The following is a 57671-nucleotide window of genomic DNA, read 5'->3' on the forward strand; positions in this document are numbered from 1 at the left end:
CCGAAAATGGTTCAATAAATTGAAAACTAAATTTTCTCATAAAAAAAAGTAGAAACAAGAGTTCTTATTGTAAATTTATATCAGTAATTTATAATAATTATGACTCTTAATTAAAGTAGGTGCCCATATGCTTGTTTCTTTTAGTATGGTTATAAGATTTTTTCTGACAATTTTATTATCACTGATATTAACACCTGTATTCAAAATCATTTCAGTACAAACAGGTATGGTCGACAAACCAAATGAAAGAAGAATAAATAAAGTTCCAATGCCTTCAGCGGGCGGACTGCCTATCTTTATTTCATTTGTTATATCGACTTTATTCTTATTCCGTAAAATTATCCCTCAATCGTATATTGTACCGATCTTGATTGCTTCTTTAGTAATCATAGTCACAGGAGTGCTCGATGATAAATATGAGCTGACACCTAAACAAAAAAGTATAGGGATCTTGATTGCTTCTCTTATTATTTATTTTGTAGCAGATATACGTATTGATTCCTTCACGCTTCCTTTTATTGGATATATCCAACTAGGCTGGCTTAGTTTTCCCGTAACGGTTTTTTGGATCTTCGGTATCACGAATGCGGTCAATCTGATTGACGGTTTGGATGGGCTGGCGGCAGGGATTTCATTGATCGGTTTAATTACGATAGGAATCATTGGATATTTTTTCCTCCATGCTTCTACAGTGTATATTCCAGTTGTTATTTTCTGTCTTGTAGCAAGTATTATCGGTTTTTTTCCTTACAATTTTTATCCGGCAAAGATTTATTTAGGCGATACAGGAGCTCTATTCCTAGGGTTTATGATGGCCGTCCTTTCACTACAAGGGCTGAAGAACGTGACTTTTGTTTCATCGATTTCTTTGCTGATCGTCATGGGAGTGCCGGTAACAGACACGTTTTTTGCTATCATTAGGAGAAAAGCAAACCGTGTTTCTTTTTCTACAGCAGATAAAAAACATCTTCATCACCGACTAATCAGTTTAGGCTTTACTCATAAAGGTGCTGTCCTGACGATTTATGCGATGGCTTTGATGTTTTCTTTCACAGCTATGGTCATGAATTATACTGGAAGAATCGGAACGATCATATTGATTATTGCCATGTTGTTTGCTGCAATTTTATTATTTGAATTGATTGGTCTGATCAATGAGAAACATCAGTTTATTTTAAAAACATTGCGATTTTTAGGGAATAAAGAGTACCGTACGCAAGTAAAACAGAAATATTTGAAGAAATGGAACCGTCATATAGATGAATAACAAATTAAACCAGCCGATCCTTATTAGTATTGTGACGGCAAACAGTGATAAAATTTTTCGGACACTAGATAATTTTATTTCAACTGTAAAAGATGAAACAGCAGTAAAAATCCGAATTTTTGACAACAATTCACTTCCCGAGTACAAAAAAAGACTAACAGAGTATAGGAAATATCCCTACATCGATATCTATTTTCATGATGAAAATTCCGGATTTGGTTATGGACATAATCACAATCTGATAGCTAGCGATTCTCGCTATGGCATTATTTGTAACCCAGATATTTTAGTGGATGAAGAGACAGTTACAGCATTGGTCTTGTTATTGAAAGAACATCCGGAATGTGCGATGTTAGCACCTAAGATTCTTAATGAAGATGGAACAACTCAGCACCTCATCCGTGAACAGCTGGCTGTTTTTGATTACGTTTTGCGCTTTGTGCCTTTCAAATGGGTCAAAAAAAAGTTTGACAAACGACTGGCTGTGTTTGAATGCCGAGGATTGCCTACTGATGCTAATAGTTATGTACGGATGATCTCAGGTAGTTTTATGGTAGCTGATATTGATAAATTTAAAGAGATAAAGGGGTTTGATGAGCGTTTCTTCATGTACTTTGAAGACAACGACTTGTGTTTGAGTTTTGAAAAAGCAGGTTACAAGTTATTGTACACACCCTTTTATGCAGTTATCCATTTTTACGGGAAGGGTGCGCATCGAAATGCAAAACTGTTTCGCGTGTTTTTGACTTCTATGATGAAATTTTTCAATAAGTGGGGGTGGCGTTTTTTCTGATGAAACCAGAAATATTAGTAGTCGTTGTGCTTTATCAGCAACTATTCAGTCAATCTCCAGCTTATGGACCATTAAGCAAAGCACTTAGCGAAAAGCAAATTCAGCTTATTATTTACGATAATAGTCCTCAAAGGCAGCAAAATGAGCTGTTTGAAAAAGAAAATATCGTTTATCATCATGATCCGCAAAATCCTGGTTTAGCGGTGGCTTATAATTTTGCGTTGTCTCAAGCAGATGAAGGAACACGTTGTCTCGTCACTCTGGATCAGGATACGAGGCTAGTCGACGATTATTTTGAACTATTGCGTAAAGTAACCTTTACAGATGAATGTGTTGCTGCAGTTCCGATGATTTTTTCTGGGAGCCGACAAGTTTCTCCCCTATATTCAGATCGTTATATCAATCGTACAGCTCAAGCAGTAGAAGTTGAAGGCCCAACAGCTGAACGAATCATGGCAATCAATTCAGGTGTTGCCTGGTCTGTCAAATTTCTAAAAAAGATTGGCGGGTTTAATCCTGCTTTTTCTTTAGATTTTTTGGATCATTGGCTGTTTTGGAAAGTGGATCAGTTGGAAAAAACTGTGGAGATCCTTCCTGTACGAATGGAACATGATCTTTCGGTTTTAGACTATGAAAAAGTTTCAAGTAATCGATACCGTTCTATTTTACAAGCAGAAAATCGATTTTATCATGAATATGATCAAAGGCATTTATCCAGTCACCGACGACAATTATTGTTAAGAACAGCTAAACAGTTCTTGACCGTCAAAAACCGGCATATCTGGCGGATGACTTTGCGCTCATATGTTAAGAATTGGAAGGTGTGAATTCGTGCGTTCGGTTTGTATAGCTACCTTTAATGGAGGCAGATATTTAAGAGAGCAGTTAGATAGTATTTTATCTCAGCTTTCAGCAGAAGATGAAGTAGTCATTTCTGATGATGGGTCAGTAGATGATACATGGGATATATTAACTGAATACGCAGAAAAAGATAAGCGAATCCAGCTTTTTTCGGGGCCTCGTCAAGGATTGATCGCTAATTTTGGTTATGCGATCCAGCAGACGAAAGGAGATCTAATCTTTTTGGCAGACCAAGATGATGTTTGGTTGGAGACAAAAGTGAAAAAGATCACTGACTATTTTGAGCAGAATCCGGATCAGCTAGTAGTAGTTTCTGATTTGATCATTGTGGACAGCGAGCTGCAAGAGATCCATGATTCGTATTTTTCGTTTCGAAATTCCAAAGAAGGATGGCTTAATAATGTGATAAGAAGTCACTATATTGGTGCTGGTATGGCTTTCCGGTCTTCTTTAAAACCCGATATTTTGCCGATCCCGTCAGAAGTGCCGATGCATGATATGTGGATTGGTTTGCTGGGAGGAAAGAAGACTGGGTTCCTAAGAGAACCGTTAACTCTGTACCGAAGACATGATTTAAACGCGAGTGAGATTGAAACACATTCTAAATTACGGCAAAAAATTTCTTGGCGTGTTCATCTGATTACGGCGTTGATCAAACGAAAATGGTTTAAACGTTGATAAAAGATGTTTAAATCCTTAATATTTCCATGACAAATATAACAATTGATGAGATAATAACAAAGTGAAATTTGAAATCAAAAAGGAGAGCATATATCCATGAAGGGAATCATTCTTGCTGGGGGCAGCGGAACACGTCTGTACCCTTTAACAAAGGCAACATCGAAACAATTGATGCCGATTTATGACAAACCAATGATTTATTATCCAATGTCTACTCTGATGTTGGCGGGAATCAAAGAAATTCTGATTATTTCAACGCCACAAGATACACCACGTTTCAAGGAATTATTTGGAAACGGTAATGATTTAGGACTGCAGATCGAATATGCAGTACAAGAAAGTCCAGATGGATTGGCACAAGCGTTTATCATTGGAGAAGAATTTCTTGGAGATGATAGTGTCTGCTTGGTATTAGGGGACAATATTTACTATGGTGGCGGTCTGTCTAAAATGTTGCAACGAGCAGCTTCAAAAGATACAGGCGCGACAGTATTTGGCTATCATGTCAATGATCCAGAACGCTTTGGTGTAGTAGAATTTGATGAGAATATGCAAGCTTTGTCGATTGAAGAAAAGCCTGCTCAGCCAAAATCAAATTACGCTGTAACTGGCCTTTATTTTTATGACAATGAGGTAATTTCTATCGCTAAAGGTATCAAACCTTCAGAACGTGGAGAACTAGAGATTACGGATGTCAATAAAGCATATTTGGATAAAGGAAAACTATCCGTAGAACTTATGGGACGCGGATTTGCTTGGCTTGATACAGGAACACATGAATCATTGCTTGAAGCATCTACCTTTATCGAAACAATTGAAAAACGTCAGAACTTAAAAGTGGCTTGTTTGGAAGAAATTGCTTACCGTATGGGCTACATCGATAAGGAACAATTGCTGGCCCTTGCACAGCCATTGAAAAAAAATCAATACGGTCAATATTTATTGAATTTGGCCGCTGAATAAGGAGTCCTTACAGATGAAAGTAACAGATACAAAATTAACAGATGTCAAAATCGTAGAAATGGACGTCTTTGGCGATCATCGCGGTTTCTTCACAGAAAGTTATTCAAAAGCAAAATTTGCAGAACATGGATTGAAATATGACTTTGTTCAAGACAACCATTCACTATCAGCTGAAGCTGGTGTCCTTCGGGGGCTTCATTTCCAAAAAGGAGAAGCTGCACAGACAAAATTGATTCGGGTAGTCACTGGAGCAGTTTTAGATGTAGTAGTGGATATCCGCAAAGGTAGCCCGACTTATGGTCAATGGGACGGATTTATCTTATCTGAACATAATCATCGACAGTTGCTTGTACCTAAAGGATATGCCCATGGATTCGTTACTTTGACACCAAATGTGAACTTCCTTTATAAGTGTGATAATTACTATAATGCAGAAGCAGATGGGGGCATCGCATTTGATGATCCAGATCTAGCGATTGATTGGCCAATTGATCCATCAAGAGCGATTATGTCGGAAAAAGATCACCGTCATCCGACATTAAAAGAATTTGAAGCAGAAAATCCATTTGTTTACGGAGAAATCTAAGAATTAAGGAGAAATTTTCTTATGAAAAACATCATTGTTACCGGAGGTGCCGGATTCATCGGCTCTAATTTCGTTCATTACGTGGTAAACAATCATCCAGAAGTGCATGTCACTGTTTTGGATAAACTGACTTATGCAGGAAACAAAGAGAACTTGGCTGGACTTCCTAGCGATCGCGTAGAATTGGTCGTAGGAGATGTTGCAGATGCAGAATTAGTGGACCGTCTAGTAAAAGAAGCGGACGCAGTTGTTCATTACGCGGCAGAATCCCATAACGATAATTCATTAAAAGATCCTTTCCCATTTGTACAAACGAATATCATTGGTACGTATACACTTTTAGAAGCTTGCCGCAAGTATGATGTACGCTATCATCACGTATCTACTGACGAGGTTTACGGCGATCTTCCATTACGTGAAGACCTGCCAGGACATGGGGAAGGCGAAGGAGAAAAATTCACTGCGGAAACACCATATAATCCTTCAAGTCCATATTCTTCTACAAAAGCTGGTTCAGATCTGTTAGTAAAAGCATGGGTGCGTTCTTTTGGCTTACGTGCAACCATTTCAAACTGTTCAAACAACTATGGTCCTTATCAGCATATTGAAAAATTTATTCCTCGCCAAGTAACGAATATCTTAAGCGGTATTCGTCCAAAATTATATGGCGAAGGAAAGAATGTTCGTGACTGGATCCATACGAATGATCATTCTTCAGCAGTGTGGCTGATTTTGACGAAAGGCAGAATTGGCGAAACCTATCTGATCGGTGCAGACGGTGAAGAAGATAATAAGACCGTGATGGAATTGATCTTAGAAATGATGGGTCAACCAAAAGATGCGTACGACCATGTAAACGACCGTGCAGGACACGACTTGCGTTATGCAATCGATTCGACAAAATTACGGGAAGAGTTAGGATGGAAGCCTGAGTTTACGAACTTCCGTGATGGGTTGGCTGACACGATCAAATGGTACGAAGAACATGAAGACTGGTGGAAAAAAGAAAAAGAGGCCGTTGAAGCAGCATATGCCAAAAATGGACAATAATACAGAGAAAATGTCACTGTATTAATGGAAAAACACATGTGAGGCAGGCGCTCGCCTGTCTCTTTTTTAAAATAAAAATCAAGGAGCGGATAATCATATGTTTTTATTAACTGGAGGAAATGGGCAACTAGGTACAGAATTGCGCCATTTATTAGATGAAAAAAATCTGCCATATGTTTCAACAGATGCAAAAGACTTGGATATCACAGATGCCGAGAAAACAATGGCTTACATCACAGAATTAAAACCTGATGTTATTTTCCATTGTGCAGCTTACACAGCAGTAGATAAAGCAGAAGAAGAAGCAAAAGAATTAGATGAGAAGATCAATGTTGATGGTACAAGAAATGTAGCACTTGCAGCAAAAGCTGTGAATGCTCAATTCGTCTATATCAGTACAGACTATGTTTTCGATGGAAAAAACAAAAATGTAGAATACGAAGTAGACGACCAAACGAATCCACTAAATGAATATGGTCGTACGAAATTATTAGGCGAAAAAGCAGTAGAAGAGATTTTAGAAGACTATTATATCATACGAACTTCTTGGGTTTTCGGGATCTATGGACACAATTTCGTCTTCACGATGCAACGCCTAGCGGAAACCCGCGACAAACTGACTGTAGTAAATGACCAGTTTGGGCGACCAACTTGGACACGTACTTTGGCAGAATTTATGGTATATGTCATCGAAGAAAAAGCACCATTTGGTATTTATCATTTGTCGAACGAAAATAGCTGTTCTTGGTATGAATTCGCAAAAGAAATATTGAAAGATACAGATGTAGAAGTTGCGCCTGTTACGTCAGAAGAATTTCCGCAAAAAGCAACACGTCCGCAGTATTCAGTCATGAGCCTGAAAAAGACAGAAGCGTTAGGTTTTGTCATACCAACTTGGCAAGAAGCACTTGCGCAAATGCTGGAAGCTGCCAAAAAAATGAATAAGTAATTTCCTTTTTATCAAATAGAATTTGGAGCATGATATGGAAAAACAAACAAGAAGTGCACGACGAAAAGAAAAGCCAAAAGCGAATCAGGCAGATTCGAATTTGGTGCTTGACCTGTTTCTAAAACTCCGCTATCTTATTGGCGTTTTAGTCATCGTGGTCATCGTTACTTTTAATTTAAACGGAAGTTCACTTGGTGTTTGGGATAAATATGTGTCGCAAAGAGACGATGGGAAAAAAACTGATGTGATTTTTGGACAGAATCGGGAAGTGCGGTCAGACGAATGGCTGGTTCAGACACCTTTTTACCTCTCACAAGCTGAAGAGGACTTTCCGTTGGTGAACGAGGATTATTCATTAAACGGACAAAACATGATCATTGCGTATAATTCTCCTGTAAAGGATATTACGGTTATCGGAAAACCATTCAACTGGGGATTCTTTTTCCTCGGAAGAGATCGAGGACTTTCCTTTTATTGGGCGATGAAATTAGTCGTCATGGTCTTGCTTGGATTCGAAGTACTGATGATATTAACGAAGAGAAAAAAAGCTCTATCGCTAATCGGTGCATTTGCGCTGACATTTTCTCCAGCAGTCCAGTGGTGGTTCATGCAACATGTGGGCGATTTGATTTTCTTTACTTTGGGACTGATGACTGCTTTTTATCATTATTTCTACAATCATGATAAAAAATGGCTACGAACGTTGATGATGCTTTTGGTGGTTATTTTCGGTATTGGGTTTATTTTAGTGATTTACCCAGCCCATCAAGTGATGCTGGCGTACTTGCTGATTTTTTATTTTGTTGGCCTGCTTATTTACTATAGCGAGAAAGTTTCATGGGATCTGTTGGATGTAGTGTTGATTGGAGGGGCAGTTTTATTTATTGGCGGAGTCATGGTTCATTTCTGGCTAACGTCAAAAGACGCATTGTTAGCTTCTTTGAATACCTTATATCCAGGAAAACGGGTAAGTACTGGAGGAAAGTGGACGATTGGCGAATTTTTTTCTTTCCTTACAAATTGGAAAATTCCTTTTGAAGATATCAACTATTCGAATAACTCTGAAGTGGCCCTGTTCTATCACTTTTTTCCAACTGTATTCCTAGCAAGTCCATTTGTGTTATTTGGCAAAAAAGATAGCGAACAAAAGTTACTGGGACGTATTTTGATGATTTTTTGTCTGTTTTCTATCTTTTGGATTACCGTTGGGTTGCCAAAATGGCTAGCAGAAATCACTCTGCTGTCTTATGTTCCTCCATTAAGAGCCATCCTTACTTTTAGTTTTGCGGCTTGTTTATTATCGATCTGGTTTATCGCTTATATTTGGAGAGAAGATGTTATTCCTATTTGGTATAAATTCATTTTGTTGGCAGTAAATGCATGGTCTTATTTCTATGCGATTACGCATTCGAAAATGGATAATTATTTTTCGGATTTTGAAACCATCGCAGTTGCTGTGTTGGGAACAGTGATTTTAGCTTTTGCATTATTTGGCTGGAGACGCTTGTTTTACCTCGCTTTTGCCGCCTTAGTTATCGTATCTGGCTTTTTCGTCAATCCAGTCGTAGAAGGTACAGGAGCGATTTTTGAAAAAACACTGGCAAAAGAAATCCAAAAAATCGATCAACAAGATCCTGGTAAAGTTTGGTTGTCTGAAGATGAATTATATAACTTCACCCCAACATTGGGAGTGAAATCCTTCAATACAGTACGCTTTTATCCGGATATAGCTGCATGGAAGAAAATCGATCCGAAAGAAGAATACGAGAAGTATTATAATCGGTATGCTCATACAAGAGCTTTTATCGCTAAGGAGGATACAAAGTTCATTTTAGATCGTCCAGATATGTTTTCGGTCACGTTGAATTTTGAAGACGCAGAAAAATTAGGGATCGACTATGTGATCAGTAAACGACCATTAACTGATTACAACCAATTATATGAAGCGCAGTTCACGCAGCTATATGGACCGGATAAAGACGGTTATATGATTTTTAAAGTAGAATATCCGGATTATCCAGATGTACCACAAACACAAACTCAGGAAAATCAGCTAGTCGTACAGTAATAGGCTAGCTGAGAATAATCCTGAAATATTAGTAGAAAGGAGAGTGGAGATAATTCAAGCAATCGTACAAAAATTTGTCAACAAAATGAGTGTCGGTTTCTTGCTTTTGTTGCTGACGCTAGTCTTTTTTGTTTGGACAGCAGGGTTAGGTTTTCCAGCAACTTTGTTTATATATAACAATAGTTCATTACTTATCGCTTTTAGTGTGGCTATTTTGCTCATTTTAAATGTTTATAAAGCAAAAGGCGTCGATTTTCTTTATCTAGGTGTTGCGCTTGCACTTTTCATTTTCTTTTCTTACTTTCGGGAATTAAGAAATGAGTCTTTATTTGGAGATTTACTGTTTCCTTTGATTATTTTATTTTGTTTAGTAATTAAATGGATTGAGTGGACAAAATGGGATCGCGGTATTTATCTGCTTGTCTTTACGGTCTTCCTCGGAATCACATTATATCGTGTATTTACAGAGATCCAAGTACCAGAAGGACAAAGTATCTGGGCTCCGGGTAATACACTTTCTGATATTTGGATCAATACGAATACAATCGGAAGTTCTTTGATGACTCTTGCTTTACTGATTAGCGGATTTGCCAGTTCTTTTGAACGATGGTATGTTCGAATCATCGGTGGGATAGCAGTCGTTGCAGCCTTTTTAGGTATTTGGGTCTGCCAATCTAGAGGTGCATTAGTCGCGTTGATTGTTTTTGCGATATTGGATCTTTTACCTAAATCATTGATGCGTGTCATTCGTGCGCCGTTTATTGCCTATACGGCTACGATTCTTTTGGCTTTACCGATTTCTTATCTAGCCGCTGTTTCCGAAAAAGTCAATTTGTTTACCGGTAGAGAAGATATTTGGCATAAATTCTATCAGACGCTAGGAGAAAAATCTGAGCAAGTTTTACTTGGGATGAAAACATTCATCTTCCAACGAGGAAACCAATTTTTAGGAAACCACAATAGTTATAATTCTATTTTGAATATCTATGGGTTAATAGGGTTTGGAGTTGCTGCTTTGCTGCTTATCCTTTTTATTGGTCGCTTAACGTTGAAAGCAGATTTATCCAACGGGCAGATGACTTTTATCTGGGCCTTTTTTGCGGTGATGATGCAGTCATTTATGGAGGATACATTGACTTCATACCCGTGGGTTCCGATTATTTATATCCTGTTGGCTATGGCCGTTCATCGCTATGACGAAACGAAAGTTATGGAAGAATACTATGACATAGAAGAGCCATATGACGACATGAATGCTGGAGATCCAAGTTATGAGGAACAACCAGATAGCGCTCATTCTTCCAGGATCCAACGCTATCATTGATAGGCGCAAAATACGAGAGAGGCTGTGACAACCGTCGCAGCCTTTTTTGGTTTATTGCAATTGTCTAGCATCTTCTGTAAAATAGAAACGTTAGAGAAAATCTTGTATCATAGAAAATTAAGAAATAAATAAGAACGCAGCTCGGTACCAAAAATATGGTAAAATGGCACTTGACTGTAATTCACTGAAATCGCTTGGAGGAACACAAATGTTTAAAGATTTGTATTTATTTATGAAGGACATTTATCAGAACAGAAAATTACTGCTACAGTTTTCGATCAATGACTTCAAATCAAGATATGCAGGATCGTTTTTAGGGATCTTATGGGCGTTTATCAATCCGCTATTTACTGTATTGATTTATTGGCTGGTATTTGGTGTTGGACTGAAAGCACAAATGATCGATGCAAAATACCCATTTATCGTATATTTAGTTACCGGGATGATTCCTTGGTTCTTCTTCTCAGATGCATTTGCATCAACTACGGTTGTTTTTCGGGAATATACTTATTTAGTAAAGAAAGTCGTATTCAATATTCGTATCTTGCCCACGACGAAAATCCTATCCAATCTGTACACCCATTTATTCTTCATTCTGATTGGCATAGCTGTCGCGCTTATAAATGGTATATATCCTTCAGCAATGTCTTTACAGCTGATTTATTATTTATTTTGCATGTGTGCTTTCTTGACAGGATTGACTTGGCTGACGGCATCGATCCAACCATTTCTACCTGATATCATGCAATTAATTACGATCGTGCTGCAGTTGATCATGTGGACACTACCGATATTATGGAGCCCTAATCAGTTTGATTCAGGTCTTGTAAGCATATTGAAATTAAATCCGCTGTACTATGTTGTTCAAGGTTATCGTGAGTCATTTTTAAGTGAAGCTTGGTTCTGGGAGCATGGAACATATACTTTGTATTTCTGGGTTTTCACGTTAGTAATGTTCGTAATCGGCTCTGCAGTGTTCCGTAGATTGAAACCACATTTTTCAGATGTGCTGTAAGGAGAATAGCTATGACAGAATATGCAATTAGACTAAAAGATATCACAAAATCTTATAATATGTACGCAAAACCTTCGGATCGATTTCGTGAAGCCCTCAATCCTTTTAAGAAATCCTATCATGATGTATTTTATGCGTTGAAAAACGTGAATGTAGAAATAAAAAAAGGTGAGATGATCGGTTTCGTGGGAGAAAACGGATCGGGAAAATCTACAATGTTGAAAATCATTACGGGAGTACTGACACCAACATCCGGCACGATGGAAATCGAAGGAAAAATCTCAGCTTTGCTAGAACTAGGATCAGGATTCAATCCTGAGTATTCTGGCTATGAAAATATCTATTTAAATGGAATGGTTCTAGGATTTTCAAGAGAAGAAGTCGATGAAATGGTCGATGATATCATTGAATTTGCTGATATTGGCGACCATATTTATCAACCTGTAAAAACCTATTCAAGTGGGATGTTCGTTCGTCTAGCTTTTGCTGTAGCGATCAATGTGAATCCTGATATTTTGATTGTGGATGAAGCATTGGCAGTAGGAGATCTTGAATTCCAACTGAAATGTATGGAAAAATTTACAGAAATTAAGAACTCGGGAAAAACGATTTTATTCGTTTCTCATGATATTAGTTCGATTCGCCGTTTTTGTGATCGTTCCTATTGGTTGAAAAATGGAGAAGTTGTCGAATATGGTGATACGATGGAAGTAACGACGAATTACGAAAACTTTTTGAAGAAAAAATCAGTTAAAACAGTAGATCGAAATAAAAACCAAGTAGAACGCTTCGCAGCTCCAGATATCGTAGACGTGACGAAAGCCGAATTGTTGGATAAAGACAAAAATCCAGTGGATATGCTGGAACAAGGAGAAAAACTATACGTTAAAGTAACCTATGAAGTAAAAGACGATACAATCAAAAATCCAGTTTTAGGAATTGCTCTGCGTACAGTCGACAATTTTTATGTGTGCGGACTCAATACTCTACTAGATGGTATCAAGATCCCTTGGAAAAAAGGTGAGAATATCTTTTATCTGGAGTATGAAAAGTTAGGTTTGTTAGCTGGTGAATATTATTTTGACGTTGCGGTCTTTGAAGAAAATGCAACGGTTCCTTTGGTATACAAGACAAAATACATGAACTTGTTTGTCAGCGGTTCTTATATCGGAGAAGGCATCGTGGTCTTAGACCATAAATGGGAAGAAGGGACTCATAGCAATGAAATATGATTTTGAAATGGACCTAGATGAACAAAGCAGTGTGGGAAAAATTGCCGCACAGATCAAACCAGGAAGTAAAGTTTTAGAGTTTGGTCCTGGAAACGGCCGATTAACGAAACATTTGATCGGAGCAAAACAATGTGAAGTGAGCATTGTCGAACTAGATAAGGAATTGTTCGATTTTGTCAGCGAGTTTGCCCAAGATGGATTTTATGGAGATATCGAAAGCTTTGAATGGGCAAACTATTATGCTGGACAAACATTTGATTACGTTTTGTTTGCCGATGTTTTAGAACATTTGGTAGATCCTGGAAAAACGTTGAAGAAAGTTAGAGAATTTTTGAATGAAGAAGGAGAAATTCTAATTACATTCCCTAACTTGGCGCATAATTCTGTCATGATTGATTTGTTCAATAATCAATTGCCATGGGCTTCTTATGGTTTGCTAGATGAAACCCATAATTCTTTTTATACTCATGATGGCTTCCAAAAAGTTTTTGAAAAAGCAGGATTATACATCAATATTGAAGATTATTTGTACTTAGCTGTAGGTGATACAGAATTAAAATCAACTTATGAAGAATTGCCGGAAGCTGTACGTTATGATTTCAAAATGCGACCATTTGGCGAAGTCTACCAATACTTCTTCTCATTGATGAAACATCCAGTAGCACAAAGTTCCATTGCGCAGCCACAAAATTCTAATTATGTGAAAGTATTAGAAGTAATCCAGCAAACGAAACAAGATGAAATAATTCAACAAATACCATTCAATAATTTCACAGGGGAAAATGAGACACTAAGTTTCCATGTATCAGAATTAGCAGAACGAATGGTGTTTCGCTTCGCGCAGCAACCTAGCTTTATCGAATTCAGCGCAGAAGCTGCTGGAGAAAAACTCACATTTATCGATTCAAATGCTGTAGTCAAAACAGTAAATGATTGTTATTTGTTTGATGGTAAAGATTTACCAGAGTTCTTTTTAACGGATATTGCAGGGAAAGAAGTGACTATCCATTGTCACTATCGTTTTATCGGAGAATTGACACCAACAATGAAAGAATTGCTGGAAACGATCCGTCCAATGGCTGAAGTTACAAAGCAGCTTTCTGAGAAAAATGATGAATTAGAAAGAGAAAATCATTATCTTATTGAGAATAATACAAGATTAGATCAGACGTTGAAAACAACCATAAATCGCTATTGCACGTTGTTGGAAAGTGATGAATGGACAATCAAACATAGATTAGGGCGACGTAAGAAAGAAACATCGAAAAAAATCCAAGAAAAAGAGCTTTCTCTATGTATTGACGAAAAAATCTGGGATGCAGAAACAAAGATATTGAAAATCATCGGGTGGGGAATCGCTAATTCGGATCGCCAACCATTGTCCTATAAGTTATCAGCCGACCAATCACCATTTTTTGAAGCAATTCCTGTTTTACGAGAAGAAGTCAATCAAGCAAAACAGCTAGCTGAAGGAGCAAAAGCAGGATTTGAACTGCGGATCCTTTGCGAGAAGGAACGTTCATTCTTAGTGGAAGCAGTGGCTCAAAATGGTCAATCATGGATCATTGAAATGTAAATAATGATTAACTTATAAAGATAAGGAGTAAACGAATCGTGCAAAAAAAAGAAATTGCCGTATTTATCGATCAAATCACTCGTGAACGGGCCACTGGCGATTTGCTTATTGTGGGCTGGGCAATTGATGAAGTGACCAAAGAAATCCCTACGATAAAGGTAGAAAAAGAAAATGTGATTGCTGAAGCAACACATGTCGTAAGATTGGATATCAATCATTTATATAATCTTGATGTTAAGACCCAAAGCGGTTTTAAGGTACGTTTATCAGGGAAAATGAGAGGAAAAGCAATCTTAGACTTCCAAACAGCAAGACATCAAAATGGCATAGCTGTGAAATTAAACGGTAAATATCCTTATGATGACGGCATTGAATCTTCATGGGAAAGAAAAAAAAGATTACTGAAAAAAGGGATAAATTATGCAAGGACTCATGGCGTAAAAAAAGCAATCCGCCGGGTCAAACTGGAATTGAAACCAGGATCGATCGACTATGCAGAGTGGATCAGTCGTCATGAGAAACCTGATCTGAAAGAGCAAAGGAAGGAAGTACAAGGATTTGCCTACCGCCCATTGATTTCCATACTTATGCCTGTCTATAACGTTGAAATCAAATGGCTCGAAAAATGCATTGATTCGGTACTTGATCAAACGTATGATCACTGGGAACTATGTATCAGTGATGATGCTTCTACTGATCCAGCTATCCGAAAGTGTCTGGAATCCTATCAAGCAAAAGATGATAGAATCAAAGTCGTTTTCCGACAAGAAAATGGACACATCAGTCTGGCAACTAATTCTGCATTGGAAATGGCAGAAGGAGAGTTTATAGCGCTCTTAGATAATGATGACGAATTACCTCCATTTGCCTTATATGAAGTGGCAAAAGTGCTAAACGTACATCCAGAACTGGATTTGATCTACAGTGACGAAGATAAAATCGATGCAGATGGGAATCGCTTTGACCCGCACTTCAAAGCAGACTGGTCTCCCGATACATTGATGGGAAATAATTATATCTCTCACTTAGGCGTATATCGGACAAGCATTGTTAAGGAACTTGGCGGTTTCCGTAAAGGATATGAAGGCTCTCAAGATTATGATTTGGTTCTTCGTGTGACAGAACAAATTCCTGCAGAACACATTTACCACATTGACCGTGTCTTGTATCACTGGCGGACGATCCCGGGATCAACTGCAAGCAATGGAGAAGCTAAAAGCTACATCTATGATTCTGGAGTGAAAGCATTGACAGATGCTCTATCTAGAAGAAATATCAAGGGAAGCGTACATCCTGGCAGAATTTCTGGTTTTTATGAAATCACTTATGATGTTTTGCAAGAAGACTTGGTCAGTGTAATCATTCCAACTAAGAATGGCTATGAAGATCTAAAAACTTGTGTGGATTCGATCATCGAAAAAACGTCTTATCCAAATTATGAAATCATTATTGCAGATAATGGAAGTACAGATCCTAAAATGCAAGAATTATTTGCAGAATACAAGCATCAGCTGAAAGACCGATTTATCGTCGAATTAATTGACATTCCATTCAATTATTCACGTATCAACAATCTGGCAGCAGAAAAAGCTAACGGCAAATACTTTTTATTCTTGAATAACGATACAGAAGTGATTGAACCTGACTGGATGACAGCGATGGTTTCTTATGCACAGTTTGATCGAATCGGCTGTGTAGGAGCAAAATTATTTTATCCGGATGATACAACGCAGCATGCAGGTGTATTATTAGGGATCGGTGGCGTTGCAGGACATGCATTGAATAACTATGATCGAACACATTGTGGTTACTTTGGCCGATTGGTCATTGACGTCAATTACTTAGCAGTCACTGCAGCTTGTATGATGGTCAAGGCAGCTGACTTCAATGCTGTCAATGGATTTGATGAAACATTAGAAGTAGCATTCAACGATGTTGACTTGTGCTTGAAAGTTTATGAAATGGGTCGTTACAATGTCTATGCACATCAAGCAGAATTGTACCATTTCGAATCTAAATCAAGAGGTTATGAAGATACACCAGAAAAACAAAGACGTTTTGCTGGGGAAATCAAAAAAATGCAAGATAAGTGGCCTTCTTATATTGCTCATGACCCATTTTATAACGATAATCTAACTAAAGAAGGAATCGGCGATTTTTCGTTGAGACCTGATTGATTAAAAGAACTGTATTTTCATTTTTATTAATGAAAATACAGTTCTTTTAATTTAATTATATGAATATTGTAACTTGTGAATAAGGAATTAGCAGGAGAATACTAGTTCAGCATAAAGGAAGTGATGGGACTTCTGAGACAACTTTCTGTTATGCAGAAATACACATATAAACAGACAATAGACGCTTTTCCCCGTTTCTTTTAATTTCCTTTACAATTTGGTTATTCACTAGGTTTTTAAACTTTGCTATGGTAAGATGATAGAGGCATTATTTTATGGTTAGGAGTGTATATATGAATAAAAATGGGGAGTGGAATGCGGCACGCAGAATATTCATTATTCTTATGGATGTACTTGTATTAAATGTGTCGATCTATCTTAGTTTTTTGCTGAAATTCCAAGGAGAAGTACCAGTGAGAAACTTAGAGACCTTTCAGCATTCAGCAATTTTTATTTCCATCATCTTTATTGCGTTGAATATTTTGTTAGGAGCTTATGTATTCTATAACCGAATGATCAGTGATATTGTCTTCATTACTGTTATTGGACAAGTACTAATAGCATTGGGGATCATGGTAGTTACTTTTGCTGGCCGATGGTTTGCATTTCCGCGTGGCGTCATTTTGATCTCGTTTATCCTAGGTACGATATTACTTAGTGTTTACCGGATAGTCGTTTACAAACTGTACTTAAGAGTCAGTCGTGATAAGAAAGTCCTTATCGTAGGTTTGGAGAAAGATGTCGCACCAGCTATCCAAAATTTTCAATCTAAGAAAAACAATAAACATAAGGTTGAAGCAGTGGCAATCGATAATTATTACGAAAATACAAAAAAATTGATCGATGATATGGATATCGTCTATTTGGCTTCTAAAATCCCAGAAGATGAAAAAATCAGCATTTATCAATTAGTGACTAAAAAAGAGAAGAAGTTATTTTTAAATACGACTTTTGAGAATCTGACAATGATAAATCCGAATATTATGAATTTTGAAGATGAAAGCATCATTGAAGCTTCTGGGTTCAGAATCCAACCAGAATACGAACTATTCAAGCGTCTCTTTGATATCATCGTTTCGCTTATTTTACTGATCCTCGCCTCACCTTTTATGCTAATCACAGCGATTTTGGTAAAAACAACTTCACCTGGACCAATCATCTATAAACAAGTACGTATTACGAAAAATCAAAAGGAATTTTCAATCTATAAATTCCGTTCCATGAGCGCGACAGCTGAAGCAAAATCAGGACCAGTCTTGGCTAAAAGTAACGATGCACGTGTGACACCAGTAGGTAAATTTATCCGTGCTGTACGTTTTGACGAATTACCTCAAATCTTTAATGTATTGAAAGGCGATATGTCGATTGTCGGTCCAAGGCCAGAAAGACCATTTTTCGTTGATCAGTTCAATGAAGAAAATCCTTATTATTATTTAAGACACAATGTACGTGCGGGAATTACCGGATATGCACAAGTATACGGAAAATATGTATCAGATTATAACAGTAAACTACGTTTTGATTTGTTGTATATCAAAAAATATTCATTACTATTAGATTTGAAGATTTTACTTCAAACAATCAAAATCTTATTTGATAAGATGTCATCTCAAGGACTAGATGAAGATGAAAATATTAGTTCATTAGCAGGAATCGACTTTTCACAAGAGAAAATTTATCGCTAGATTGGAAAAATTTTGAGCAAAGAAGTAGGAGAGAACATTGGAAAATAAAAATGTAAGTATGCTGCTTTCTTTATATGATAAAGAAAAGCCAGAGTATTTAAAGGAAGCATTAACTAGTATTTTTGAGCAAACAGTAATGCCAAAAGAAATTGTATTAGTTTATGACGGCCCTATAAATGAAAAACTTCAAGTAGTTGTCACTTATTTCCAACAAAAAGATCCTCACTTGTTTACAGTTGTAAAATTAGAAAAAAATCAAGGATTGGGGATTGCTTTAGCAATTGGATTAGAACATACGAAAAATCGCTTAGTAGCCAGAATGGATACAGATGATATAATGGAACCCCAACGATTAGAAAAACAATTAGAGATCTTCCAAAAAGATCCAGAAATAGCGATTGTTGGGAGTAATATTGAGGAATTTACTGGCACGCTTAGCAATGTTATCGGAAAAAGAATTGTACCTGAATATAACAATGCAATTCGTGTATTTTCTAAAAGAAGAAATCCCTTTAATCATATGACCGTTATGTTTGATAAAAAAGCTATTTTGGAAGTGGGAAATTACCAACCATTAAGCGGGTTTGAAGATTATTATCTTTGGGCAAGATTATTAAAGGCAGGTTATAAAGGATATAATATTCAAGAAACATTAGTCTATGCGCGAACTGGCAAAGATATGTATGCAAGAAGAGGCGGAATGAAATATCTTGGTTCTGGTCTTAAGGGTCGTTATCGTATCTGGAAAGACGGTTTAGGGTCAGTAAAAGATTTTATAATTGTTTCTTGCGGACATATTTTTATTAGCTTACTACCAAATCAATTAAGAGGAAAATTTTATCAAACGCAATTAAGAAAATAGGAGGTTTTTCTTTGTATAGCACTGATCCAAAAATGAAAAAAATACAACAGATTACGTTGAAAATGTCTCAAGAGATTGTTGATTTTTGTCTAAAAAATCAACTTCTTTGTTATTTCTGCGGTGGTGGTGCCATCGGTACTGTGAGAGAACAAGGGTTTATTCCATGGGATGATGATTTAGATTTCTTTATGCCTAGAGAGGATTATGAAAAATTTTATCAACTATGGGTTAATTCAGAAAAAAGTAAAAAATATCCCATACAGAAGGCTTCTAAAAATTATAATGATCATAATTCTTTTACAACTATCCGCGATGCAGATACTACATTTATTAAAACTTATCAAAGAGATTTAGATATAGTCCATGGAATTACTATTGATATTTTCCCGTTAGATGTTGCCCCTGTTTCGAAATTTAGCCGTAAAATTCAAAAACTATGGGCTTTAGTATATGCTTTATTTTGTTCTCAAGTCGTCCCTGAAAAACATGGTGGAATAATGGCTACAGGTAGTAAGATACTCTTATCTATTTTCCGCTCACCTCGTATGAGATATAAGATATGGTCTTTTGCTGAAAAACAAATGACAAAATATAATAATGAACCAACGGGCTATGTGACTGAACTTTGTGTCGGACCTCGATATATGGGGAATGTTTATCCTGCAAAAGACTTTGAATCTGCTGTGTGGGTGCCATTCGAAGATACAGAGATGCCAGTACCAGTTGGTTATGATAATTATTTAAGTCAAGTTTTTGGTGACTATATGCAGCTTCCGCCTGAAAAAGATCAGGTTTCTCATCATGAAGCAGTTTATATTGATCCAGAACATCCATACACAATGTACAAAGGAAAATATTATTTAACTAAAGGAGCAGAAAAAAAATGATTACAGCTATTATTATTGCCGGTGGTGTGGGTAAACGAATGGGACAAGATATCCCAAAACAGTTCATTACAATTGAAGGAAAACCTATTATTATCTATACTTTAGAATCATTTCAACACCATCCTCAAGTTGACCGGATTTTAGTCGTTTGCAAATCTGGTTGGGAAGAAACGATGTGGGCGTATATCAAAGAATTCAATATTAGCAAAGTCAAATGGGTCATTACAGGTGGATCAAAAGGACAAGAGTCGATCAATAATGGTGTTCAGTTTTTGAAAGACTATTCTGAAGATGATGATACGATCATCATCCATGATGGAATCCGTCCACTAGTAGACGAACTGGTATTGTCAGATGTAATCGTTAAATGTAAAGAATTTGGTAACGGTGTAACCTCTCTACCTTACAACGAACAAATTTTTATCAAGAAAACAGAAGAAACGACGGAACAGTATGTCGATCGTAACACATTGAGGCGTGTCTCAACTCCACAAGCTTATCAATACGGAAAACTACGGGCAGCATATGACCGGGCAGTGAAAGAAGACATCGGTATGACTGATTCTTCTTATACGAATACCATGATGGTAGATTTGGGAGAAACTTTATATTTTGCTGCTGGTTCTGATAAAAATATCAAATTGACAACAACAGATGATCTAGAATTGTTCAAAGCATATTTAAAAATGAAAGACTAGGTGAAAGATGATGACGTTGATTAAACAACCAATGTACCAAGAAGATTTGGCAAAAGTAATCAATCATACACCAAAAATAAAACAGCTACATGGAAAATCCGTTCTGATGATTGGTGCTTCTGGAATGATCGGCTCTTTTTTGATTGATACGTTGATGGCTGCTAATGAACAACTAGGCATCAAAATCAAAGTTTATGCAATGGGCAGAAACCGTCAGAAGCTTGAAAAAAGGTTTGCCAGTTATCTTGAATTAGATACTTTCGAAATTGTTGAAGGTGACGTCACAGAACCCTTACCAAAAGAAATTCAAGCTGACTATTTGATACACGGTGCAAGTAACACACATCCTAAGGCTTACGCAACTGATCCAATCGGTACGATCATGACTAATCTTGCAGGTACAGAGCAAGTATTGGAACATGCAGTAGCAACCCAACCGGTTAGAGTATTATTTTTATCAACAGTAGAAATCTATGGCGAAAATCGAGGCGATATAGAAAAATTCACAGAAGATTACTGTGGATACATCGATTGTAATACACTGAGAGCAGGCTACCCTGAAGGAAAAAGAGTCAGTGAATCATTATGCCAAGCCTACATTGCAAAACACGACCTCGACATCGTGATTCCAAGGCTTTGCCGTACGTTTGGTCCGACGATGCTTTTATCTGATACGAAAGCATCCTCACAATTTATTTTAAATGCAGTCGAACAAAAAGATATTGTTTTAAAAAGTGAAGGAAACCAATATTTTTCGTATGTATATGTTGGAGATGCTGTTTCTGCTATTCTTCATTTACTGCTTGAAGGAGAAAAAGGAGAGGCGTACAACGTTTCTTCAGAAAACTTTGATTTACGACTAAAAGAATTAGCCCAACAGCTAGCTGATATCAGCGGCAAACAAGTAATTTTTGAATTGCCGGATGAGATTGAACAAAAAGGTTTCTCAAAAGCTAGTACAGCGATACTTGATAACAAGAAAATCAAAGAAAATGGTTGGTATCCAATATTTGAATTGAAAGAATCATTGATACACACAGTAGAATTAGTTAAAGGTGAGAAGCAAAATGTGTGAGATTAGTATTATCATGACGGTTTTTAATGTAGAAAAGTATTTAGCTAAAGCAATTGATTCTGTTTTGTTACAAACATTTGCTGACTTTGAGTTAATTCTTGTAGATGACGGGTCCTCTGACCGTTCGGGGGAAATATGCGATGAATATCAGCAAAGAGACAAGCGCATAAAAGTAATACATCAACCAAATAGTGGTGTCAGCTCAGCTAGAAATACTGGTTTAGAAAATGCACAAGGAAAATTTATCGGTTTTGTTGATAGTGATGATTATATTGAATCTGACATGTATGAATTTCTATATAATAACTTGATTGAAGAAAAAGCGGATTTATCTATCTGCGGAATCTACGATGTTTATGAAGGTAAAGAACCTCAGGCAAAGACACCTGGTCATTACGTATTAACAAAAAACGAAACTGTTAAAATGATATTGGAAGCAAAAGTGATATCTGTCCATCCGGTAAATAAATTATATAAAAAAGAATTATTTAATCATATAAGATATCCAATTGGAAAAATTACGGAAGATGGGGCAGTAATGTTCCATTTGTTAGAAAATGTAGAAAAAGTTGTCGTAGATATGACACCTAAATACTATTATTACCATAGAACGAATAGTATTACGACTTCTCCTTATTCCGAAAAAGATCTGAGTACAATAGAAGCTTGGGAAATGAATGAGAAGTATATTGCAACGAATTATCCTGAATATTCAGATATTGCACATACTAGAGTTTGTTGGGCATATTTCATTGTCTTAGATAAAATAATGATTAGTCATGCTGAGAAAAAAAGTACTGTTACGAAACAAATTGTTGATTTTTTAAGGAAAAACTATACTTTTATACTACGTAGTCCATATTTCACTAGAAACAGAAAAATAGCTGCAACTGTATTGCATTTGAATGTGAGATTGTATAAGAAACTTGCAATTTTGGAAGATGAGAAATACAAAAGTAAAAATAGTTAGGTGAGTGTGTAAAAAATGGATTCTGTTAAGTTTCATAAATACTCAGAATATAGTAAAAAAGGGTTTATTTTAATATTTGGGATAGCACTGATTATTCGTATCATCAATTACTACAGTCTGATTCCCTCAAAATATGATACTTTGCTGTTTACACTGATTACGGTATGGGCAGCATTAATCACTGCAGTAGATATATTTACTAAGAATTTCAGCTTGAAAAAAGCAGATTACCTGCTTCTAGCTTTCATACTAGCCATACTATTATCCACATTTTTAAACGGTCCTTCCGGAATCGTCGATAATATCAAGTTAGTAATTTGGCAATTTATTTATCTCTTTGTCGTTTTTCGAATAGGTAGGGAGGACCATTTCAAACAAATCATTCCTATGTTTGAAAAAATATTGCTTGCTTGTTGGAATCTCTTAGCTCTTATCTCTTTAGGAATGTTTGCGTTAAATTATTCCTACGTACAGGAGTTAGATAAATTCTATAATGGGTTTAGAGCAGGATTTGTCGAGAACCGTTTGTATGGTGTTTTTTCTGACCCTAATTTTGCCGGTGCAACTTCTGTAGCAGTTATTTTTCTTGCTGTAAAGCTATTAATGACGAATAAAAACAAAATGGCAAAAATTTATAGCATAGTTACGATCCTTCTTCAATTTGCTTACATCATTTTGTCTGGATCAAGAACAGCAGAGATTGCTTTGGTATTGTGTGCTTATTTTGCTATCTTCTTTATTGTCTATAACCGATTTGGGAAGACGATTGCTTCTAAATTATTATTGGCAGTAATCTGTGGGATTATTGGAACTGGAGCTGTTTTAGGAATTGCTGAAGCAGGGAAATATGTTGCCCCTAAATTGATCAATATAACAGCAAGATATGTTCCTAGAAAGTCTGAAAATCCGGATAAAGATCAGAATTCTATCAGTTTAAAACGGGAGGATGTTGTAAATAAGGACGATGTGTCTAATAATCGTTTTGCTTTATGGAAAAGTTCGTTTGAGATTTTTCAAAGTAGTCCGCTTGTCGGGAGTTCACCTCGTAATTTGGTTAATTATGCTCAAAAAGAATTACCGAATACGTTCATTGCAAGAAAAAAACAAACTTCCCATAATTTTATCTTCTATTTATTAGCAACAACAGGTCTGTTAGGGACTATACCGCTACTTGTATTTCTGGGAATTAAGATTTGGAATACATTGCGACAACTATTTATGCGTACTATAAAAGACTACGATTCGTATGTATTAAATACCATGGCAGTACTTGCAATTTTGATTTCAGCTATGTTTTTAACAGAACTCGTTTTAGTAAATAAAATAGGAAGTTTTATTTTCTGGCTGTATTTAGGCGGAATTTCTGCATTTGAATACACTAAAGTAAAAGGTGAGTGAATAATAAAATGAAAAAACTAACGAATGAAGATATCCAGCGTATAAGCGTAGATATCTTAGTATATATTGACAAATTATGTAGAGAACACAATATTGATTATTCTATCTTTTATGGGAGTCTGATTGGTGTTGAACGACATAAGGGGTATATTCCGTGGGATGATGATTTAGACATCGTCTTAACAAGGCCCAACTATGAACGACTACTTGAGTTGCTCAAAAAACAAGAAGACTATCTTCTTTTAAGTCCGGAAAATACTGAGAATTATCGTTATGCGTTTGCCAAATTAGTTGATAAGCATACAAAAGCGGTAAGCAAGCAATATTATAATAGTGAGGATGAAAATCTTGGCGTTTATGTCGATATTTTCCCTATTGATGGGTTCCCAACAGATTTGAATGAACGTAAAAAATTTGGTGAACTTTGCGAATTATATCGAGCAAATATGGTTTTTTCTTTGAATCACTCTTATGCTATTTCACGTTCTTGGCTGAAAGCTAAAGCTAAAAGAATTTTATACTATCCAAAATATCGTAAATTACTTCGCCAAGGGGATTATAACTACTGGAAAAATAAATATGAATCTCTAGTAACAAAATATCCGTTTGAAGAAGCAGAATTCTGTGGATATATGGAATTCATCAACATCTATTGGGGTGTTTTTCCAACTGACTGGTTCAAAGAATATGAAGATGTAGAATTTGAAGGACATACTTTTATGGCTATTAAAGAAAGAGATAAATTCTTAAGGCTTAGATACGATAACTATATGGAATTACCGCCTGAAGAAGAAAGAGTCACACATCATCCATACGATTTTTATTTTAAGGATTAAGAAGATGAATACGAGGTTTATATAATGAATGAAAAATTAACAACTTCTGTGGTAATGGCTACTTATAATGGTGAAAAGTACATCATAGAGCAATTAAAATCACTTCGTGACCAGACGAAATTAATTGATGAAGTTTTGATTTACGATGATGGCTCTCAAGACAAAACAGCAGATTTAATCCGGAAGTTTATTGAAAAAAATAAGCTGGACAACTGGATATTCAAAGTAAATGAGAAAAATCGCGGATGGCGAGATAACTTCATGGAACTTCTTTCTGCAGCTACCAAGGAAATTATATTTACTTGTGATCAAGATGATATATGGTTACCCGATAAAATCGAAAAAATGTGCGCACCATTTGAGAAAAATAAAAATATCTCAGTTTTGGTTTCTGATTATACTGTAATAATTGAAGAGACAGGTAGTTCTGCTAAATTAAGAAAACTTAAGACTATCGACGAAGAAGGTGCATCAAAAGTAGTTTTTCGCTCAGAAAATATTTTATTGAAAAGACCAGGGTGTGTATTTGCCGTAAAAAAAGAATTTGTTCCAAAAGTACAAGAATACTATACCATAGCCGAAAAATCAGCTCATGATTTAGCAATGTGGGGTGCAGCTTTGATTTTTGATCAATTATACAATTTGCCCATACCTACAATTAAATTTAGAAGACATGGGGATAGTTCATTTCAAAAAGAAGTATCTACTGCAAGAAAACAAAATGGAATCTATGATGGTAGGATTAATACATTAAAAAGATTCAATGTTCGTCTAGATTCAGCAAAAATGTTTATGAAGAAGCAGGAATCTATTGAAAATATAGAACAAAAAGAAATGATTATAGATAAGATGAAGAAAGAAAATCTAATGCGAATCGATATTTTAACAAAGAAAAAATTGAGTTCTGTTTTCGCAAATGCTTTTCGCTATAAAAATAAATTTAATTATGCTGCTGATTTATACCATGTCTTAAAATTGAATAAAAGTAAGAGGTCATGAGTATGAATGAAAAAGCAAAATCAGTAGTAAAAAATTTATATTATACAGTAGCCGCAAATTTTGCTACATTAGGTCTCTCGATCCTATTAAATTTATTCGTGCCAAAATTATTAGGAGTAACTGAGTATAGTTATTGGCAACTATATGTATTTTATTCTTCGTACGTAGGCTTTTTGCATTTTGGATGGATCGACGGTATTTACTTAAAAATAGGCGGGGAAGAGTATAAAGATATCGATAAACGTTCATTAGGTTCGCAATTTTGGTATCTAACGATTTTTGAGTTCTTTGTTTCAATAGCTATAGTTGTTTGGGCTTATTTCTTTATGCCAAACAGTTCCCAATCACTTATTTTAATATTGACAGCTGTTGTTTCAGTGATTACGATCGTTAAAACTTTTATTCTGTATATTTTCCAGTCGACAAATCGAATAAAAGAATATGCACAGCTTTCTAGGAATGATCGCTATCTTTATGTCTTGTTTATTGCTATTTACTTTGCTTTAGGCGGCAGAGATTTTTATTGGCTGATCATTATGGATATCGCTTCTAAATTGATCGTGACACTTTGGGGAATGTCTCGAGTCAAAGATATGTTGCAAGTCAATATGATTAGTTTAAAAGAACTTGTCCCTGAAATTTTTGATAATATCAATATTGGTAGTAAGTTAATGTTGAGTAGTATTGCTAGCATGCTCATTCTTGGAACTATTCGACTCTTCGTACAACAACGATGGTCAATTGAAACTTTTGGTAAACTATCCTTTACATTGAGTATTTCAAATATGTTCCTAACATTTGTCAATGCAGTAGGAATTGTTATGTTTCCATTATTAAGAAGGACAAATCAGCAAAGACTCCCTGAACTCTTCCGTATCTTACGGGACTTATTTGTTCCTTTAACCTATGGTTTATTGATTTTTTACGTCCCAGCAAAAATTGTTTTGACCATGTGGCTACCCGAATATACGGAAAGTCTGAATTTTATGGGAATCTTGTTTCCAATCGTCATTTATGAAGGAAGAATGTCTTTACTTATCAATACGTATTTAAAGACCTTGCGTAAAGAAAAAACGATATTAATGGTCAATGTGATGACGCTATCCTTTTCGTTAGTGGCTTCATTAGTCATTATATTTGTGATAGGTAACTTGAATTTAGCAGTGGGCTTGATATTGTTGAGCCTAGCGTTTCGATGTAATTTAGCAGAATATTTTCTTTGTCGTGGAATGAAATTACCTGTTGGATACAGACAGTTGGTAGAAACGATTCTAACGATTGCTTTTATCTTTAGTAACATCTGGTTTGGCGGTGACTTTATTAGTCTAGGTATCTATAGCTTGATTTATGTGATTTATTTGCTATATGTACATCGCAGCTTCCTTGCTAGCTTTGGTGAATTCCGCTTGTTATTAAAAGAACGTTAAGCTATATTGAAATATAAAATAATGCAGAGTAGGTTCGACTAGAATTTACTCTGCTGTTTTTATATTTTTGAAGCGATTAATTTGTAGAATTCGGCTATCAGTCTATTTAGACTGTGTATTCTTTATATAGTTTTTCTTGGCTATAAATGATAAACTAACTGTATTAAGTATGAGAATGCATAATTGGAGTGAATTTGATGGATACTATATTGATTACTGGTGGAGCTGGTTTTATCGGTTCAACGCTAGCGAATTATTTGGGAAAAGAAAATAAAATCGTAGTAGTCGACGATTTATCAATGGGAAAAAAAGAAAACTTGGATATGGAGAAACGAGTGACTTTCATTGAGGGGGATGCATCAGATCCTCAATTGATGGAAAGAATCATGAAACAGTATCAGTTTGCCTATATTTTTCATTTAGCTGCTGTAGCTAGTGTGGCAGATTCTGTAGAACGTCCTCTAGATACTCATCGTGTAAATTTTGACAGTGCGCTTTTATTGCTTGAATTGGTACGAAAATATCAATCTGGTTTAAAACGATTGGTATTTAGTTCATCAGCTGCAGTTTATGGCGATGAACCAACGTTGCCAAAAAAAGAAGAATCGGTCATCCGTCCTTTAACACCATATGCCATCGATAAGTTTGCAGCAGAACAATATGTTTTGGATTACTGTCATTTATATGATGTTCCGACTAGTGCTGTCCGATTTTTTAACGTTTATGGTCCAAATCAAAATCCTAACTCTCCATATAGCGGAGTTATTTCGATTCTAGTGGACCGATACAAAAAACAATTGGCAGGAGAAAAAACAGAATTTACTTTATTTGGTGATGGTAGCCAATCTAGAGACTTCGTTTATATAGAAGATGTTATACAAGCACTTTTACTCGTTGCTAAGGAAGAAAAAGCTTTAGGACAGCAATTCAATGTCGGTACAGGAAAAAGCACTACGCTACTTGAATTGATTCATTCAATTGATCAAATCTTAGGAACAGAGCTAGCGCTTAAATATGAAGCGGAGCGTTCAGGGGATATTCGTGATTCTTTAGCGGATATTTCAAAGATCCGTTCTTTAGGTTATCAACCCAAATTTGATATATTGAACGGAATGGAACGTTATTTAAAGACAGAAATCGATTAAAACAAAAAACCAGCATCCTGCTGGTTTTTTTGTTTCGACTTAGCTTTTTAAATTAACACCTTCCATCAGTTCGTAAATCTGATTTCTTAAATCAGTGGCCGGCAATTTGATGTTTTTATCAGATTGGATATTACTTTCCATGACGATTGCATCTTTTGTGTCTTTTTTCATCGCCGCTACTGCATGGAATCGATTGATATTTCCCTGAGCAAGGATATAATCATTTCCACTGTAAACACCGCCGCTGTAAGGATGTTTATCACCATTATTTTGCCACAATGAGAAAAGTAGTTCTTTTGGTATAATATCGCCAGACAGAACACTGGTAAAGAATTTGTTCAAGTCATAAACAGACATACTTATATTTCCTGTGCCTAATTCATTTCGGATGTCTGTTTCAGGCTCGACCAATGCTTTTGAATAATCGTCAGTTGCAGACATTTGGTAAGATACAGCATGCTGAGGGGAATTTTTTACATTTTCATAAAAATCTGTATGTTCTAGATGGAGTGGCCGAATGATTTCTTTTTTTAAAAGAGTTTCATAAGGCTGATTCGTTAGTTTGATCAATACCCCTGTAAGCAATGTATAATTTAATGGTTCATAATGATACGTATCATAATCAGTAAATTTCAAATGATGAAGGGCAAACTGAATGATCTCACTATCTGACATAGGTTTTTTTGGAGAAGCGGTTCGATGAAGACCAGAGCGCATGTAAAGCATATTTTTGATTGAGATTTGCTGACTTCCAGGAATCTGAGGATAAAATTCAGATAGCTTTGTGTCAAAAGTTATCTTGCCAGATTGAATTTGTTTTAGGATAAGTAAAGCAGTCATCGCTTTTTGGATCGAACCGATTTGATAGTAAAGAGAAGGAGAATTCGATTCTTTTATGCGTAGATTTGCGTACCCATATCCTTTTTCTAATATCACTCGATTATTTTTGCGTACATAAATCGAACCGATATAATCTGATTTTTGCAGTAATTGATCAATTTTGCTGGCAAGCATCTGTTCATTAGATGTTAAATTGGAAGCAAGTTGTGCGGGTTCCGTTTTATAAATTTGTGGTTGAGGTTGTTTTGTTAATTGCCATCCTGTAATGATGCCTGTTGAAAAGAAGCTGACAGCCAGCAACAAAACTGCGAGAAAAGAAAGAGAGATCTGCTGTTTTTTTTGATGTTTTCCTTTTGCCATGTTAATTCCTTTCTATCCATTTTTAACTATTTTTCATTGTAATCCTCAAAAAGAGCATTTGCCACTTACAATTTTGACATAATATTTGGTAAAATAATTCACGGCAGTAGAAATTTCATGTATAATAAACAGAGTTACGAAGATGATAGTAAGGAGGAGTTGTTTTGTCAGGAAACAAACAACACCCAAGCAAAGACAAAAAAGAAGCCAGTAAGGCAGCTACAGCAGATATAATCGACAAGCGGAGAAATCTGCGTAAAAAAGAAGATAAGATCGTGAGGAAGATCATTTTAGTGATCGCTCTTACATTATTGATTATTGGCGGATTTCTCGGGTTTACCGTATATCGTTATGTAGATAGCGGGTTGAAGCCTTTAGATAAATCGGACGACCAATTAGTCCAAGTGGAAATCCCAAGCGGCTCTTCTAATAAGCAGATTGGCGAAATTTTGGAGAAAGACAATATTATTAAAAGTGGGATTGTTTTCAATTATTATACAAAATTTAAAAACTTAACTGGCTTTCAAGCTGGTTATTATCAGTTAGCGCCTAATATGACTCTTGATGAGATTGGCAAGCAGTTGCAAGAAGGCGGCACATCTGAGCCAACAAAAGTTGCAGATGGGAAAATTGCCATTCCAGAAGGCTACGACATCGATCAGATTGCTGAGCGGGTAGCGAAGGTAACTGGTAAAGACAAGAAAGAATTTTTAGATTTAGTAAATGATGAGACTTTCTTTAACGAGTTGTATCAAAAATTCCCAGAATTGTTGGAAAGTGCCTCTAAAGCTGAGAACACAAAATACCGTTTGGAAGGCTACTTATTCCCAGCTACTTATGATTACTACACGAGTACTTCGCTTAAGGATCTTGTGATTGAGATGGTGAACAAGACAAATACGGTCATGCAAAACTATTATTCAGCTATCAAACAGAAAAATTTGACTGTACAAGAAGTTTTAACTTTGGCTTCTCTAGTTGAAAAAGAAGGCGTAAAAGAAAATGATCGTAAAAATATTGCACAAGTCTTCTTTAACCGAATCAAGGCAAATATGCCACTTCAGTCAGATATCTCTGTTTTATATGCATTAGGAGAACATAAAGAATTGGTGACGTATGAAGATACAGCTGTAGATTCACCATACAATTTGTATACCAATACCGGCTATGGGCCTGGTCCTTTTGACAATCCAAGCGAAGAGGCAATCAAGGCAGTATTAGAACCAGCAGAAAATGACTATTATTATTTCGTAGCAGATACGAGCACTGGAAATGTTTATTTCGCTAAAACGTATGAAGAACATATGGAACTAGTGCAAAAATATGTAAATAATTCTTAGAAAAACAGGGGCTAGTCATTGATCATTTTTAGAAAAACATTTACATTTTAAGAAAAGCGTGGTAATCTTTTTTGGACTATATTCCTCAAAAGATTACCTTTTGCGGTATTTTATCGAAAAAAGGAGACGTTACACATGGTAGAGAAAGTTTATCCAATGACTCTAGAAGGTAAAGAAAAATTAGAAAAAGAATTAGAAGAACTAAAAACAGTTAAACGCGGAGAAATCATTGAACGAATCAAAATCGCTCGCGGTTTCGGAGATCTTTCCGAAAACTCCGAATACGAATCAGCTAAAGATGAACAAGCATTTGTTGAAGGAAGAATCACAACAATTGAAAATATGATCCGTTTTGCACAAATCATCGATAATGACGGCGTAGATGCAGATGAGGTATCGATCGGTAAAACAGTTACGTTCATCGAGTTGCCTGATGGAGATGAAGAAGAGTACACGATTGTCGGAAGTGCTGAAGCAGACCCGTTTTCTGGAAAGATTTCCAATGATTCTCCTATCGCGCAAGCATTGATTGGCAAACGTAAAAATGATGAAGTAACTATTGCTACACCAGGTGGCGATATGTTAGTTAAAATCGTCAAAGTAGAACAAGAGTAGTCTGACTGAAAGATCTAGAGAGTTCATCTTACTGATGACGCACTCTAGATCTTTTCTCTTTGAGTATTGCAGGTTTCACTGAACGATCTTACATCTAAAGTCCTATAGCCAACAGTCAAAAAAATAGGTATGATGAAATGAGAATGTGTCAGGAGGGAGAAAAAGCGATGAATAGTTCTTGGCGTTTTTTTGTGGTAGTCGAAGCACTGCTGCTGTTATTTGCTGTTTGGCAAATCGTAAACAATACTGGACTTTTGCTTTTAGTAATATTCGGTATTTTCAATATATATCTAGCTATGCGCAAATATCCTCGTACTAAATTTCAAAATTTTCAATTGATCTTAGGGAGCTTGGTCATTTTTTTTAGCTTAGTCAACAGTCCTGCTTTATGGATGATGGTTGTATTGGCCGTTTTATTTATCGGCCTGAAAGGTGTAGAGATTTCAGGAATAGATTTGACAAAAAATGCTTTTTGGCGAAAAAAACAGATCATGATGGTCCAAACAGAGCAATTAAAAACACATAATAATGAGCGTAAAAGACAGCAATTATTTGGTAACCAACGTATTGGAAACGACGTCTATGAATGGGATGATATCAACATTGCCATCATTTCTGGTGATACTATCATCGATTTGGGCAATACACTTTTGCCAAAAGATGATAATATTGTGATTGTAAGAAAAGGGATAGGCAGAACACGGATCTTAGTACCCCTGGGAGTGGCTATTCGATTAGAGCATGCGACATTAGTAGGAAATGTCTTGTTTGAAGAAGAGCAGTTTTCCTTAAAAAATGAACAGATCAAAATCTGCAGCAGTGATTATGATGAAAATCCTCGCAGATTGAAGATCATTACCAATACCTTGGTTGGAGATGTCGAGGTGATACGAATATGATGGGAAGAATATCCAAAGCAATGCTAGCTGTTTATTCGGGGATTGCGGCTTTCCTTATTATTCTATTTTCACTTTTCACTTATTTTTATGCCAGTAACCAAAGTCATTGGTGGGGAGAATTGCTGCGTGCGCGTTTATTATACGTTCCGCTTATCTTCCATTTGATGGCAATTTCATTAGGTGTAGGATTGATCGTATTTCTATTGTTATCACTTATTCAAAAGGCAAAATACGGGAAAATCGAAGAAAAGCTTCGTGCACTTTCTTCTGGCAATTATGAATCCAAACTTTTGCATCAGCCGATCCCAAGCACGTCGGATGATCTGTACATCAAAGATATTGATATGGAAATTACTAAAATAAAAGAAAAAATGATCGAAGTATCCAGTGAATTACAGATTATGACTAGCCGTCCTCAATATGTAGATGGACAAACCAAAGAAGAGATTTTAGAATTAGAAAGGCATCGATTAGCTCGTGAGCTTCATGATTCAGTTTCACAGCAATTATTTGCAGCGATGATGATGATGTCGGCATTGACGGAGCAAGCAGAAAAAAGTGAGACACCAGAAATGTTCCGTAAGCAGTTGAAAATGGTGGCAGAGATCATCAACGCTTCCCAGTCTGAGATGCGTGCGCTGCTTCTTCATCTGCGTCCAGTCAATTTAGAAGAAAAAAGTTTAAAACAAGGCATTGAGCAGTTATTGAAGGAATTGCAGAATAAAATCCAGATTTCGCTAAAATGGGATGTAGAAGATGTAAAATTAACTAGTTCCATTGAGGATCACTTGTTCCGAATCGTTCAAGAATTGTTATCAAACACATTAAGACATGCTAAGGCTAATGAATTAGAAGTCTATTTGCATAAAATAGATAACAATCTTTTATTACGTATCATTGACGACGGGACAGGATTTAATATGAATGAAACCAAAACGGGAAGTTATGGATTGAACAATATCAAAGAACGAGTAGCTGGTATTGGTGGAACAGTAAAAATCATTAGTTTTAAAGGGCAAGGTACGAGCGTGGAGATCAAGGTCCCTTTGATGAAGGAGGCATAGATAAAGATGATAAAAGTTTTATTAGTAGATGACCATGAAATGGTACGCTTAGGCGTCTCTTCTTATTTATCTATCCAAGAAGACATTGAAGTGATTGGAGAAGCTGAAAATGGACGTCAAGGCTATGAAAAGGCGATGGCACTTCGACCAGATGTCATTTTAATGGATCTAGTCATGGAAGAAATGGATGGCATCGAATCAACAAAAGCAATCTTAAAAGATTGGCCAAAAGCCAAAATCATTATCGTCACAAGTTTTATTGATGATGAAAAAGTTTATCCTGCAATTGAAGCAGGAGCAGCAGGATATTTGTTGAAGACGTCTACCGCACATGAAATAGCTGATGCTATAAGGGCTACGCAACGCGGCGAGCGAGTATTGGAACCTGAAGTGACAACAAAAATGATGGAAAAAATGAGTCGGCGAAATGATCCAGTATTGCATGAAGAATTAACGAATCGAGAAAATGAAATTTTGATGCTGATTTCTGAAGGGAAAAGTAATCAGGAAATCGCGGATGAATTGTTTATCACACTGAAAACAGTTAAAACGCATGTGTCGAATATATTAGCTAAGTTAGAGGTAGAAGACCGAACTCAAGCAGCTATCTATGCGTTTAAACATGGTTTGGTGAAATAAAAACGATGATAAAGAGGATAATCAAAAGCTGAGAAAATAACTATTATTTTTCTTGGCTTTTTTACAATAATGATGCTTGCTTTTGTTTTTGGAAAGGCTTTGTTATACTGAGAAAAGAAGATACTAAAGGAGGAAAATGGTGAAACAAAATTTTGCAATTGTAGGCCTTGGACGATTTGGCGGAAGCATCTGCCGTACACTGATCGAAGCTGGACAAGAAGTACTGGCTATTGACAGTAATGAAGATCGAGTCAATGAATATATGAATATAGCCACTCATGCTGTTGTGGCAAATGCACAGGATGAGATGACACTTCGTTCATTAGGTATAAGAAATTTCGATCATGTAATTGTCGCTATTGGAGAAGATATCCAAGCCAGTATCTTAGTTACTCTGATGGTAAAGGAAATGGGCGTACCGAATATTTTAGCAAAAGCCCAAAATGAGTACCATGCCCGTGTACTAGAGAAGATCGGAGCAGATCGTGTCGTACACCCTGAGCGAGACATGGGGATACGGATTGCACATAACTTAGTATCAAAGAATATTCTAGACTACTTAGAGCTGTCAGATAAATATTCTTTAGCAGAAATCCGAGTCTCCAATCCTAAATTTTTCAACAAAACATTAGCTGAATTAAATTTCAGACAACGTTTTGACTTAACAGTAGTCGCCATACGAAGAGTAGATCAAACGGTTATCGCTTCTCCTGCAGCAGATGAATATGTTCGTGAAAATGATAATCTACTGGTGATTGGAGAGACAGGCGATGTGGATATTCTAGACGATAAGATGAATCAATAGAAAGAAAAGAGAAAGTAGGTTGTTGGGATGGAATTAACGGTAACGCCAAAAGCACAAAAGTGGTTTGACTCAGAAATTGATCTGCCAGAAACTTACGGAATACGTTTTTTTGGAAAAGTCTACGGCAAAACAGAGGTTCATGATGGTTTTTCGATTGGAATGTCAGTTGAACAGCCAGAACATCCTGTAAAGAAAGTGGAAATGGATGGGACACTTTTTTTTATCGAGGAAGCAGATGAATGGTTCTTTAAAGGATATGATTTACTTGTTGATTATGATCCCAACCTGGAGGAGCCAACCTATCACTTTAAAAAACAATAAAAAAAGAGAGGGTGACACAATTTTTGTCACCTTCTCTTTTTTCTTTTGAAAATATTGTTTTCAGCTATTAATATCCTGCAGACAATTTTACTTGATTGGTTTGAAGCTCATGGGTGGCAAAGTAGCTTTTCAGATTGGTTAAAAAAATAGCCATTAATTTCTTTTGAAAATCAGGTGTCAAACCTGCAATGTGGGAAGTAATCAGTACATTGTCCATTTTCCAAAGAGGATGATCTTGTGGAAGAGGCTCTTCCTCAAAAACGTCTAATGCTGCAAAGGAAAGTTGCTGGTTATTTAAAGCCTGCACCAGATCTTGTGTCTTAACAGAAGCACCACGGCCAACATTGATGAATACAGATTTTGGATCAAAGTGTTCAAACATATGCTGATCAAAGAGCCCAGTTGTTTCCTCCGTTAGAGGTAAGATATTGACTACGAAATCTACTTCAGGAAGAACTTCCTTTAGTTGATTTAAAGAAAAAGTCTTTTCCATTCCTTCTGCTGGATGACCGGATGTATTGATTCCATAGCAGTTCATGTCTAATGCTTTGCATTTTTTTGCAATCATTTTTCCAATATGGCCAGTTCCAATGATTAGTATTTTTTTTCCTTGGATAGATTGGTAATGGACCGATGAACCTAACCATTTCATGTCACTCTGTGCCTTTTGTGCTTGAAAAAGACCACGAGAATACCCAAGGATGATTCCTAAGACATGCTCCGTAATCGATTCACTGTGGATGCCACTACCATTTGAAAGTAAAATATGTTTCTTTGAAAAAGTCTCAAGGGGTAGCTGATCAACACCAGCTGAGATAGATTGGACCCATTTCAAGGTAGAAGAGGCTAATAGTTTTTCTTGGTAGTCTGAGTTCCAGCCCAAACTGATCTCTACATTTTGTAGATCCTCTGGTTGTAATTCTGTTTTAAAGATATAACCAGGCGCTATAGTATGGATTTCTTCGATAAATTCATCACGAAATGGACGATCTGCATAAATGATTCTTTCTGACATAGTTAATTTCCCGCCTTTCTTTACTCTAAGTGTAGCGCATACAAGAAGAACTTTGAAGCGCCTTGCTTGTTTTTTGAGAAAGAAATATTTTTCAAATAAAAAAGGGGCTGTGACAAAAAAATGTCACAACCTCTAAAAGGGTCTATTGAAGTAGAAATAACGAGTTGTCTTTATTTCTTAATTGATCGATATTTTTGCCCATCCTTTGACAGCTTGAGCAAAAATAAAGATTCCTGCAAAAGCAATGAAGGCGCTAGTGTCAAAAGAAGGAAGAAAGACCATCAAGATTGTTGCAATTATAGTAGGCAATGAAATTGAATAGATCAATGTTTTTAAACAATCAAGAAAAGTAGCTTTTGCTAGTCGAAAGCGTGCATAGAGAAAAGCAGCAATGTTGGTAAATAGCAAAGTGATCAGCAGATTCAGAAAACTAGGATAAATAGAAAATATAAATGTCAGGACTTTTATCCAAAGTGGTATAGATGCTTCACTTAAAAAAGAACGGAGCTGCTTACCTGTTAAGTTTTTTAAAGATTCATTGGTGTAGGGAAGTTCTAATTGGTTATTGTTCAACAAAGCAGAAGTCGTGCCTGTATTAGGAAGAGCTATGATAAGTTTGTTTTTTAACATCCCGACACTAACAAAATTCCCCATCAAATCAGTAGAGATGTCCTGTTCTGTTCGTTTTCCCTCTGGATCAAATGTGAAGATAATGGAGTTTGTTTGGTAAATGAATCCTTCTTTTTCTTCGGTTTGAAGCTGCCCGTTTTGGATTGTAAAATCAGGAATGCGAGTAGCAATCTTTTGCCCATCCAATTGAATGTTGTTTAAGACTTGAAAAACTTGAAAAGAGATTGGCAAAGCCATAATTATACTCAAAACTAAAAGATAGACAATGGCTTTCCAAAATGGGACATTTCTCGCCTCCTTTAGGTCTTTGAATCGTATAAAGGAACTGATAATTAATTGTTTTGTTGTCATAAGTACTCCTCATCTAGTAGTGTCATCACTTGCAATTCTAGCGAAGTATCAAGTGAAATACAAGTGCTTTAGGGAAACAGCTGAATGATTGGTGAAATATCAAAAAAATGTTATTCTTGTCTAAAGACTATCCAATATAAATAAAATGGAGGAAGGAATAGTGCCTACACAGCCACAGAGATCATCAAAAAAACTATTTGGAGTAGTGGTTTTGAATGCGGTGATCACTTTATCAGAATTTATTGGAGGGATTATGTCAGGGAGTTTGTCTCTTGTTTCAGATGCTTTCCATAACCTTAGTGATACATTGGCAATTATTTTTTCTTACGGGGCACAAAAAATGGCCCGAAAAGAAGCAAATAAAAAACGTACGTATGGCTACCAGCGTTTAGAAATATTGAGTGCTTTCATCAACTCATTCATATTGATCATATTATCCTTGTTTTTAACCGTTGAAGCATTCAAGCGGTTCACTTCACCAGAAAAGATAAATAGTCATTTGATGCTAACAGTAGCAGTTATTGGATTGCTCGCGAATTTGTTCTCAGTATTATTATTACGACAAGAAGCAGATGAAAGTTTGAATATAAAATCTAGTTATTTGCATTTGTTAAGTGATACACTGTCTTCGGTAAGTGTGATTATCGGAGCAATTTTGATCCGTTTTTTCGATATCTACTGGATCGATCCAGTTATTACACTGATCATTTCGATATATATATTGATAGAAGCGATAATGGTGATCAAAAAAGCTGCCGCTATTTTGATACAAAGTGCACCTGCTATCGACTATGAAAAAATGGAACAAGAAATTGAAGCAATCGATGGGGTAAAGGATGTTCATCATGTCCATATTTGGCAGTATAGCGAAAAGATAATTATTTTCGACGGACATATTGATTTTGAAGATCAGCTACTAAGCGAGATTGAAAAGATATATCCTCGTATAATTTCTTTATTAAAATTAAAATATGGTATTACACATGTGACGATCCAAGCAGAGACAAAGGCAAAGGATCAAAAAAAATTAATTTTTTTAAATAAAGATGAAAGTTATTGAAATATAGAGTATGATAAATAAGAATTTTTAATAAGGTAGGTTGGCTCATGAAGCAGTATCGACAGTTAAAAGGATATTTAGAAGCAAAAGGATATTGGGAGATACTAGTCTATCTCTTTTTTGGTGGTTTGGCTACGATTGTAAATTTTGTTAGTTTTGCTCTCGCACGCCAATATTTTGATTTAAGTATGGCCTTATCCAATTCTATTTCGTGGTTTTGTTCTGTATTGTTTGCTTTTGTAACGAACAAACTTTGGGTATTCCATTCAAAATCACCGAATTTTACACATGCACTTATTGAATGCGGTAAGTTCTTCTTCTACCGTATCCTTTCTTACGGATTGGACATGGGGGCAATGGTATTGTTGATCAATGTTATGAACAGCAATGAGTATGTGGCGAAAATCATCACTCAAATTATTGTTATCCTTGCGAACTATATTTTCAGCAAGTTGTTTATTTTTAAAGAAACTGAGGTTTTTGAAGAAGAAGTAGGTCAAAGTGAAAAAGACGACTAGGCATAACAATTGAAGAATTTCCTTCTCTTTGTTACTCTTTGTAATGTAGACATTATTAAGAAAACATTGAGGAGGAATTTTTTTATGACTTACACATTACCAGATCTACCTTATGCATATGACGCATTGGAACCTTATATTGACGAAGAAACGATGCATCTGCATCATGATAAGCATCACAATACTTATGTGACGAATTTAAATGCAGCAATTGAGAAATACCCAGAATTAGGCGAAAAAACAATAGAAGAATTATTATCTGATATGGACGCTATTCCAACAGATATCAAGACAGCTGTACGTAACAATGGTGGCGGACATGCTAACCATTCATTTTTCTGGGAAATCATGGCACCAAATGCTGGTGGCGAACCTACAGGAGAAATAAAAGAAGCGATTAATGAAGCTTTTGGTGATTTTTCTTCTTTTAAAGAAGAATTCAAAAAAGCAGCCGCTGGACGATTTGGTTCTGGATGGGCTTGGCTTGTAATGGAAAATGGAAAATTAGCTATTACCTCTACTGCAAATCAAGATTCTCCATTGATGGAAGGAAAGACACCAATTCTAGGTTTGGACGTTTGGGAACATGCTTATTATTTGAAATATAAAAATGTCCGACCAGATTATATTGCAGCATTCTGGAATGTTATTAATTGGGATGAAGTAAACAAACGTTTCGAAGCAGCAAAATAACCATTTCCTCCGTCATATCAGTCTTAAAAATAATTTGGAAAATAAAAGAGCGAAAGCTTGCTAGCGTTTTCTAAATTGGGTATAATGTTCTTGCAAGGTTACTTGCAAGAACTTTTTTGGAGGCTATACATTTATGGAACACGGAACGGTTAAATGGTTCAACAATGAAAAAGGATTTGGGTTTATTACAGTAGACGGCGGAGATGACGTATTTGTTCATTTCTCAGCAATTCAAGGAGACGGCTTCAAGAGCCTAGAAGAAGGTCAAGAAGTAGAATTCACGATTGTTGAAGGTGCACGCGGACCTCAAGCTGCTGAAGTGACTAAATTATAATAATTTGTTGAATAAAGACACGACTTCTTAGAGAGTCGTGTCTTTTTGTCTATTTATGAAGTTTTTAGATTTTTTGGCTAAGTAAATGCATTTGTTCACTTGACATGTCCTAACTAATTATCAAGCAAGGAACATTTTCTTCGTTAGTAATGGATTTTAAAGAAATTTCAGTTTTTGGATGTTGAATAAAAGACCATTTGTGAAACCACTAGTATACATACTCATTACCATGTCAATTCTATTACTTTAAAAGAAAATCGTTTTACTTTGAAGAGGAGCATATCTATCCATTAAAAGATGATGGTAATGCAATCACTAGTTCGAGTCATTTTAAGAGCCATGCAGTGAGCTGGAAATAAAACGAATAGAAGATGGGTTTAACAAAAGGACCAGTCATAGGAAGAAATTTTCGTGAAATCGAATGATAATCTGAACGGTAGGCAAAGACTGTTAAAAAGATGGGAAAGGTATGTGCGATCATTTTACTGCACGATTATTTGGAAAATACTTTGTTGTTCGCTTTTTCTGGAAAAAATACATAAAAAAAGATAAAACGATTGCGAACTGCGTGTATTCGGTCTTTCGATCTTTTTCACGGTATGGTATGATAGTTAAGAATTTTGAGAAATTTTAAAAAATAATAATCGTTACACAAAAATGTTTTTTAAAGTTTTCTTATGATTAAAAAGTGAATTTGCTGATTGAACAGTTATATGAGACAATATTTTAGAAAATGTGAAACAGAGGTGTATTATGAAGCGATGGCAAAAAGTTCTATTAACCTTGTTAGGGGTATTCGTTTTGCTGATTGCCGGATTATCAGCATACGGAATCAGATTTATGGGAGAAGCGAGCCAAACAGTAAACAAAATTTCTAAAAACTCTAATCGAATATCCTCCAAACGTTCTGAGAGAGTAAGCATTGATGACAAAGAACCTTTTTCGGTTTTGCTATTAGGTTTAGATACCGGTGGATTAGGAAGAACGGAACAAGGACGTTCTGATACGATGATGGTAGTAACAGTTAATCCGAAACAAAAAAAATCAACGATCATCAGTTTGGACCGAGATATTTATACGAATATCGTAGGTTATGGAACGGTAGATAAATTAAATCATGCCTATGCATTTGGTGGTGTCGAAATGGCCATGGATTCAATTGAGCAACTGCTCGATATTCCTATTGATCATTATGTAACGATCAATTTGGATGGCATGGAAGATTTGATCAATGCGGTCGGTGGCATCAAAGTGAATAATAAAATTGACTTTACTTTGGATGGTGTCCATGTACCAGTAGGTGAACAAACATTGAATGGAGAAAAAGGTTTAGCCTATTCTCGAATGCGACACGAAGATCCAGAAGGCGATATCGGTCGACAACGTCGTCAGCGGGAAGTAGTGACGAAAATTGTCAATAAAGTTTTAAGTTTAGATGGCGTAAGCAATTATAGAAAAATTTTAAAAGCAGTTGAGAACAATGTGACGACGGACTTAGATTGGGATGACATGCTTGATGTAGCGACGAACTACACCCCGGCGTTTGAAACAATCAAACAAGACCAGTTGCAAGGCGAAGGACAAATGATCAATGATATCTACTATCAAATTTTAGGAAAAAATGATCTTCTTTCGATCCAAAATGAACTGAAGAAACAATTAAATATAAAAACAAGCGATACATTACCTAATTTGAAAAATGAGAATGCTTCAATGATGTTCTTTGATGATTCGGAAGATGGCGATTCGACAAACGGTGATGGATCGAATAGTGAAGGGTACACCGATTATTCTTCCTATTCAGAAAACACATATGATCAGTACCAAGATCCGAATACCTATTATCAGCAAACAGAAGATACAAGTCAGTACTATACACCAAGTCAAGATACTCAAAGTTATGATCCTTACGCTGGACAGGAACAAAATGGTTATGGTTATGACCAGAATAATGAGTATGGAACAACAAGTGGGTACTAGAAAAAATAGTTTGGTTAATAAAGAGTGCCACCTAAATTAGACAAAAAATCTAACTTAGGTGGCACTTTTTCTATGTGTTAAATTACAGGACGTCTCTTTTAAGCCCTTAGTTTAAAAAATAAATTGAATAATTCAATAGAGTTGCGAATAGTACCCATAAATAATAAGGAATCATGAGCCACATTGCCAGGCGATGATGCAGCCACAACTGATACATAAGCACTGACAAGAAAATAACTAAAAGTGTAATATCGATTGCTGCAATGAAAATATTTCTTAAATTAAAAAATAGAGCAGACCATATAAAATTAAAAATGAACTGAATCACAAAAAGACCGACAAGATTGTTTCGCTGTTTTTTGTTGTTGTGATTAAGTAACAAATAAAGAGAAATACCCATCAATATATACAGTAAGGTCCACATCGGCCCAAATATCCAGCTAGGTGGTGCAAATGGTGGAAGTTGCAAAGAATAGTAATATTCTCCGGGATTTCCGCTAAGCAACCCTGATAAAAAGCCTAATATGACAATTCCTATAACACAAACCCAAAAACGAATATCTTTTATCATCTTCATTTTACTAACTCCTTTCTATAATATTAGTTTACCATGAAGGCTCACAGCAAGACCTGTATTTAGTTTGTGAAGTAAGAAAAAAATTGATGATTGTTGTTATTAAAAAGTTGAACATTTGTTTATATGAATGATGTTTTTGAAAAAGATCATATGATTTGATTCTCATGTTTTCTATTTGTACTTTTCTCGTCTACTTCTGTTATAATCTGCATCTTACTTTTTTCACCTTTTTTACTTCAACATAAAATTATAAAAGCATAATGTTTGTGTTAATACAATAAAACGTTTACAATGTGGCTATCAAATGAAGGAGGTTTCTACATGAAAAAGATTAGTACGTTATTGTTTATTGGGTTAGTTAGTTTAGGGTTGTTCGGTTTTAGCATTCCAGGTTTTGCGCATGGTTATATTACTTCTCCAGGAAGCCGTGCATACCTAGGAACATCAGCAGCAGGAAACTTAAATCAAAATGTCGGAAGAGCACAATGGGAACCGCAAAGTATCGAAGCTACCAAAAATACATTCATTGATGGAAAAATTGCTAGTGCAGGAGTCAGCGGCTTTGAGCCTTTAGATGAACAGACATCTAACAGATGGCATAAAAACATGGTTAATCCAGGAACATTAAATATTACTTGGAATTTAACAGCACAACATCGGACAAGTACTTGGGATTACTACATTACCAAACCAACTTGGAATCCTAATCAACCTTTGAAATTTAGTGATTTTGAATTGATCACAAAAATAGACGACAAAGCAACTGTTCCACCAAAAACAGTCAACCAAACGATCACACTTCCGCAGGATCGAAAAGGATATAATGTGATTTTAGCAGTATGGAATATCAGCGATACGACAAATGCATTTTATCAAGTGATAGACGTAAATATCCAATAATAATCAAAAAGGGCTGTGACAAAAACTATGTCACAACCCTTTTTTTAAATAAATAGTGTCCTCCTGTTAACTCTTCGGTCACAAGTACAGTATTCATAAAACATGAAGAGCTATTTTTGTTTGGTTGTTCTTATTACTTGATACAGGGCAGACTTTTTCACAACCTCTTTCATTTAGTCAGCGAGTCTCGTCATCTTCACGACAACTTCACAACGTGCAGTCTGAGGAAACATGTCGACAGACTGTAAATATTCAATCTTGAACTTTTTACTTAAATTAACCAGATCTCTGGCAAGTGTAGAAACATTACAGGAGATATAAACAAGTTTTTTTGGAGGGTATTTCAATAATGATTGAATCAATGCGTTATCCAAACCCGTACGTGGTGGATCTACGATGATACCATCAGGCTGAAAACCTTCATTCAACCATTTAGGCAGAACTTGCTCTGCTGTCCCGACTTCATATCGAGTGTTGTGATATCCTAATCTTTCCGCATTTTTTTTTGCATCAGCGATTGCTTGAGGAACGGTATCCATTCCCCGTACTTCTTTGGCTTGTTTTGCTACACTTAAGCCGATCGTCCCAACTCCGCAATAAGCATCCACGATCGTTTCATTAGGCTGGACATCTAATGCTTTAATTCCTTCGCCATAAAGCAATTCGGTCTGCTGAGGATTGAGTTGAAAGAAGGCACGAGGAGAAAGATCGAAAGTCACTTCATTGATTTGTTCTTCAATGGCTTCTTTTCCCCATAAGTGGATCGTTTCATCCCCCATCACGAGAGACGTTTTTTGTGCCTGGACATTTTGCATGATTGAAACAACTTCGGGCAGTCGTTCATTGATCTCACGGATCATTGCGTTTTTTTGCGGGAATTTTTTACTGCGAGTAATAAAAACAACTTGTAACTCCCCAGTTTTAACACCGATTCTAACCATGATTGTGCGGAAGATTCCACTGTTTGTCCGTTCATCATAGATGGGTGCATCAAATTTATTCAATAGTTGAACAACAGTATTCATTACTTTTTGTGTTCGAGGTTCTTGAACCAAGCAGTCTGTTATAGGGACTAACTGATGAGAGTTTGCTTCGTATAAACCAGCTTCAATTTTTTGAGTCTGCTTATTTTTTCGTAACTGAAATTGTGCTTTGTTTCTATAATGCCAAGGCTCATCCATCCCGATCGTCGGCAAAAGTTGATAAGATCGAAAGCCTGCTGGTTTGAATTTTTCCAATGCTTGCAAAAGCAGATCCTTTTTAAAATCCAATTGAGCTTGATAAGCTAAGTGTTGTAATTGACAGCCACCGCATTCATAGTAAACAGGACATGGTGCCACTACGCGATCTTTGCTTGTTTTTTTGACTTTTATTAATTCTCCTTCTGCATAGCGAGGAGTTGCTTTCGTGATTTTCACTAGTACTTCTTCTTTTGGTAGTGCATATGTAACAAATATGATCAACCGTTTGAAATAACCGATTCCTTCACCATTTATGCCTAAACGCTTGATTTTCAAAGGAACCGTTTGTCCAGTTTTGACAATTGTTTCTGCCATAAGTATCTCCCTTTTTCTTTTTTCTGTGGTTTATTCTAACATATAATACCTGATTACGGGGATTTTCTATGGTATGATAGAGAATATATGTTCGAGGAGGATGTTTATGTTAACCGTTACGAGAATCAGTAAAGGCAAAGGCCCTTTCTATCGCGTAGATTTATCTGAAGGAGAAGCTTTACAAGTATCTGAAGATGTATTAGTACGCTATCGATTATTAAAAGGACGGGAATTAGACGAAGAAACTATCCAAGAGATCAAGAAGAGTAGCGGAGCTGATTTCGGGTTTCACCTAGCAATGAATTACTTAAGTTATCAGTTGCGATCGGAAAAAGAAATCCGAACATACTTAAAAGAAAAGGAAATCCTTCAAGAAGATCGAAATAAAATCGTAGCCCGCTTAAAAGAATTGGACCTTGTCGATGATTTGGTCTATGGGGAAAGTTATGTGCGCACGAATATGCGCTTAAGTGACAAAGGACCAAAGAAATTAGCGCAGCAGATGCAGCAAAAAGGTTTGAAACCTGAAATCATTGAACAAGCGCTCAGCCAATATACATTTGAAGACCAAGTTCAAAATGCACATCAGACAGCCGAAAAAGCGTTTGGAAAAAATCACGGAAAAAGCCAAAAAGAATTATTGAGAAAAATCCAACAAACATTGATGACGAAAGGCTTTTCTCAAGAAGTGATCCAACAAGCGATGGCTGATCTTCCGCAAGAAGCAGATCAAGAAATAGAATATGATTATTTAGTCAAACAAGGAGATAAACTATGGCGAAGAAATTTAAGGTTTGAACCTAAAAAAAGAAATCTAAAAGTAAAGCAAAGCTTATATCAAAAAGGATTTGATTTGGATATGATCCAGCGATTCATTACGGAAAAGGAAGAGGAAAGTGAATAAAGAATGGGAAAAATGGACAGATAAAGAAACAAAAGAATTTCAAGATCAGTTTATTCAATGGTATGAACAAGAAAAAAGAAACCTGCCTTGGCGCTATAATCGTGATCCTTATCGTATCTGGATCTCTGAGATCATGCTTCAGCAAACCAGAGTAGACACAGTGATCGATTATTTTTATCGTTTCATGGAATGGTTTCCTACAATTGAAGAGCTAGCAAATGCTCCAGAAGAAAAGCTTTTAAAAGCATGGGAGGGCCTTGGTTATTACTCAAGAGCCCGGAACATCCAAGCTGCTGCTAAACAGATCATGTCAGAATTTGATGGGGAAATGCCGCAAACGCCTGAAGAAATTAGCTCATTGAAGGGAATAGGACCATATACGACAGGCGCGATTGCAAGTATCGCATTTGGACTTCCAGAACCCGCGGTTGACGGCAACGTGATGCGAGTAGTCAGCAGATTGTTTTGCATTGAAGCAGACATCGCAAAAGCTTCTAGCAGGAAAATCTTTGATGAAGCGATGCGGAAAATCATTGATGAAAAGCATCCAGGTGAATTCAACCAAGCAATGATGGATCTAGGTTCAGCTATCTGTACACCAACTTCTCCAAAGTGTGAGACTTGTCCGATCCAAGCCTTTTGTTTAGCTAACAAACGAGGAATCCAAACGAGTTTTCCTGTAAAAACAAAAAAAGCAAAGCCAAAAGACGTTTATTATATCAGTGCGGCTCTTCAAAATCATTCTGGAGCGTATTATTTTGAAGAAAGAGATAGCCAAAAATTGCTGGCGAATATGTGGACATTTCCAATGATGGAAGTGACACAAGAGGAGTATGAGCGATTGAAAAAAGAATGGGAAACAAAGCCAGAAATCGATCTGTTTGATGACCTAGTAGCAGAAGAAGAGCAAAATCTCCCATTTGAAAAGCAGGAACTCTTTGTTTGGCAGACACGACATTTAGGAGAAGTTACTCATATTTTTAGTCATCTGAAATGGCATGTTCTCCTTTTTTACGGACGGGCAACCGAGGGAGCAGAACAAGAATTTACCGAGAACAAAACTTCGAAGTGGTTGAAGCCTGATGCATTTGATTCGGTCGCTTTTCCTAAGGTCCAAATGAAACTGGTAGATCAGTTAGAGAAAAATCGAAACAATAGGAATCCTTTCTAGGCAAAGCTCATTTTTATTGATATAATAATTATGATGTCGGTGTAATGAACACCCAAACACAAAGCACAAAATGCTGCTTAAGGAAGGGTTGCTATGGGAGTTCCAAAAGAAGGAGAGTTTGTGACGATCCAAAGTTACAAGCACGACGGCAAATTGCATCGAACGTGGCGAGATACCATGGTATTAAAAACAAGCGAACACTCTATGATCGGCGTGAATGATCACACATTAGTCACTGAATCTGATGGACGTCGATGGGTAACGCGCGAACCAGCGATTGTTTATTTTCATAAAAAATACTGGTTCAATGTAATAGCAATGATCAGAGAAAAGGGGGTTTCCTATTATTGTAATCTAGCTTCACCTTTTTTGCTGGACGATGAGGCCTTGAAATATATCGACTATGACTTGGATATCAAGGTATTTCCTGACGGCGAGAAACGACTATTGGATGTCGATGAATATGAGATGCACAGCAAAATGATGAATTATCCGAACGATATTGACTTCATCCTAAAAGAAAATGTGAAGATTCTGGTTGACTGGATCAATAATGGAGATGGCCCGTTCTCGGAAGGCTATATTGATATTTGGTATAACCGTTACAAGCAATTGTCGCGTAAGTAAACACAAAAAAGAACAGTAAGCCAGTGAGAGATTTTTCTCAAAAGCTTGCTGTTTTTTGCTTTTTTCGAAATAAATTTTTATAAAGTCTTTTTCATATAAATATGAGGCATGCCAGCATCTTCAAAAGGATCGCCGTAAGCTGTATATCCTAGTTTTTCGTAAAAAGTTTCAGCTGTGGACTGTGCCCCTAATAAAATCGTATTATAGCCTTGATTCTTAGCAAAGTTTTCTGCTTCTTCAATCAATATTTTTCCTAACCCTTGGTGTCTGTATTCAGAAAGAATCGCCATCCGCTGTAATTTCATTTTTCCGTTTTCTAAAGGCAAAAGACGTACAGTTCCTTGCGGTTCTTTTTTATCTGAGTACAGGACGAAGTGGATACAATGGGCTTCATCTTTGTCTATTTCTCGAGACAAAGGCACACCCTGTTCGACTACAAAAACTTGATGCCTGATCCGTACAGCATCTAAGTAAATATTGCTCATTGTATCTTTTGTTTGTACAACTTTCATGGTCTAGCCACCTTCCTTTCGTATAGTATACTGGAAAATAAAACAAATAAAAAGTATGGCAAGTTTTCAAAAATAAAAAAAGAATAAAAGAATTTTTAACGAATATAATATATACTAGTAAGAAAGAAAGGAGGAAATCTATTGTTTGAAAAACTTAGACAGTCTAAACTAATGTTTTGGTCGCTTGAATTATTGATCATAGCTGCATTGATCATGATTTCATCAGAAATAAACTTTATTTTCGAACCGATCGGGACATTTTTTTCCACGTTATTTGCACCTGTACTGATTGCAGGCTTTCTTTACTATTTATTGAATCCTATTGTCAAGCTGTTGATGAAAGCAAAAATCAAAAGAATATGGGCTGTCGCAATTGTGCTGCTCCTTTTAGTTGCAGCAATTATTTGGATTTTACTTAGTGTCATCCCAAGTCTAGTACAGCAAATTTCCTCATTGGCATCTAATATGCCTGATTTCATCAAACAGGTAGAAAGCTGGTTAAAAGAGGTAGCCGAATTGCCTTTGTTCAAGGAAGTAGATATCAATAAATATTTTGAGCAATTAGACATTTCTTACGGGACAATCATTCAGCAATTCCTTAGTGGAGTATCCAATAGTTTAGGTTCGATCGTTGGAACGATCGCTTCGGCAACTGTAGTAATCATTACAGCACCATTCATCTTGTTCTATATGTTGAAAGACGGAGAAAAACTAGTGCCAAACATCCAACAGTTTTTCCCAGAAAAAAGAAGAAACCAAATTGTGGAGTTATTGGGGCAACTGAATAAAACATTGGCTAATTACATTAGCGGACAAGCAATCGAATGTTTATTCGTTGGTACCTTCACATTTTTAGGATATATGGTAATTGGTGTGGATTATGCTTTCTTATTTGGGGTCATTGCGGGATTGACAAACCTAATTCCATATTTAGGACCTTATCTAGGACTAGCACCTGCATTTTTAGTAACAGTCTTCAATGATCCGGTAAAAGCATTACTTTGTTGTGTGGTTGTGCTAATCGTCCAACAGTTGGATGGGAATATCATTTATCCTAATGTAATTGGGAAATCACTGAAAATCCATCCATTAACGATCATTATCGTTCTTCTAGTAGCTGGAAATATTGCCGGATTGCTTGGTATCTTCTTAGGTGTTCCTTTTTACGCAATCTGCAAGACGATCATTTCCTATATAATCAAAATCGTCAAAGAAGACAAGCAAAATGAAAACAAGAAGAAAATTGCTACGACCTCGTAGGTAGTTTTAGTACACTTGTTTTTATTGCAAAGAAAATTGCTTTGTGATACCATTTTAACGTGGCTATAGTGCCACGTTTTTTTCTATCGTAAACTAAAAATTAATTTTATAAGGAGAGAATGCGATTATGAATGCTGACCCTGAGAGTCAGTCGCTGTTAGCGCAGATTTTATTATTGATCGTTTTGACATTGATCAATGCTTTTTTAGCAGCTTCCGAAATTGCTGTTGTTTCGATCAATAAGAATCGAATCGAGCAAAAAGCTGATGAAGGAGATGTGAAATCTCAAAAGCTTTTAAAAATATTGCAGAATCCAAATAATTTCCTATCGACAATCCAAGTAGGAATCACTTTGGTCAACATTTTGTCTGGTGCTTCACTAGCTAATACTTTATCGGAACGGTTAGCTCCGGTATTAGGTGGCGGCACAGCGGCAAAAAGTATTGCAAATATCATTGTGCTGGCTATTTTGACCTATGTATCGATTGTTTTTGGAGAATTGTACCCTAAACGTATTGCTTTAAATAAATCAGAAGAAGTCGCAAAGTTCACTTCAGGGCTGATACGCTTGATTGGTGTAGTAGCTAAGCCCTTCGTCTGGTTGCTTTCTGCTTCCACAAGTTTATTGGCGCGTATCACGCCGATGACTTTTGATGATGAAGATTCAAAAATGACCAGAGATGAAATGCGTTATATGCTTGAAAACGAAGGCGTATTGAATAATGAAGAATTAGAAATGCTCCAAGGGGTTTTTTCTCTTGATACGAAAGTTGCCCGAGAAGTCATGGTCCCACGAACGGATGCATTTATGATTGATATCAACGACACTGTGGAAGAAAATGTGAATGAAGTTTTATCCGAAAACTATTCAAGAATCCCTGTTTATAACGAAGACAAAGATAAAGTAGTCGGAATCCTTCATACAAAGAATTTACTAAAAGCTGCCCATAAATTCGGCTTTGATAATTTAGATATCAAGAAAATCATGCAGGAGCCTTTATTTGTTCCTGAAACGGTCTTTATTGATGATCTGTTATATGAAATGAAAAAGACGCAGAATCAGATGGCTATTTTATTAGATGAATATGGCGGCGTCGTTGGGTTAGCAACACTAGAAGACCTTTTAGAAGAAATCGTCGGAGAAATCGATGATGAATCAGATGAAGTTGAGAATCTTTATGAAAAAATCGATGAACACGAATATATCATCCAAGGACGTATGCTGATTGATGAGTTCAATGAAGCTTTTGACAGCGATCTGCATATGAGTGATGTAGATACGATGGCTGGTTATTTGATTACAGCATTAGGCATGATTCCGGATGAAGGCGAAAAGTTATCGTTTGATGTCGATAATATTACGCTGGTTTCTGAAGAAATGGAAGGTTCTCGAATCCTTAAAATCCGTGTCATTTTTCATGATCCGGAAGAAACAGAAGCGGAACCTGAAGAAGAACGAAGATACTTCAGAAAAGAATTCGAAGATGACGAGCCAAGAAGATAATTGGAAACTTGGTTATGAAAGACGTGTTGCTTGAATAAACAAGCAACACGTCTTTTCTTTTAGTCAGCTGACAAAAAAATATTTGACTCTTATGGTTTGGTGGCTTTTTCATTCGCTGAATCCATGCTATACTGATTCAGTTGTAGTAGTTGACAAAGGTTGTGAAAAAGCTATCCTGCATTAAGTAATAAGAGCAGCCAAGCAAAAACAGCTTTTCGTATTTTTGGCTTGGGTGGGCTTATTGCTGAAAGGCTGTCTCTAGAACGCCGTTTACTCGGAAAAAGAGACTGCTACACGGCTTTTGTCACAGCCCTATATGAAATTGTCTTTCTTTAAGAGATCGGACAATCTGTGCCTAGAGAAAATATAAATAATTGAATGGAAGAAATGGAGTTAGGTTATGAATAATCCAGAATTAAAGCAACAAGTGGACAATCGCAGAACTTTTGCGATCATTTCCCATCCGGATGCTGGGAAAACAACGATTACAGAACAATTACTATTGTTTGGTGGGGCTATCCGTCAAGCCGGGACCGTAAAAGGCAAAAAAACAGGTAATTTTGCCAAATCAGACTGGATGGAAATCGAGAAACAACGTGGGATTTCTGTTACTAGTTCTGTTATGCAGTTTGATTATCAAGGGAAACGAGTAAATATCTTGGATACACCAGGACATGAAGATTTTTCTGAAGATACTTATCGTACTTTGATGGCCGTGGATAGTGCGGTCATGGTAATCGATAGTGCAAAAGGGATCGAAGCACAGACAAAGAAATTATTCCAAGTTGTAAAAAAACGTGGTATCCCGATATTTACTTTTATCAACAAACTAGATCGTGATGGTCGTGAACCATTGGAATTGTTAGAAGAATTAGAAGAGCTATTAGATATCGAATCTTATCCGATGAATTGGCCAATCGGTATGGGTAAAGGGCTAGAAGGTCTTTATGATATCTACCATAATCGTGTAGAGTTTTATCGTCCGGAAAATTATCAGGATGAACGATTAGTAGAATTGGATGAAGATGGACTGCTTCCCGAAAATCATCCTCTAACTGAAAATTCCTTATATGAACAAGTCTTAGAAGAAGTAGAACTAATCAAAGAGGCTGGAGATGCATTTAATCAAGAAAAAATTGCTCGTGGCGATCAGACACCAGTATTTTTTGGTTCTGCATTGACTAACTTCGGTGTACAGACTTTTTTAGAGACTTTCGTTGAATTGGCACCAGCTCCTTATGGACACAAAACACAAGATGATCAGATGGTAAGTCCTTATGAGGAAGAATTTTCAGGTTTCGTATTCAAGATCCAAGCAAATATGAATCCAGCCCATCGTGACCGAATCGCTTTTGTCCGAATCTGTTCTGGAACATTCGAACGAGGAATGGATGTCTGGTTGGAACGTACAAATAAAAAACTGAAATTAAGCAATGTCACACAATTTATGGCAGATTCGAGAGAAAACGTCGAAAAAGCAGTAGCAGGCGATATCATCGGTGTATATGATACAGGTAATTATCAGATTGGGGATACATTGTTCGAAGGAAAACTAAAAGTTGCTTATGAAGAACTCCCTTCATTTACTCCAGAGCTGTTTATGAAAGTGACTGCAAAAAATGTCATGAAACAAAAATCCTTCCACAAAGGAATCTATCAATTAGTTCAAGAAGGAGCGATTCAGCTTTATAAAACATATCTAACGGAAGAATATATCATTGGAGCTGTTGGTCAGCTACAATTTGAAGTATTCCAATATCGTATGTTAAATGAGTATAACGCCGAAGTAATCATGTCTCCAATGGGACACAAAATCGCTCGCTGGATCGATCCAGAAGATTTGGATGAGAAGATGAGTTCAAGTCGCAATATCTTGGCTCGTGACCGTTTCGACCAACCATTGTTCTTATTCGAGAACCAATTTGCAGAACGCTGGTTTGCGGATAAATATCCTAATGTAAAATTAAAAAGTCTGATGTAAAGAAGTCTTGACACAAGCTGCCCTGCATCAAGTAATAAGAATAGCCAAACAAAAACAGCTTCTCATATTTTGTTTAGAGCCGTGACGGATTTTCCGTGACGGCTCTTTTTACTATTTAAAATCATAGAAATGTCTAATCAAAAAAATATAAAAATTATTTTGCGTACATATGATTAAAGAAAGGAGAGTGTGAAACATGGAAACAGAATGGCAAAGACGTGAAAGAAAAAAACAGAAAAAAGAAGAGATGTTACGATTATGTCGATTATTAGATGTAAAAGACTGGGACAAAAACGAGCAAATTGCACAAAAAGTACGATCAATCATCCATAAAGAGGAAAAAGTTAAAAATAAAGACACACGTAGAACTGAAAATGAAAAGAGAAAAGTACAAAAGAAAAGAGAAAAATCAAAAAGCTAGAAAGAAAAAGAGGCTGAGACAGAAGCGTTTAACTCCAAGAAATAAGCTGGAATTCACAAAAATTTGAAAAGCAATTTTCGTGAATTTCAGCTTATTTCCGAAGGAGTTGCTTCTGCTTCCGCCGTTTATACGTGTTTAGAGCGTGAGACAAAAGTGTTCTTTACTTTTGTCCCACGCTCTTTAATTATTATGTTCAAAATTTGTTTACACGGCTAATGTAGCGCCTAATTCATGTTTTGGAATCGAGATTTCAACAAGGCCTGCCAATTCGATTACTTTGATTTCATCCTCGTGGTAAACGGCGTCTTTGATTTTATCTAAGAAATAATTTTTAGCATCTTCGATTTCTTTCGGCTGGATTTTACGTTTGTCATTGATCAGCAGAATTTCATTATGTTCAGGGGCTTCAGTGTAGACAATAGTGGTATTTCCGGCTGTGTAGACCTTGACTAGATGGGCATCAGTGTTTTCAAGCTGGTTTAATACAAGACGGGAATGGCTGTTTGTTACATTTACCAATTTCATGGCGCTCACCTCTTTTATGTATTTTTAATTGCTTGTTTCTCTTATTATAATTTCTTTTTTATAAAATGAACAGTATTTTGACTTTTCTGAAAAAAGAATGAGACGGCATTTCTCAAAGAAATACCGTCTCACGCTATAAAACTGGATTTATTCAGCCGTTTCTTCGGCTGATTCTTTTGCCAAACGTTCTGGTTTAGAAGTAACGATGATTTTTCCATCTTTATCCAGTTTTGCTTTCAACTCATGGATAGAAGGGTGATCAAGATAAAATTCAGCGATACCATCTTCGATTTGTTCTTGGATCGTGCGTCGAAGAGGACGAGCACCCATAGATGGATCATAGCCTAAGTCAACTAATTTTTCTTTGACATTCGTAGGAACTTCGATGTGAAGTTGCTGTGCTGCCAGCATTTGGTTGACATCGTCTAGCATTAGTGTGACGATTGTCATCAAGTTTTCTTTTGATAATGCACTGAATTCGATGATCCCGTCAAAACGGTTCAGAAATTCTGGTGTAAAGTAGTTGTTTAATTGGTTCAATACAGAACGAGTAACACCTTCGCGTGCCGCACCAAAACCAACGTTTGCTTCTACTTTACCAGTTCCGGCATTACTTGTCATAATGATGATCGTATCTTTAAAGCTGACCGTTCTTCCTTGTGCATCTGTCAATCGACCATCATCTAAGATTTGCAAGAACATATGCAAAACATCTGGATGAGCTTTTTCTACTTCATCTAACAAGACAAGACTGTAAGGATTTCTCCGTACTTTTTCTGTTAATTGACCAGCTTCTTCGTATCCGACATAACCTGGAGGAGAACCAATCAATTTAGAGACACTATGTTTTTCCATATATTCAGACATATCGAAACGAATCATTGAATCTTGTGAACCGAATAGTTCGTAGGCAAGTTGTTTCGCAAGCTCTGTTTTACCTACACCAGTTGGTCCAACAAATAAGAAGGAGCCGATTGGACGATTCTGTTTGTTTAATCCAACACGGTTTCGGCGAATCGCTTTCGCTACTCGATCTACAGCGTTATCTTGTCCGATGACATGAGCTTTCAAGTCATCTGCTAAGTTTTTCAGTTGTGTCTGTTCTTTTTCTTTTAATTCACCCACTGGAATACCTGTCCGTTGTTCAACGATTTTTTCCATATCTTTTTCGGTAATCACAGGTATTTCCTCTTCAGTGAGCTGACGTTCTTTCATTTTTTGAAGTTTATTGATCTGATCGCGATAATAAGCTGCTTTTTCGAAATCTTCTTCTCGAGAAGCTAAAACTTTTTGTTCTTCTGCTTCTTGCAGTTTTTTCTCGATTGTTTTAGGATCAACGATTTGGATCGTCAAGTTTTTCTTAGAACCTGTTTCATCTAGCAAATCGATGGCTTTATCCGGCAAGAAGCGATCTTGGACGTAACGATTGGATAAAGTTGCGGCTGCTTCGATGGCCTCATCAGTATATTTTACATGATGATAGTCTTCATAACGTTTTTGCAAACCTTTCAAAATACTGATCGTTTCTTCGACAGTTGGTTCATCTACCCGTACAGGTTGCATACGACGTTCTAAAGCAGCGTCTTTTTCGATGATGCGGTACTCATTTAAGGTAGTAGCACCAACCATTTGTAATTCTCCTCGAGCTAAAGCTGGTTTTAAAATATTACCAGCATCCATATTTCCATCACCAGCAGAACCAGCACCGACGATTTCGTGAACTTCATCTATGAATAGGATCACATTTTCTGCTTGACGGATCTCTTCAATCAATTTTTGCATACGTTCTTCAAATTGTCCTCGTATACCAGTACCTTGGACTAAAGATACGACATCTAAACGAATGACTTCTTTGTCCATTAATTTTTGCGGTACATCACCATCTACGATTTTTTGTGCTAAACCTTCAACAACTGCTGTTTTACCAACACCTGGTTCTCCAATCAAGACAGGATTGTTCTTGGTTCGGCGATTTAAAATTTCAATGACTCGTTTGATTTCGTCATCGCGTCCGATCACAGGATCGATATCACCTTGTCGTGCTTGTTCTGTGATATTGATTCCGTATTCTCCCAATAAACCTTCTGTATTGCCTTGAGGTGGCTGACCACCATTGAAGTTGTTGTTTCCGCCAAATTGTGTTGGTGGTGTTTGCTCATAATTTCCTTGCTGTTGCATTTGGCGAGACATGGAACGGAAAAGATCGTCCAAACTGCCAAATCCAAATGGATCATTTTGGGCCATATTAGTCAGACCTCCATTTTGTTGATTTTTGATTTTTTGATAACAGCTCTGACAGTAATCGAGTTGTGTCCGCTGACCATTGACAGTGGCATACAAGTGAATCGTTGCCTCATTCTTGCCGCAGTTTTGACAAAGCATGAATCATTCACGTCCTTTCACAAAAATGGGTACATCCATATTTTACATCTCGTTTTTCATGAGGTAAAAGAATAACCCCTAGTTTTTTAAGAGATTTATGAGGTAGAAAAGGTGAAATCTCTATTGACCATTCCTGACCTTTGACTCTTATTATACTAAAAATAAAAAGGGAAGCAAGTAATTCGTTTCATATGAAAACAAAGAGGGTCAAAGGAAAGAATGATAAACGTCAGGAGAAGAGAAAGCGACAAGAAAAAGAAAATAAACACGTTTGTTATAAAATGTGAAGAAAAGGATGAAAAAGAATCCGGAATAATTTGAATACTTTTATCTGAAATTGAATTAAAACTGTTGTATCTAACGAAAAAAAATGTTAATCTTTACAGATGAAAGGGTGGCATTTGTTAGGATTCTCTGAATTACTAAAAAAGAAAACCCTCACATAAAAACAACACTCACTTAAAGGAGACCGATTAATATGGAAAAGAAAGAATTTCACGTAGTAGCAGAAACTGGGATCCACGCTCGTCCAGCTACACTATTAGTACAAACAGCAAGCAAATTTAACTCTGATGTAAACTTAGAGTATAAAGGTAAATCAGTAAACTTGAAATCAATCATGGGCGTTATGTCTTTAGGTGTAGGTCAAGGTTCTGATGTTACTATTACTGCAGAAGGTGCTGACGAAGCTGATGCAATGGCAGCAATCGTTGAAACAATGAAGAAAGAAGGCTTATCTGAATAATGGTTGAAATGCTAAAAGGGATTGCCGCTAGTGACGGTGTAGCCGTTGCAAAAGCTTACCTGCTAGTTCAACCGGATTTAACATTCAGTAAGGCAACAGTAGAAGATACTGCGGCTGAAGAAGCTCGTTTGGATGCTGCATTAGCTAAATCTACTGAAGAATTGCAGCAAATTCGTGAAAAAGCAGCGCAAAGCTTAGGTGAAGCAGAAGCGCAAGTATTTGATGCCCATTTGATGGTTCTTTCAGATCCAGAAATGGTAGGTCAAATCAAGCAAAATATTAAAGACAACAGCGTAAATGCTGAATCAGCGCTAAAAGAAGTAACGGATATGTATATCGGTATGTTCGAAGCAATGGAAGATAATGCTTATATGCAAGAGCGTGCTGCAGATATTCGTGACGTTGCTAAACGTATTTTAGCGCACTTATTAGGCGTTACTTTACCAAATCCATCAATGATCAACGAAGAAGTGGTCGTTGTTGCACATGACTTGACTCCAAGTGATACAGCACAATTAGATCGCAATTTTGTAAAAGCGTTTGTAACAGACATTGGTGGACGTACTTCACATTCTGCTATCATGGCACGTTCTTTAGAAATTCCAGCAATCGTTGGTA

The 57671-nt window shown here is 36.4% G+C and carries 56 protein-coding genes (2 of these 56 running past the window's edge); 48 read left to right on the forward strand and 8 right to left on the reverse strand.

All coding sequences use genetic code 11. From position 1 onward, the window contains the following. From OS139_RS06020 to OS139_RS06145, 26 genes are all read left to right on the forward strand, one after another. Positions 1-52, forward strand: the 3' portion of a protein-coding gene (locus OS139_RS06020) for a YihY/virulence factor BrkB family protein (protein ID WP_002286461.1). It extends 872 nt beyond the left edge of the window; only the last 52 of its 924 coding nucleotides appear in the window; the start codon falls outside the window, past its left edge; its stop codon occupies positions 50-52. A gap of 75 nt (positions 53-127) precedes the next feature. Next, positions 128-1267, forward strand: coding sequence for an MraY family glycosyltransferase (locus tag OS139_RS06025; protein WP_002332067.1), 1140 nt, complete (start codon positions 128-130; stop codon positions 1265-1267). Next, entirely contained in the window at positions 1260-2060 is an 801-nt protein-coding gene (locus tag OS139_RS06030) for a glycosyltransferase (RefSeq protein ID WP_002286455.1), read from the forward strand. Before OS139_RS06025 ends, OS139_RS06030 begins: the two co-directional genes overlap by 8 nt. Further along, complete coding sequence (locus tag OS139_RS06035) at positions 2060-2887, forward strand: glycosyltransferase (protein ID WP_002286453.1); 828 nt, start codon at positions 2060-2062, stop codon at positions 2885-2887. Before OS139_RS06030 ends, OS139_RS06035 begins: the two co-directional genes overlap by 1 nt. Before the next feature lie 4 nt (positions 2888-2891). Continuing rightward, the gene (locus tag OS139_RS06040) at positions 2892-3599 is read left to right on the forward strand and encodes a glycosyltransferase family 2 protein (protein ID WP_002286451.1); all 708 of its coding nucleotides are present in this window, start codon (positions 2892-2894) and stop codon (positions 3597-3599) included. Between the two features lie 99 nt (positions 3600-3698). Continuing rightward, positions 3699-4565, forward strand: a complete 867-nt coding sequence (rfbA, locus tag OS139_RS06045) for a glucose-1-phosphate thymidylyltransferase RfbA (protein ID WP_002332066.1) — start codon at positions 3699-3701, stop codon at positions 4563-4565. A gap of 13 nt (positions 4566-4578) precedes the next feature. Next, positions 4579-5151, forward strand: a complete 573-nt coding sequence (rfbC, locus tag OS139_RS06050; RefSeq protein WP_002286442.1) for a dTDP-4-dehydrorhamnose 3,5-epimerase — start codon at positions 4579-4581, stop codon at positions 5149-5151. Between the two features lie 21 nt (positions 5152-5172). Beyond that, the gene (rfbB, locus tag OS139_RS06055) at positions 5173-6201 is read left to right on the forward strand and encodes a dTDP-glucose 4,6-dehydratase (protein WP_002294532.1); all 1029 of its coding nucleotides are present in this window, start codon (positions 5173-5175) and stop codon (positions 6199-6201) included. A 97-nt stretch (positions 6202-6298) separates the two neighbouring features. Continuing rightward, positions 6299-7150, forward strand: coding sequence for a dTDP-4-dehydrorhamnose reductase (gene rfbD, locus OS139_RS06060; protein ID WP_002294531.1), 852 nt, complete (start codon positions 6299-6301; stop codon positions 7148-7150). A 34-nt stretch (positions 7151-7184) separates the two neighbouring features. Then, positions 7185-9218 carry a DUF7657 domain-containing protein gene (locus tag OS139_RS06065; protein WP_002332065.1) on the forward strand — a complete coding sequence of 678 codons (2034 nt, stop codon included), beginning with the start codon at positions 7185-7187 and terminating at the stop codon, positions 9216-9218. 43 nt (positions 9219-9261) lie between these two features. Further along, positions 9262-10542, forward strand: coding sequence for an EpaQ family protein (locus OS139_RS06070; protein ID WP_002332064.1), 1281 nt, complete (start codon positions 9262-9264; stop codon positions 10540-10542). A 208-nt stretch (positions 10543-10750) separates the two neighbouring features. After that, entirely contained in the window at positions 10751-11557 is an 807-nt protein-coding gene (locus OS139_RS06075; RefSeq protein WP_002289081.1) for an ABC transporter permease, read from the forward strand. An 11-nt stretch (positions 11558-11568) separates the two neighbouring features. Then, on the forward strand, positions 11569-12789 hold the full coding sequence (locus OS139_RS06080; protein ID WP_002289079.1) for an ABC transporter ATP-binding protein: 1221 nt from the start codon (positions 11569-11571) through the stop codon (positions 12787-12789). Beyond that, positions 12779-14365 (forward strand): class I SAM-dependent methyltransferase, encoded by a 1587-nt coding sequence (locus tag OS139_RS06085; RefSeq protein WP_002296539.1) that lies wholly within the window; start codon positions 12779-12781, stop codon positions 14363-14365. Before OS139_RS06080 ends, OS139_RS06085 begins: the two co-directional genes overlap by 11 nt. A 38-nt stretch (positions 14366-14403) precedes the next feature. Next, positions 14404-16542, forward strand: coding sequence for a glycosyltransferase family 2 protein (locus OS139_RS06090; RefSeq protein WP_002332063.1), 2139 nt, complete (start codon positions 14404-14406; stop codon positions 16540-16542). A 293-nt stretch (positions 16543-16835) separates the two neighbouring features. Next, positions 16836-18227: a sugar transferase gene (locus OS139_RS06095; protein WP_002332062.1), complete on the forward strand. Its 1392-nt coding sequence runs from the start codon at positions 16836-16838 to the stop codon at positions 18225-18227. Between the two features lie 58 nt (positions 18228-18285). Beyond that, positions 18286-19089: a glycosyltransferase gene (locus OS139_RS06100; protein WP_016628054.1), complete on the forward strand. Its 804-nt coding sequence runs from the start codon at positions 18286-18288 to the stop codon at positions 19087-19089. Between the two features lie 32 nt (positions 19090-19121). Further along, on the forward strand, positions 19122-19976 hold the full coding sequence (locus OS139_RS06105) for a LicD family protein (RefSeq protein ID WP_002391763.1): 855 nt from the start codon (positions 19122-19124) through the stop codon (positions 19974-19976). Continuing rightward, positions 19973-20674, forward strand: a complete 702-nt coding sequence (locus tag OS139_RS06110) for an IspD/TarI family cytidylyltransferase (RefSeq protein WP_002297058.1) — start codon at positions 19973-19975, stop codon at positions 20672-20674. Before OS139_RS06105 ends, OS139_RS06110 begins: the two co-directional genes overlap by 4 nt. Positions 20675-20681: 7 nt before the next feature. Next, the gene (locus OS139_RS06115; protein WP_002332059.1) at positions 20682-21749 is read left to right on the forward strand and encodes an NAD-dependent epimerase/dehydratase family protein; all 1068 of its coding nucleotides are present in this window, start codon (positions 20682-20684) and stop codon (positions 21747-21749) included. Further along, complete coding sequence (locus OS139_RS06120) at positions 21742-22719, forward strand: glycosyltransferase family 2 protein (RefSeq protein ID WP_002332058.1); 978 nt, start codon at positions 21742-21744, stop codon at positions 22717-22719. The genes OS139_RS06115 and OS139_RS06120 overlap by 8 nt, the downstream gene beginning before the upstream one ends. Before the next feature lie 15 nt (positions 22720-22734). Next, positions 22735-24117, forward strand: coding sequence for an O-antigen ligase family protein (locus OS139_RS06125; RefSeq protein ID WP_002332057.1), 1383 nt, complete (start codon positions 22735-22737; stop codon positions 24115-24117). An 8-nt stretch (positions 24118-24125) separates the two neighbouring features. Further along, entirely contained in the window at positions 24126-24953 is an 828-nt protein-coding gene (locus OS139_RS06130; RefSeq protein WP_002332056.1) for a LicD family protein, read from the forward strand. A 24-nt stretch (positions 24954-24977) separates the two neighbouring features. After that, positions 24978-25952 carry a glycosyltransferase gene (locus OS139_RS06135; protein ID WP_002332055.1) on the forward strand — a complete coding sequence of 325 codons (975 nt, stop codon included), beginning with the start codon at positions 24978-24980 and terminating at the stop codon, positions 25950-25952. Between the two features lie 2 nt (positions 25953-25954). Beyond that, positions 25955-27379: a lipopolysaccharide biosynthesis protein gene (locus OS139_RS06140; RefSeq protein ID WP_002332054.1), complete on the forward strand. Its 1425-nt coding sequence runs from the start codon at positions 25955-25957 to the stop codon at positions 27377-27379. 197 nt (positions 27380-27576) lie between these two features. Next, complete coding sequence (locus OS139_RS06145) at positions 27577-28524, forward strand: NAD-dependent epimerase/dehydratase family protein (protein ID WP_002332053.1); 948 nt, start codon at positions 27577-27579, stop codon at positions 28522-28524. A gap of 39 nt (positions 28525-28563) precedes the next feature. Here OS139_RS06145 and OS139_RS06150 read toward each other — a convergent pair whose 3' ends face one another. After that, entirely contained in the window at positions 28564-29724 is a 1161-nt protein-coding gene (locus tag OS139_RS06150; protein WP_002295411.1) for a serine hydrolase domain-containing protein, read from the reverse strand. Between the two features lie 164 nt (positions 29725-29888). Between OS139_RS06150 and mltG the strand changes: the two genes are divergently transcribed. The 7 genes from mltG to OS139_RS06185 all read left to right on the forward strand — a co-directional run bounded on the left by mltG (position 29889) and on the right by OS139_RS06185 (position 35407). Further along, a complete protein-coding gene (gene mltG / locus OS139_RS06155; protein ID WP_002295410.1) occupies positions 29889-31064 on the forward strand; it encodes an endolytic transglycosylase MltG in 1176 nt (391 codons plus the stop codon). A 135-nt stretch (positions 31065-31199) separates the two neighbouring features. Next, complete coding sequence (gene greA / locus OS139_RS06160; protein WP_002332052.1) at positions 31200-31679, forward strand: transcription elongation factor GreA; 480 nt, start codon at positions 31200-31202, stop codon at positions 31677-31679. 167 nt (positions 31680-31846) lie between these two features. After that, the gene (liaF, locus tag OS139_RS06165) at positions 31847-32578 is read left to right on the forward strand and encodes a cell wall-active antibiotics response protein LiaF (RefSeq protein ID WP_002295408.1); all 732 of its coding nucleotides are present in this window, start codon (positions 31847-31849) and stop codon (positions 32576-32578) included. Continuing rightward, a complete protein-coding gene (gene liaS / locus OS139_RS06170) occupies positions 32575-33642 on the forward strand; it encodes a two-component system sensor histidine kinase LiaS (RefSeq protein WP_002332051.1) in 1068 nt (355 codons plus the stop codon). Before liaF ends, liaS begins: the two co-directional genes overlap by 4 nt. Positions 33643-33648: 6 nt before the next feature. Further along, positions 33649-34281, forward strand: a complete 633-nt coding sequence (locus OS139_RS06175) for a response regulator transcription factor (RefSeq protein ID WP_002295404.1) — start codon at positions 33649-33651, stop codon at positions 34279-34281. A 139-nt stretch (positions 34282-34420) separates the two neighbouring features. Beyond that, positions 34421-35086 carry a potassium channel family protein gene (locus OS139_RS06180; protein ID WP_002289151.1) on the forward strand — a complete coding sequence of 222 codons (666 nt, stop codon included), beginning with the start codon at positions 34421-34423 and terminating at the stop codon, positions 35084-35086. Between the two features lie 27 nt (positions 35087-35113). Beyond that, the gene (locus OS139_RS06185; protein ID WP_002318627.1) at positions 35114-35407 is read left to right on the forward strand and encodes a HesB/YadR/YfhF family protein; all 294 of its coding nucleotides are present in this window, start codon (positions 35114-35116) and stop codon (positions 35405-35407) included. A gap of 67 nt (positions 35408-35474) precedes the next feature. Here OS139_RS06185 and OS139_RS06190 read toward each other — a convergent pair whose 3' ends face one another. Together OS139_RS06190 and OS139_RS06195 are read right to left on the reverse strand one after the other, a co-directional pair. Further along, complete coding sequence (locus OS139_RS06190; protein ID WP_002289148.1) at positions 35475-36422, reverse strand: phosphoglycerate dehydrogenase; 948 nt, start codon at positions 36420-36422, stop codon at positions 35475-35477. Positions 36423-36599: 177 nt separating this feature from the next. Beyond that, positions 36600-37403 carry a DUF1189 domain-containing protein gene (locus OS139_RS06195; protein ID WP_002332050.1) on the reverse strand — a complete coding sequence of 268 codons (804 nt, stop codon included), beginning with the start codon at positions 37401-37403 and terminating at the stop codon, positions 36600-36602. Between the two features lie 145 nt (positions 37404-37548). On the opposite strand from OS139_RS06195, the gene OS139_RS06200 reads away from it, so the two are divergent. From OS139_RS06200 to OS139_RS06220, 5 genes are all read left to right on the forward strand, one after another. After that, a complete protein-coding gene (locus OS139_RS06200; protein ID WP_002317368.1) occupies positions 37549-38463 on the forward strand; it encodes a cation diffusion facilitator family transporter in 915 nt (304 codons plus the stop codon). Between the two features lie 47 nt (positions 38464-38510). Continuing rightward, positions 38511-38981, forward strand: a complete 471-nt coding sequence (locus OS139_RS06205) for a GtrA family protein (protein ID WP_002292862.1) — start codon at positions 38511-38513, stop codon at positions 38979-38981. A gap of 84 nt (positions 38982-39065) precedes the next feature. Next, complete coding sequence (locus OS139_RS06210) at positions 39066-39674, forward strand: superoxide dismutase (RefSeq protein ID WP_002298541.1); 609 nt, start codon at positions 39066-39068, stop codon at positions 39672-39674. Positions 39675-39807: 133 nt separating this feature from the next. Next, complete coding sequence (locus OS139_RS06215; RefSeq protein ID WP_002292860.1) at positions 39808-40008, forward strand: cold-shock protein; 201 nt, start codon at positions 39808-39810, stop codon at positions 40006-40008. 753 nt (positions 40009-40761) lie between these two features. Next, the gene (locus tag OS139_RS06220) at positions 40762-41988 is read left to right on the forward strand and encodes an LCP family glycopolymer transferase (protein ID WP_002295400.1); all 1227 of its coding nucleotides are present in this window, start codon (positions 40762-40764) and stop codon (positions 41986-41988) included. A gap of 106 nt (positions 41989-42094) precedes the next feature. Here the strand turns inward: OS139_RS06220 and OS139_RS06225 are convergent, their stop codons facing one another. Beyond that, positions 42095-42565 carry a TspO/MBR family protein gene (locus OS139_RS06225; protein WP_002292857.1) on the reverse strand — a complete coding sequence of 157 codons (471 nt, stop codon included), beginning with the start codon at positions 42563-42565 and terminating at the stop codon, positions 42095-42097. A gap of 321 nt (positions 42566-42886) precedes the next feature. Between OS139_RS06225 and OS139_RS06230 the strand changes: the two genes are divergently transcribed. Continuing rightward, positions 42887-43465: a lytic polysaccharide monooxygenase auxiliary activity family 9 protein gene (locus tag OS139_RS06230; protein WP_002292856.1), complete on the forward strand. Its 579-nt coding sequence runs from the start codon at positions 42887-42889 to the stop codon at positions 43463-43465. A gap of 173 nt (positions 43466-43638) precedes the next feature. Here the strand turns inward: OS139_RS06230 and rlmD are convergent, their stop codons facing one another. Continuing rightward, on the reverse strand, positions 43639-45021 hold the full coding sequence (gene rlmD / locus OS139_RS06235) for a 23S rRNA (uracil(1939)-C(5))-methyltransferase RlmD (RefSeq protein WP_325066834.1): 1383 nt from the start codon (positions 45019-45021) through the stop codon (positions 43639-43641). A 106-nt stretch (positions 45022-45127) separates the two neighbouring features. Between rlmD and recX the strand changes: the two genes are divergently transcribed. The 3 genes from recX to ntdP all read left to right on the forward strand — a co-directional run bounded on the left by recX (position 45128) and on the right by ntdP (position 47723). Continuing rightward, positions 45128-45925 carry a recombination regulator RecX gene (recX, locus tag OS139_RS06240; protein ID WP_002326064.1) on the forward strand — a complete coding sequence of 266 codons (798 nt, stop codon included), beginning with the start codon at positions 45128-45130 and terminating at the stop codon, positions 45923-45925. Further along, on the forward strand, positions 45918-47096 hold the full coding sequence (gene mutY, locus OS139_RS06245; RefSeq protein WP_002332049.1) for an A/G-specific adenine glycosylase: 1179 nt from the start codon (positions 45918-45920) through the stop codon (positions 47094-47096). The genes recX and mutY overlap by 8 nt, the downstream gene beginning before the upstream one ends. 93 nt (positions 47097-47189) lie before the next feature. After that, entirely contained in the window at positions 47190-47723 is a 534-nt protein-coding gene (ntdP, locus tag OS139_RS06250; RefSeq protein WP_002290817.1) for a nucleoside tri-diphosphate phosphatase, read from the forward strand. A gap of 77 nt (positions 47724-47800) precedes the next feature. Here ntdP and OS139_RS06255 read toward each other — a convergent pair whose 3' ends face one another. Continuing rightward, the gene (locus OS139_RS06255) at positions 47801-48235 is read right to left on the reverse strand and encodes a GNAT family N-acetyltransferase (RefSeq protein WP_002290819.1); all 435 of its coding nucleotides are present in this window, start codon (positions 48233-48235) and stop codon (positions 47801-47803) included. Between the two features lie 141 nt (positions 48236-48376). Here OS139_RS06255 and OS139_RS06260 point away from each other — a divergent pair, with 141 nt between their 5' ends. The 4 genes from OS139_RS06260 (at position 48377) to OS139_RS06275 (ending at position 53401) form a co-directional block, all read left to right on the forward strand. Next, positions 48377-49495 (forward strand): AI-2E family transporter, encoded by a 1119-nt coding sequence (locus OS139_RS06260; protein WP_002290821.1) that lies wholly within the window; start codon positions 48377-48379, stop codon positions 49493-49495. A 127-nt stretch (positions 49496-49622) separates the two neighbouring features. Further along, a complete protein-coding gene (locus OS139_RS06265) occupies positions 49623-50999 on the forward strand; it encodes a hemolysin family protein (protein ID WP_325066835.1) in 1377 nt (458 codons plus the stop codon). Positions 51000-51399: 400 nt separating this feature from the next. Then, entirely contained in the window at positions 51400-52980 is a 1581-nt protein-coding gene (locus OS139_RS06270; RefSeq protein ID WP_002298237.1) for a peptide chain release factor 3, read from the forward strand. 196 nt (positions 52981-53176) lie between these two features. Beyond that, positions 53177-53401: a hypothetical protein gene (locus OS139_RS06275; RefSeq protein WP_002287661.1), complete on the forward strand. Its 225-nt coding sequence runs from the start codon at positions 53177-53179 to the stop codon at positions 53399-53401. 204 nt (positions 53402-53605) lie between these two features. On the opposite strand, the gene OS139_RS06280 is transcribed toward OS139_RS06275, so the two are convergent. Further along, positions 53606-53926: a DUF1827 family protein gene (locus tag OS139_RS06280; protein ID WP_002290825.1), complete on the reverse strand. Its 321-nt coding sequence runs from the start codon at positions 53924-53926 to the stop codon at positions 53606-53608. 147 nt (positions 53927-54073) lie between these two features. Then, positions 54074-56308 carry an ATP-dependent Clp protease ATP-binding subunit gene (locus OS139_RS06285; protein ID WP_016628060.1) on the reverse strand — a complete coding sequence of 745 codons (2235 nt, stop codon included), beginning with the start codon at positions 56306-56308 and terminating at the stop codon, positions 54074-54076. Between the two features lie 478 nt (positions 56309-56786). Here OS139_RS06285 and OS139_RS06290 point away from each other — a divergent pair, with 478 nt between their 5' ends. Together OS139_RS06290 and ptsP are read left to right on the forward strand one after the other, a co-directional pair. After that, complete coding sequence (locus tag OS139_RS06290; RefSeq protein ID WP_002287602.1) at positions 56787-57053, forward strand: phosphocarrier protein HPr; 267 nt, start codon at positions 56787-56789, stop codon at positions 57051-57053. Next, positions 57053-57671, forward strand: partial view of a phosphoenolpyruvate--protein phosphotransferase gene (ptsP, locus tag OS139_RS06295; protein WP_002295388.1) — the start only. The gene runs 1109 nt beyond the window's last position; only the first 619 of its 1728 coding nucleotides appear in the window; its start codon is at positions 57053-57055; the stop codon falls past the right edge of the window. The genes OS139_RS06290 and ptsP overlap by 1 nt, the downstream gene beginning before the upstream one ends.

This window comes from Enterococcus sp. E4-223, from assembly GCF_035727065.1.
In the GTDB taxonomy this organism is placed as follows: domain Bacteria; phylum Bacillota; class Bacilli; order Lactobacillales; family Enterococcaceae; genus Enterococcus_B; species Enterococcus_B faecium.

Coding starts and splice junctions, on each gene's coding strand:
- OS139_RS06025 (WP_002332067.1), top strand. CDS start 128: ATGCTTGTTTCTTTTAGTATGGTTATAAGATTTTTTCTGACAATTTTA.
- OS139_RS06030 (WP_002286455.1), top strand. CDS start 1,260: ATGAATAACAAATTAAACCAGCCGATCCTTATTAGTATTGTGACGGCA.
- OS139_RS06035 (WP_002286453.1), top strand. CDS start 2,060: ATGAAACCAGAAATATTAGTAGTCGTTGTGCTTTATCAGCAACTATTC.
- rfbA (WP_002332066.1), top strand. CDS start 3,699: ATGAAGGGAATCATTCTTGCTGGGGGCAGCGGAACACGTCTGTACCCT.
- rfbC (WP_002286442.1), top strand. CDS start 4,579: ATGAAAGTAACAGATACAAAATTAACAGATGTCAAAATCGTAGAAATG.
- rfbB (WP_002294532.1), top strand. CDS start 5,173: ATGAAAAACATCATTGTTACCGGAGGTGCCGGATTCATCGGCTCTAAT.
- rfbD (WP_002294531.1), top strand. CDS start 6,299: ATGTTTTTATTAACTGGAGGAAATGGGCAACTAGGTACAGAATTGCGC.
- OS139_RS06065 (WP_002332065.1), top strand. CDS start 7,185: ATGGAAAAACAAACAAGAAGTGCACGACGAAAAGAAAAGCCAAAAGCG.
- OS139_RS06075 (WP_002289081.1), top strand. CDS start 10,751: ATGTTTAAAGATTTGTATTTATTTATGAAGGACATTTATCAGAACAGA.
- OS139_RS06080 (WP_002289079.1), top strand. CDS start 11,569: ATGACAGAATATGCAATTAGACTAAAAGATATCACAAAATCTTATAAT.
- OS139_RS06085 (WP_002296539.1), top strand. CDS start 12,779: ATGAAATATGATTTTGAAATGGACCTAGATGAACAAAGCAGTGTGGGA.
- OS139_RS06095 (WP_002332062.1), top strand. CDS start 16,836: ATGAATAAAAATGGGGAGTGGAATGCGGCACGCAGAATATTCATTATT.
- OS139_RS06100 (WP_016628054.1), top strand. CDS start 18,286: ATGCTGCTTTCTTTATATGATAAAGAAAAGCCAGAGTATTTAAAGGAA.
- OS139_RS06105 (WP_002391763.1), top strand. CDS start 19,122: ATGAAAAAAATACAACAGATTACGTTGAAAATGTCTCAAGAGATTGTT.
- OS139_RS06110 (WP_002297058.1), top strand. CDS start 19,973: ATGATTACAGCTATTATTATTGCCGGTGGTGTGGGTAAACGAATGGGA.
- OS139_RS06115 (WP_002332059.1), top strand. CDS start 20,682: ATGATGACGTTGATTAAACAACCAATGTACCAAGAAGATTTGGCAAAA.
- OS139_RS06120 (WP_002332058.1), top strand. CDS start 21,742: ATGTGTGAGATTAGTATTATCATGACGGTTTTTAATGTAGAAAAGTAT.
- OS139_RS06125 (WP_002332057.1), top strand. CDS start 22,735: ATGGATTCTGTTAAGTTTCATAAATACTCAGAATATAGTAAAAAAGGG.
- OS139_RS06130 (WP_002332056.1), top strand. CDS start 24,126: ATGAAAAAACTAACGAATGAAGATATCCAGCGTATAAGCGTAGATATC.
- OS139_RS06135 (WP_002332055.1), top strand. CDS start 24,978: ATGAATGAAAAATTAACAACTTCTGTGGTAATGGCTACTTATAATGGT.
- OS139_RS06140 (WP_002332054.1), top strand. CDS start 25,955: ATGAATGAAAAAGCAAAATCAGTAGTAAAAAATTTATATTATACAGTA.
- OS139_RS06145 (WP_002332053.1), top strand. CDS start 27,577: ATGGATACTATATTGATTACTGGTGGAGCTGGTTTTATCGGTTCAACG.
- OS139_RS06150 (WP_002295411.1), bottom strand. CDS start 29,724: ATGGCAAAAGGAAAACATCAAAAAAAACAGCAGATCTCTCTTTCTTTT.
- greA (WP_002332052.1), top strand. CDS start 31,200: ATGGTAGAGAAAGTTTATCCAATGACTCTAGAAGGTAAAGAAAAATTA.
- liaF (WP_002295408.1), top strand. CDS start 31,847: ATGAATAGTTCTTGGCGTTTTTTTGTGGTAGTCGAAGCACTGCTGCTG.
- liaS (WP_002332051.1), top strand. CDS start 32,575: ATGATGGGAAGAATATCCAAAGCAATGCTAGCTGTTTATTCGGGGATT.
- OS139_RS06175 (WP_002295404.1), top strand. CDS start 33,649: ATGATAAAAGTTTTATTAGTAGATGACCATGAAATGGTACGCTTAGGC.
- OS139_RS06185 (WP_002318627.1), top strand. CDS start 35,114: ATGGAATTAACGGTAACGCCAAAAGCACAAAAGTGGTTTGACTCAGAA.
- OS139_RS06190 (WP_002289148.1), bottom strand. CDS start 36,422: ATGTCAGAAAGAATCATTTATGCAGATCGTCCATTTCGTGATGAATTT.
- OS139_RS06195 (WP_002332050.1), bottom strand. CDS start 37,403: ATGACAACAAAACAATTAATTATCAGTTCCTTTATACGATTCAAAGAC.
- OS139_RS06200 (WP_002317368.1), top strand. CDS start 37,549: ATGGAGGAAGGAATAGTGCCTACACAGCCACAGAGATCATCAAAAAAA.
- OS139_RS06205 (WP_002292862.1), top strand. CDS start 38,511: ATGAAGCAGTATCGACAGTTAAAAGGATATTTAGAAGCAAAAGGATAT.
- OS139_RS06210 (WP_002298541.1), top strand. CDS start 39,066: ATGACTTACACATTACCAGATCTACCTTATGCATATGACGCATTGGAA.
- OS139_RS06215 (WP_002292860.1), top strand. CDS start 39,808: ATGGAACACGGAACGGTTAAATGGTTCAACAATGAAAAAGGATTTGGG.
- OS139_RS06220 (WP_002295400.1), top strand. CDS start 40,762: ATGAAGCGATGGCAAAAAGTTCTATTAACCTTGTTAGGGGTATTCGTT.
- OS139_RS06225 (WP_002292857.1), bottom strand. CDS start 42,565: ATGAAGATGATAAAAGATATTCGTTTTTGGGTTTGTGTTATAGGAATT.
- OS139_RS06230 (WP_002292856.1), top strand. CDS start 42,887: ATGAAAAAGATTAGTACGTTATTGTTTATTGGGTTAGTTAGTTTAGGG.
- rlmD (WP_325066834.1), bottom strand. CDS start 45,021: ATGGCAGAAACAATTGTCAAAACTGGACAAACGGTTCCTTTGAAAATC.
- recX (WP_002326064.1), top strand. CDS start 45,128: ATGTTAACCGTTACGAGAATCAGTAAAGGCAAAGGCCCTTTCTATCGC.
- ntdP (WP_002290817.1), top strand. CDS start 47,190: ATGGGAGTTCCAAAAGAAGGAGAGTTTGTGACGATCCAAAGTTACAAG.
- OS139_RS06255 (WP_002290819.1), bottom strand. CDS start 48,235: ATGAAAGTTGTACAAACAAAAGATACAATGAGCAATATTTACTTAGAT.
- OS139_RS06265 (WP_325066835.1), top strand. CDS start 49,623: ATGAATGCTGACCCTGAGAGTCAGTCGCTGTTAGCGCAGATTTTATTA.
- OS139_RS06270 (WP_002298237.1), top strand. CDS start 51,400: ATGAATAATCCAGAATTAAAGCAACAAGTGGACAATCGCAGAACTTTT.
- OS139_RS06275 (WP_002287661.1), top strand. CDS start 53,177: ATGGAAACAGAATGGCAAAGACGTGAAAGAAAAAAACAGAAAAAAGAA.
- OS139_RS06280 (WP_002290825.1), bottom strand. CDS start 53,926: ATGAAATTGGTAAATGTAACAAACAGCCATTCCCGTCTTGTATTAAAC.
- OS139_RS06285 (WP_016628060.1), bottom strand. CDS start 56,308: ATGCTTTGTCAAAACTGCGGCAAGAATGAGGCAACGATTCACTTGTAT.
- OS139_RS06290 (WP_002287602.1), top strand. CDS start 56,787: ATGGAAAAGAAAGAATTTCACGTAGTAGCAGAAACTGGGATCCACGCT.